Raw genomic sequence first — 56,754 nt, forward strand, 5'->3', positions numbered from 1 at the left:
CACCCAGCGCCCCCGCAACAACCAAAGAATTCAACCCATAAAAAGATGTGTAGATACCTAAGGCTATCGCAGGCAAGCCCGCTCCCACAGTTGATCGCGTTCACACCCTCAACATGTGGGAGCGGGCTTGCCCTCGATGAGGCCCGCCCAGGCAATTCACCTCTAACTCTCCTGCGCCCGATACGCCCCCGGCGTCAATCCAGTCCACTTCTTGAACGCCCGATGAAACGCCGACGGTTCGGAAAACCCCAACTGTTCGGCAATCTCCTGCAATGACAAATCCGCCCGCCCCAAATGGTAGATGGCGATGTCCCGCCGCAACTCATCCTTGAGCGCCTGAAAGCTGGTGCCTTCTTCACGCAAATGCCGGCGCAGGGTTTGTGGGCTGATGTGCAGGTGCTGCGCGACGGCTTCCAGGTCCGGCCAGGGCGTGCGGTCGCGGCTCAGCAAGCGGCGCAGTTGGCTGCTCAGGCTGTCGCCTTCATCCGGCCGCGACAGCAGGTCGGCGGGCGAGCGCTCAAGAAAGTGCTTGAGGGTGCGTTCGTCCTGCAATAGCGGCAGGCTCAAGTAGCGCGCCGGAAACACCAGGCTGCTGTGCGGCGCGCCGAACACCTGAGGGCAGGGGAAGAGCAGGTCATATTCGCCAGCATGCGCCGGCATCGGGTAGCTGAAAGTGGCCTGGTGCAGCCGAATACGCTGGCCGATCAGCCAGCTGCCCAGGCGATGCCAGATCACCAGCAGGCATTCGCTGAGGAAATGATCCGGGTCCCACAGCTGCGAATCGTCCAGGCTCAGGCGGGCCATGTCGCCTTCTCTTGTCAGCTGCCAGCGCGGACCCTGTGGGAATAGGCTATAAAATAATAAGCCGCGTTCCAGAGCCTTCTCCAGGGTGCGGCAGTGAATCAGCGCGTGGCACATCATGGCGAAGGTGCCGCGTTTGCTTGGGCCTTCGGCAAACCCCAGGTATTCGTCGTCCAGCGCCAGCCAGAGCATTTGCAACAGCCGGGTAAATTGCTCGGGGGCGATGCGGGCGCGTGGCTCGGTCAACAGTTCCGGGGTGATACCGGCCTGCAACAGCAGGGGCGAGTAATCGTAGCCCGCCCGACGCGCCCCGCCGAGGGCGGCCCGCGCGTAGTGACTGGCGATGGTACGTTCACGCATGTGAGGGCCTCGTCCATGGAGTGGCGGATGGTAGCCACCCGAGGGCGGGGCGACAAGGCGGATATCCGCCAAATTGTAGGACGAGATCAGAGGGCGTGGCGGGTTTCCGCCAGCTTCTTGGTGGCCCTGACGGGGGCATTCAACCCCTCAGCCCTGATGTCTAAAGGCCTTCAGGGTTTTTAAGCAAAGTGGCACGGCGTTTGCGATAAAGATCACAGCGCAGGAATGTTCTTACAGACCTCGCAAACAACAAATCCCTCCAGTGCAGGAGGGTTCGCAATTCAAGTGTCGTGGGCAATGGCGGATCTTTGCCACACGGTGCGATTGAGGAACTTTGCAATGACGACTCGTCAGCCAATCTACAAATCCCTGTATTTCCAAGTGATCGTTGCAATCGTTATCGGTATTTTGCTCGGTCACTTCTACCCGCAGACCGGCGTGGCCCTCAAGCCACTGGGTGACGGGTTCATCAAACTGATCAAAATGGTCATCGCCCCGATCATCTTCTGCACCGTTGTCAGCGGCATCGCTGGCATGCAAAGCATGAAATCGGTCGGCAAAACCGGCGGCTACGCGCTGCTGTACTTCGAAGTTGTTTCCACCATCGCCCTGCTGATCGGCCTGGTCGTGGTCAACGTTGTGCAACCGGGCGCCGGCATGCACATCGACGTGGCTACCCTGGATGCCTCCAAAGTCGCTGCCTACGTGACTGCCGGTGCAGACCAGAGCGTGGTTGGCTTCATCCTCAACGTGATCCCGAACACCATCGTCGGTGCCTTCGCCAACGGTGACATCCTGCAAGTGCTGATGTTCTCGGTGATCTTCGGTTTCGCCCTGCACCGCCTGGGCGCCTATGGCAAGCCGGTACTGGACTTCATCGATCGCTTCGCTCACGTGATGTTCAACATCATCAACATGATCATGAAGCTCGCGCCAATCGGTGCCCTGGGCGCCATGGCGTTCACCATCGGCGCCTACGGTGTAGGTTCCCTGGTGCAGCTCGGCCAGTTGATGATCTGCTTCTACATCACCTGCATCCTGTTCGTGGTCGTGGTGCTGGGCGCTATCTGCCGCGCACACGGTTTCAGCGTGTTGAAGCTGGTTCGCTACATCCGTGAAGAGCTGCTGATCGTTCTGGGTACTTCCTCCTCCGAATCCGCACTGCCACGCATGCTGATCAAGATGGAGCGTCTGGGCGCGAAGAAATCCGTAGTAGGCCTGGTGATCCCGACCGGCTACTCGTTCAACCTCGACGGTACTTCGATCTACCTGACCATGGCTGCCGTGTTCATCGCCCAGGCGACTGACACCCACATGGACATCACTCACCAGATCACCCTGCTGCTGGTGCTGCTGTTGTCCTCCAAAGGCGCTGCTGGCGTGACCGGTTCGGGCTTCATCGTACTGGCTGCTACCCTGTCGGCTGTCGGCCACCTGCCGGTTGCCGGCCTGGCGCTGATCCTGGGTATCGACCGCTTCATGTCTGAAGCCCGCGCACTGACCAACCTGGTGGGTAACGCCGTTGCCACCATCGTTGTGGCCAAGTGGGTCAAGGAACTGGACACTGACAAGCTGCACAGCGAGTTGGCATCCGGCGGTACTGGCATCTCCGACACCCGTCCGGAAGATGACCTGGGTGTGGCCGAAGGCCCTGCTCCTGCTGCTGTGAAGTAAGGGGCTGATGGCGTGAACTGACGCCGAAGTTACCCACAAACGCCCCGACTTGTTCGGGGCGTTTGCGTTTCTGCTGGGTCACTTTTTGCATGTTTTGATTTACATTCAGTGAGTAGTTCATCACGTTGCGATGAAGCCCGTCTCTACAAGGCGGCTGTTGGTTACGCTGATGAAACTCGCACCGTGCTGCCCGCTCTAAAACCCCTTAACCCGCCGCATGTTTGCGCAGTAATTGCTTGCAGGAGTCTTGATGGACAGTGTGGATCTGAATGTCTTGCGCAGCGTGCTCGACTGGCGCCGTGCCGGGCACCGCGTGGTGCTCTACAGCGTGGTCCAGACCTGGGGCAGCGCGCCGCGTCCGCCGGGGGCGATGTTGGCCTTGCGTGGCGATGGCGTGGTGATTGGGTCAGTGTCCGGTGGCTGCATCGAGGATGACTTGATCGCGCGCTTGCAGGATGGCCGCTTGCCTGAGGATGGGCCGCCGGTGCAGTTAGTGACCTATGGCGTTACCCGCGATGAGGCGGCGCGTTTTGGCTTGCCTTGCGGTGGCACTCTGCGCCTTACAGAGGAGCGGGTGGATGACTGGCGTTGGGTCGCGCAATTGCTGGAGCGTTGCGAAGCGCATGAAATCGTCGCCCGAGAGCTGGACCTGGTCACGGGCCGCGTGAGCTTGGTCGGTGCGAGCAAAACCGATGTCGTGACCTTCGACGGCGAACGCCTGCGGGCCATTTACGGGCCGCGTTGGCGACTACTGTTGATCGGCGCCGGGCAGCTGTCGCGCTACGTGGCTGAGATGGCGCGGCTGTTGGATTTCGAGGTGCTGATCTGTGACCCGCGCGAAGAGTTCGTCTATGGCTGGGAAGAGCAACACGGCCGCTTTGTGCCGGGCATGCCGGATGAGGCGGTCTTGAATATCCAGACGGATGAGCGCACGGCCATCGTCTGCCTGACCCACGACCCACGCCTGGATGACATGGCGCTGCTGACGGCGTTGAATTCCACCGCGTTCTACATCGGTGCCCTCGGTTCGCGGGTCAATACGCAAAAGCGCCGGGAAAACCTGACGGCGCTGGGTTTGTCGGCGGAGGCGATTGCACGTTTGCATGGGCCGATTGGTTTGCACATCGGCAGCCATACTCCGTCCGAGATTGCGTTGTCGTTGATGGCGGAAATCGTCGCCATCAAGAATGGCGTGGCACCGACGCAGAAAAAGCCGCTGCCGGTAGTGGCTGAATGACCGTTACCGCGATTGTGCTGGCGGCCGGGCAGGGCAGTCGTTTTCGTGCCGAAGCGGGGGCTGATAAGGATAAGTTGTTGGCCGACTGCGTAGGCTTGGATGGCGTGACGCGACCGGTGATCGAGCAGGTGCTATTGAATTTGCCTGAGCGTGTTGTAACGCGCTGGTTGGTGACCTCGCCGGACCGGCCCGAAGTGATTCGCCTGGCGCTGGCCTACGGTTGTGAGGTGTTGCTGCTGCACTCAGTTGGGATGGGCGATAGCATTGCGGCGGCGGTCGCAGCCAGTGGTGAGTCTGATGGCTGGTTGGTGGTGTTGGGGGATATGCCGTTTATCCAATCTTCTAGTATCGAAAGGGTGGTTGATGCGCTGGCAGCAGATGGCATCCGTGTGCCGGTGCAGGCGGGTGAATACGGGCATCCAGTGGCGTTTGGCCGGGCGCTTGGGCCATCCTTGATGGCGCTGAACGGGGATCGCGGCGCCAAGCCGTTATTTGCCTGTGCGACGGTGAGTGAGGTCCAGGTTAGCGATCCTGGCGTGCTTTGGGATGTGGACCTACCGCAGATGCTAAGTTTCCACGTGGACTGAATGTGGGAGCTGGCTTGTTGTGGCGAGCGGGCTTGCCCTAATGCCGTTCAGTTAAGCGCAGATCCCCTGTGGGAGCGGCGGTGCGACGATTCGACTTGCCCGCGAAAGCGGTGGGTCAGTCAACATCAATGTTTGCTGGGCCGACGTCATCGCGGGCAAGCCCGCTCCCACAGTTGAGTGCATTTCAAATCAATATAGCGGTGTGTTCAGCCCCATAAAAAAGCCCCGCCTGATCACTCAGGCGGGGCTTTTTAGTGGCTGATGGAATCAGACGAGGGGTTTAGGCTCGTGTTCTGCTTCCAAAGCCTTTGGGGCGTGTTCAACCACTGTTTCAGCAACCGGGGCTGGTGCCTCGATTACTTCGACAGCGGCCGGTGCTGCTGCGGCAGCTGCAGCGGCTGCCTCAGCTTCCTTGCGACGGCGACGCACTTCACGTGGGTCGTTCGGCGCGCGGCCGTTTTCGGTCAGGGCGCTGGCAGGTGCTGCTTCGACCACCGGGGCGGCGACTTCGGCAACCACTGGCGCTTCAACCACTGGCGCAGGCTCGGCAACCACAACCGGAGCGGCTTCAACCACTTCGGCAACCGGTGCAGGCGCTTCTTCTACCACGGGGGCAGAGGCTGGCGCTTCAACTGCAGCGGCTGGTTCGGCAGTCCACTGGAAGGCGGTCTGTTCTTCGCGAACTTCACGCACTGCCGGGGCGGCTTCTTCAACAACCGGCGCTTCAACCACGGGCTGAGGCTCAACCGCCGGTGCAGGCTCGACAGCAGCCACTTCCACTTCTGGTTGGGTTTCGCGAACCGGTGCAACTTCCACTTCCGTAACCACTGGGGCTTCGATTGGGGTAGTTGCTTCAACAACCGGCGCTTCTACCACTGGGGTTTCAGCCACCGGTGCTTCTGGGGCTTCTACCGCAACAGTTTCTTCAACGGCAGCTGTGGCGCGTTCAGCTTGCTCGTGCGCCTGGGCTTCAGCCGGTGCGCTGATGACCGAGCTGGCAACGGCAGCCGTTACCGCCAGGCCGGCAGCCAATTCGGCGCCAGTTGGTTCGGTGGTGGCGGCTTCTGCGTTTTCGCCGGTCTCTTCCGAGCCTTCGATCACGTTACCGTTGGCATCACGTTGACGCTCGCGACGGTTGCTGCGACGACGCTGGCCACGGGAGCGGCGGCGTGGACGATCGCCTTCGGCGTTGTCCTGGCCATCTTCCTGCAGTTGCTCTTCGCCGGTCAGCACTTCGTCTTCTTCGCTGGCAGCAGCTGCTTGCTCGGCGCGTGGTTGACGCTCTTCACGCGGTGGGCGCGGTTGGCGCTCTTCACGTGGGGCGCGTTCTTCACGCGGCTGGCGAGCCGGGCGTTCTTCACTGGCAGCTTCGCCAGCTACGGCAGGCGCTGCGTCCAGTGGCTCGCGCAGTTCACGTACACGTTCTTCACGCTCGCCACGTGGCTTGCGGTCTTCACGGGGTGCGCGTGGGGTGCGTGGTGCGCGCTCTTCACGCGGTGCACGTTCTTCGCGGGCTACGGTTGGGGTTTCTTCACGGGCTTCGCGAGGTGCGCGCTCTTCACGTGGTGCACGCTCTTCACGTGGTGCGCGTTCTTCACGCGGAGCACGTTCTTCGCGCGGCTTGCGCTCTTCGTCACGGCGACCGTTGCGGTTACGGCTTTGCTGACGGCCGTTGCGACGCTCTTCGTTGCGCGCCGGGCGCTCGGTGGCTGGTTTTTCAACCACAACCGGAGCCGCGGGCTCTTCTTTAGTTGCGAACAGGCTAACCAGAGACTTCACCAGGCCTTTGAACAGGCTTGGCTCAGGCAGGGCGGCCGGCGCGGCAACCGGGGCGGCGACTTCAGCAGGCACCGGTGCGTTGGCGCGAGCTGGAGCCGTCTTCACCGCGGCTTCCTGGCGAACCAGAGTGCGGGTTGCGGCGGCTGGCTGGACTTCTTCGACTTCGGCAGCGGCAGCCGCGATTTCGTAGCTGGACTGGCCGCTGTGAGCTTCCGGGCTGTCATCACGCAGGCGCTGCACTTCGAAGTGCGGCGTCTCGAGGTGATCGTTCGGCAGGATGACGATACGGGCACGGGTGCGCAGTTCGATCTTGGTGATCGAGTTGCGTTTTTCGTTAAGCAGGAAGGCTGCAACCGGGATCGGCACTTGCGCGCGGACTTCGGCAGTGCGGTCTTTCAGGGCTTCTTCTTCGATCAGGCGCAGGATCGCCAGGGACAGCGATTCAACGTCACGGATGATGCCGGTGCCGTTGCAACGCGGGCAAACGATGCCGCTGCTCTCGCCCAAGGATGGGCGCAGGCGCTGACGGGACATTTCCAGCAGGCCGAAGCGCGAGATGCGGCCAACCTGTACGCGGGCACGGTCAGCTTCCAGGCATTCGCGGACTTTCTCTTCCACGGCGCGCTGGTTCTTGGCCGGGGTCATGTCGATGAAGTCGATCACGATCAGGCCGCCGATGTCACGCAGGCGCAGCTGGCGGGCGATTTCTTCAGCCGCTTCCAGGTTGGTCTGCAGGGCGGTTTCTTCGATGTCGCTGCCTTTGGTCGCACGCGCCGAGTTGATGTCGATGGACACCAGGGCTTCGGTCGGGTCGATCACAATGGAGCCGCCGGAAGGCAGTTCGACCACGCGCTGGAAGGCGGTCTCGATCTGGCTTTCGATCTGGAAACGGTTGAACAGCGGAACGCTGTCTTCGTACAGCTTGATCTTGCTGGCGTACTGCGGCATCACCTGGCGGATGAAAGTCAGGGCTTCGTCCTGGGCTTCAACGCTGTCGATCAGCACTTCGCCGATGTCCTGGCGCAGGTAATCGCGGATGGCGCGGATGATCACGTTGCTTTCCTGGTAGATCAGGAACGGCGCGGAACGATCCAGGGACGCTTCTTTAATAGCGGTCCACAGTTGCAGCAGGTAGTCGAGGTCCCACTGCATTTCTTCGCTGCTGCGGCCAAGGCCGGCAGTGCGAACGATCAGGCCCATGTCGGCCGGTGCGATCAAGCCGTTCAGCGCTTCACGCAGTTCGTTGCGCTCTTCGCCTTCGATGCGACGGGAGATGCCGCCGGCACGCGGGTTGTTCGGCATCAGGACCAGATAACGGCCAGCCAGGCTGATGAAGGTGGTCAGGGCGGCGCCCTTGTTGCCACGTTCTTCTTTTTCGACCTGAACGATAACTTCCTGGCCTTCGCTCAGGACGTCTTTGATGTTCACGCGGCCTTCAGGGGCTTTCTTGAAGTATTCGCGGGAGATTTCTTTGAGGGGCAGGAAGCCGTGGCGCTCGGAGCCGAAATCGACAAAGGCAGCCTCAAGGCTCGGTTCGATGCGAGTAATACGGCCTTTATAGATGTTGGCCTTCTTTTGCTCGCGTGCACCGGATTCGATGTCCAGGTCGTAGAGGCGTTGGCCATCTACCAGTGCAACACGCAACTCTTCGGGTTGAGTTGCGTTAATCAGCATTCTTTTCATGTTGTACCGTCGGTTTCCGGGCTGCCGGAAACGGCGTTCGGCACACACGACTTCTCACGGTCGGTGTCAGGTGCGTCAAGAGTGGTTGGCCACTCCAGTGTCCAGCAATAACGAGCCAATTGGGCCGGTATCGCGACGGACGCGTCCTGCTTGTTAGCGGTGGTGACAAAGGCACCACTTCAACAAAAGCTAAGGTCAGGAGGAGGAATCAACCGGCGACTGTGGACGAGATGAAGCGTCTAAATATAAGCCTAGTGCTACACGGTCCGACGGTTGTGCATCTCCACCCTACACGTATCCCTGATAATTCGGGTGCTGCCGCGCGCAGAATCCGCAGCGGGTTGGCATTTACCGTGTTCTCCAATGGGGAGTCCACGCTCATGGCTAAACAAGACTAGGTGTGGGCGACTGCGCTCTCACTCAGCTCTTAACAGGCGTTGTTTCCGAAGCATTCGCCATGGTCTGGCTCAAGACTGACTGCACTTTGTGAACTGGCCGTAAATATCGGCGCAGAACGCGAGTATTCACTCTGCTTTCTGCACTCGCTTCAGGCCTCATGTCACCTGCGCTTGTTACAATCTCGAGCCTTTCACGATGGCGAAAGCCCCGTAGGACGGCCTCGCGTCCTGATGAATTGCGATGGTCAGGGCCGGCAGTTTGCCGCAAGTCCTCTGTCCAGGCCGCTTTTGGCGGCGTTCGCGACTATAGCAGCAATGATTAAGTGCTTCAATTCCATAAAAAATTGTTATCATCGCCGCCATGACGACTACCGCCCCCCAGACCCCCAGCGTCCAGCTGCTCGAGGTCTCGCCGGAATATGCCGGCCAACGCATCGACAATTTTCTCCTGGCCAGGCTCAAAGGCGTGCCCAAGACCTTGATTTACCGCATCTTGCGTAAAGGCGAAGTGCGCGTGAACAAGGGCCGGATCAAGCCCGAGTACAAGCTGCAGGCGGGCGATATCGTTCGCGTGCCGCCGGTGCGCGTGCCTGAGCGTGACGAGCCCGTGCCGCTGGCCCAAGGCCTGTTGCAGCGCCTTGAGGCCTCGATTGTCTTTGAAGACAACAAGCTGATCGTGATCAACAAGCCGTGCGGCATTGCCGTTCACGGCGGCAGCGGCCTGACGTTCGGCGTGATCGAAGCCTTCCGCCAGTTGCGCCCGGATGCCAAGGAACTGGAGCTGGTCCACCGCCTGGACCGCGACACTTCCGGCCTGCTGATGATCGCCAAGAAGCGCAGCATGTTGCGTCACCTGCACACCGCCCTGCGTGGCGATGGTGTGGACAAACGCTACATGGCGCTGGTGCGTGGCAACTGGGCCAGTTCGATCAAGAGCGTTCGCGCGCCGTTGCAGAAGAGCAACCTGCGCTCCGGCGAACGCATGGTCGAAGTGGACGAGGAGGGCAAAGAAGCCCTGACCCTGTTCAAGGTGCTGCGCCGCTTCGGCGATTTCGCCACCCTGGTCGAGGCCAAACCGGTGACCGGCCGTACCCACCAGATTCGCGTGCACACCTTGCACGCAGGCCACTGCATTGCTGGCGATACCAAATACGGTGACGAGGATTTCTCCAAGGAAATCCGCGACCTGGGCGGCAAGCGCCTGTTCCTGCATGCCTACATGCTGACGGTTCCACTGCCGGATGGCGGTGAGTTGAAACTGCAGGCGCCGGTCGATGAGATGTGGGCCAAGACCGTGGAGCGATTGAGTGTCGCACCTTGATTACAAGCTGCTGATCTTCGACTGGGACGGCACCCTGTGTGATTCCATTGGTCGGATCGTTGAATCAATGCATGTCGCCTCGACCCGGTCGGGCTTCGCGTTGTGCACTGATCTGGCGGTGAAAGGCATTATCGGCCTGGGCTTGCCTGAGGCGATACGTACCTTGTACCCCCAGATCAGCGACGCTGAACTGGTGACCTTTCGTGACCATTACGCTGACCACTACATTGCGCTGGAGGCCACGCCTTCGCCGTTATTCGACGGTGTAGTGCAGTCGCTGGAAGCGTTCCGCGCCGAGGGTTATCACCTGGCCGTGGCCACCGGTAAGGCCCGTCGCGGGCTGGACCGGGTGCTGAAGGCTCACGGTTATGAAGATTATTTCGACATCACCCGTGCAGCGGATGAAACCGCCAGCAAACCCCATCCTCTTATGCTGGAGCAGATCCTGGCGCACTGCGGCGTAGCGCCGCGCCAGGCCTTGATGGTGGGCGACGCCTCCTTTGACCTGATGATGGCGCGCAACGCCGGCATGGACAGTGTCGCGGTCAGCTACGGCGCCCAGGCTGCCGAGGCCTTGCAGCAGTACGAGCCGAGGCTGACGATTGATCATTTTTCTGAACTGCAGGCCTGGCTAAGCCGGGCCCAATAAGTCTTTGCTGGGGTTAATGGCATGAGTGACGAGTGGAAAGCGCCCGAAAAGGCCGAGAGCGGTGATGACAAAAGCTGGAAGCTGCTGGAGAAGACTCTCCTGGCTGGCGTCCAGGAGCAGCGTCGTTCGCGACGTTGGGGGATTTTCTTCAAACTGCTGACCTTTGTTTACCTGCTCGGCATGCTGGCGCTGTTCAGCCCGCTGATGGACATGGAAAAAAGCGCCACCCGTGGCAGTAACTACACCGCCTTGATCGAAGTGCGCGGGGTGATTGCCGACAAGGAGTCCGCCAGTGCCGACAATATCGTCAGCAGCCTGCGCGCCGCGTTTGAAGACCCCAAGGTCAAAGGCGTTATTCTGCGCATCAATAGCCCGGGTGGCAGCCCTGTGCAGTCGGGCTATGTGTATGACGAGATTCGCCGTCTGCGCGCATTGCATCCGGATACCAAGCTTTACGCGGTGATTTCCGACCTCGGCGCCTCAGGTGCCTATTACATCGCCAGCGCCGCTGACCAGATTTATGCCGATAAGGCCAGCCTGGTCGGCTCCATCGGTGTGACGGCGGCCGGTTACGGCTTTGTCGGCACCATGGAGAAGCTCGGTGTGGAGCGTCGCACCTACACCTCGGGCGAGCACAAGTCCTTCCTCGACCCGTTCCAGCCGCAAAAGGCTGATGAAACCCAGTTTTGGCAGGGCGTACTCGATACCACCCATCGTCAGTTCATCGCCAGCGTGAAGCAGGGGCGCGGCGATCGTCTGAAGGACAAAGACCATCCGGAGTTGTTCTCCGGTCTGGTGTGGTCGGGCGAGCAGGCGTTGCCGCTGGGTTTGATTGATGGCCTGGGCAGTGCCAGTTCGGTGGCGCGGGATGTGATTGGCGAGAAAGAATTGGTGGATTTCTCGGTTGAGGAGTCGCCGTTTGATCGCTTCTCCAAGAAGCTTGGCGCCAGCGTGGCGGAGAAATTGGCCCTGTACATGGGCTTTCAGGGCCCGACCTTGCGCTGAGATCCAGCAGGCGAAGAGTTTCAAGTGTGGGAGCGGGCTTGCCCGCGATAGCGGTTTGTCAGCTGGCATTTATAGCGGCTGGCCTACCGCTATCGCAGGCAAGCCAGCTCCCACATTTGGTTTTGTGGTGGGTTTAAGGGATCTGCACGCCTTCAGCCAGCAACATATCCACTAGGCGAATCAGTGGTAAGCCTATGAGGCTGGTGGCATCCGGCCCTTCAGTGCTCTGAAACAGGCTCACGCCCAGCCCTTCAGCCTTGAAGCTGCCGGCACAGTCATAAGGCTGCTCGGCGCGCAGGTAGCGCTCAATGCGCTCCACGTCCAATACGCGCATGTGTACGGTAAGCGGCACGCAGTCGACCTGGCAGTGCCCGGTCTCGCTGTTAAGCAGTGCCAGGCCGGTGAGGAAGGTCACGCGCTTGCCGCTGGCTGCCAACAATTGTTCGCGGGCATTTTCGAAGGTGTGGGGCTTGCCGATGATCCGACCGTCGAGCGCGGCCACCTGGTCCGAGCCAATAATCAGATGCCTTGGATGGCTGTGGGCAAGGGCGCGGGCTTTCTCTTCGGCCAGGCGTTTGACCAGCTCGATGGCGGACTCATTTTCGCGGTGGCTTTCGTCGATGTCCGGCGAGCTGCAGATGAACGGCAGGTGCAGGCGGCTCAGTAATTCCCGGCGGTAAACCGAGCTGGATGCGAGTAATAAAGGCAGCATGGGCGTCTCCTTAAGGCAGTTGGAGATTCTAGCGAGGCGACCCGCTGACGCACAGGGCTGAATTTCCTTTGACATGGCTGGGTGCATCCCTATAATGCTGCGCCTATGTTGAATGACCCGATTCCACCTCACGTTGACCCGCGCAAATTGGCAGATCGTGGCACTTCCCTTCAAGGTGAATTGCTGCTGGCCGATTTGGAGAGACTCTGCGACCCGCTTTCCGACACTGTCGGTACGGTGCAGGCCAAATTCGTTTTTGAACGAGATGAACGTAAGTCTGTGGTAATCCACAGTTTTATCGACACCGAAGTCAAAATGGTTTGCCAGCGTTGTCTTGAGCTGGTCACCCTGCCGATTCACAGCGAATGCAGTTACGCTGTGGTGAAGGAGGGTGCGAATACCCAGTCGTTGCCGAAAGGTTATGACGTGCTGGAACTGGGCGAAGATCCTTTGGATCTGCATGCACTGATCGAGGAAGAGCTTCTGCTCGCCTTGCCCATTGTGCCTGCTCATCATCCGGAAGAATGCCAGCAGCCGGAGGGTCTCGATGACGAGGCCGAGCCGAGCGAGGACGAGGTAACGCGGTCCAACCCGTTCAGTGTATTGGCGCAGTTAAAGCGTGACCCAAACGTTTAGGAGTTAATCAATTATGGCTGTTCAGCAGAACAAAAAATCCCGCTCTGCCCGTGACATGCGTCGTTCGCACGATGCCCTGACGGCGAGCACTCTGTCTGTAGAAAAAACCACCGGTGAAATTCACCTGCGTCACCACGTATCGCCAGAAGGCGTATACCGTGGCCGTAAAGTGATCGACAAGGGCGCTGACGAGTAATCACTTGTCTGCTCAAGTCATCGCGATTGACGCAATGGGCGGGGACTTCGGTCCCCGCAGCATTGTTCAGGCTTGCATTGCCAGCCTGGCTGCTACGCCCTCGCTGCACCTGACCCTCGTCGGTCAACTCTCCCTTCTTGAAGAACTGATTGCCAGCCATCCGGCGGTGGATCGCGCGCGCCTGACGATTACGCCGGCCAGCGAAACCATCAGCATGGACGACAAGCCGGCGACAGCCCTGCGTGGCAAGCCTGACTCTTCAATGCGGGTGGCCCTTGAGTTGCTGCGTGATGGCAAGGTGCAAGCCTGTGTCAGTGCGGGCAATACCGGGGCGTTGATGGCGTTGTCGCGGCATGTGCTCAAGACGTTGCCCGGTATTGATCGGCCGGCGATGGTCGCGGCGATTCCTACGCAGAAAGGCTACTGCCAACTGCTGGACCTGGGCGCGAACGTCGATTGCAGTGCCGAGCATTTGTTTCAGTTCGCCGTGATGGGCTCGGTGGCTGCCGAGGCGCTGGGCGTGAACCGACCGCGGGTGGCGTTGCTGAATATCGGCACTGAGGACATTAAGGGCAACCAGCAGGTCAAGCTCGCCGCCACCTTGTTGCAAGGTGCGCGGGGCTTGAACTACATCGGCTTTGTCGAAGGTGACGGCTTGTACCGGGGCGAAGCCGATGTGGTGGTGTGCGACGGGTTTGTCGGCAATATCCTGCTCAAGTCCAGCGAAGGCCTGGCGACCATGATTGCCACGCGTATCGAGGCCTTGTTCAAGCAGAGCCTGGCCTCACGCCTGGTCGGCGCCCTGGCGCTGCCGTTGATGCGTCGCTTGCAGGCTGACCTGGCGCCGGCGCGGCACAACGGTGCGAGCTTTCTGGGGTTGCAGGGCATTGTCGTTAAGAGCCACGGTTCGGCGGGCGTGCAAGGCTTTCAAAGTGCGATTGCGCGGGCGTTGATCGAGATCCAGGAAAACCTGCCGCAACGCTTGCACGGCCGTCTTGAGGACTTGTTGCCTTAGGCGAATCGGCCCGGGAGTGCTTAAATGTGACCGGCCAGTTCAATTGACCATCCAATCTGTCAGTTTCGTACGCTCCCAACCTTGGATTCATCTCAAAATCGGGAGTGCGCATTTTTGACGACCAGATCATTAGGGGCTTGTTACATGTCTACATCCCTCGCATTCGTCTTTCCAGGGCAGGGTTCGCAGTCCCTCGGCATGTTGGCCGAGCTGGGCGCGCAACATCCGCTGATCCTGGAAACTTTCAAGGAAGCTTCCGATGCCCTGGGTTACGACCTATGGGCGCTGACCCAGCAGGGGCCGGAAGAGCAACTCAATCAAACCGATAAAACTCAGCCGGCCATCCTGACCGCTTCGATCGCCCTGTGGCGCTTGTGGCTGGCTGAAGGCGGCGCGCGCCCGGCTTACGTGGCCGGTCACAGCTTGGGCGAATACAGCGCCCTGGTGGCCGCAGGCAGCCTGACCTTGGGTGAAGCGGTCAAGCTGGTCGAGCGTCGTGGCCAACTGATGCAGGAAGCCGTGCCGGCCGGGCAGGGCGGCATGGCCGCTATCTTGGGCCTGGACGATGCTGTGGTGATCGAAGCTTGCGCCGAAGCGGCCCAAGGCGAAGTGGTCAGCGCGGTGAATTTCAACTCCCCTGGCCAGGTGGTGATCGCCGGTGCCAAGGCGGCGGTTGAACGTGCCATCGAAGGCTGCAAGGCCCGTGGCGCCAAGCGCGCCCTGCCATTGCCGGTCAGCGTGCCGTCCCACTGCGAGCTGATGCGCCCGGCCGCTGAGCGTTTTGCCGAGTCCATCGCCGCCATCAACTGGCAGGTGCCGCAGATCCCGCTGGTGCAGAACGTTAGCGCGGCCGTTGCCGCCGACCTCGACACCCTCAAGCGCGACCTGCTCGAGCAACTCTACAAGCCTGTGCGCTGGGTTGAGTCAGTGCAGACCCTGGCCGCCAATGGCGCTACCACGCTTGTCGAGTGTGGCCCGGGCAAAGTCCTGGCTGGCTTGAACAAGCGCTGCGCCGACGGCGTGTCGACTGCCAACCTCAATACCCCGGATGCCTTTGCTGCCGCTCGCGCGGCACTGGCCTGAATCCCTGATCCCCGAACTTAGGAGAAGCCTGCATGAGTCTGCAAGGTAAAGTTGCACTGGTTACCGGCGCCAGCCGTGGCATTGGCCAGGCGATCGCCCTGGAACTGGGCCGTCAGGGCGCCGTTGTTATCGGCACTGCCACGTCCGCCTCGGGTGCCGAGCGTATCGCCGCCACCTTGAAGGAAAACGGCGTTCAGGGCACCGGCCTTGAGCTGAACGTGACCAGCGATGAGTCGGTTGCCGCTGTCCTGGCTGAAATCACTGCACAGTTCGGCGCGCCGGCTATTCTGGTGAACAACGCCGGTATTACCCGCGACAACCTGATGATGCGCATGAAAGACGACGAGTGGTACGACGTGGTCGATACCAACTTGAACAGTCTGTTTCGCCTGTCCAAGGGTGTTTTGCGTGGCATGACCAAGGCGCGTTGGGGTCGAATTATCAATATTGGCTCCGTAGTGGGTGCCATGGGCAACGCAGGCCAAGTAAACTACGCGGCGGCTAAAGCCGGTCTGGAAGGTTTCAGCCGTGCATTGGCCCGTGAAGTCGGCTCGCGGTCGATTACGGTCAACTCGGTGGCCCCAGGGTTCATCGACACTGATATGACCCGCGAACTGCCCGAAGCACAGCGTGAAGCGCTGCTGACGCAGATTCCGCTGGGCCGTCTGGGCCAGGCTCAAGAGATCGCAAATGTGGTCACTTTCCTGGCATCCGACGGTGCGGCATACGTGACTGGGGCTACAATCCCGGTGAACGGCGGGATGTACATGAGTTAAATTGTGACGGATCGCTTCAAAAAAATGTCATACGAGCTGTCTAAAATCCGTTATAAAGCTGCAACTTAATTTATAGGCAGGTGGCGGACCGGGTACAGGGTGAAGCTTTCAGTTGAAAAGCTGAAATGGCTTTCTATACACTTACCCACTGGCCAGCTGCCTGAATTTGTCCATTAGGAGTTAAACAAGGTATGAGCACCATCGAAGAGCGCGTCAAGAAAATCGTTGCCGAGCAACTGGGCGTCAAAGAAGAAGAAGTGACCAACACTGCTTCCTTCGTAGAAGACCTGGGTGCCGATTCCCTTGACACCGTTGAGCTGGTGATGGCTCTGGAAGAGGAATTCGAGACCGAAATCCCGGACGAAGAAGCTGAAAAAATCACTACTGTTCAAGCTGCTATCGACTACGTTACGAACCACCAGGCGTAATAGTTTGTAGTCGTCGCTTGCTGTTAGGGAAAAACCGCACTGCTGTAACGGCGTGCGGTTTTTTCTTTAGCTCTGATGAGACTTTTGCTCTGATGAAGCGTGAGCGCTAGCGAAGTGTCGTCATCAAGAAAAAGGAGAGTGCTGTGTCGCGTAGACGCGTCGTAGTCACCGGTATGGGTATGTTGTCGCCACTGGGTACGGATGTGCCAAGCAGTTGGCAGGGCATTCTGGCTGGCCGCAGTGGTATCGGTCTGATCGAACACACGGACCTTTCTGCCTATTCCACCCGTTTTGGCGGCTCGGTAAAGGGCTTCAATGTCGAGGAATATCTCTCGATCAAAGAGTCCCGCAAACTCGACCTGTTCATTCAATACGGCCTGGCCGCCGGTTTTCAGGCGGTGCGTAATGCCGGCCTGGAAGTCACCGACGCCAACCGTGAGCGCATCGGCGTGGCCATGGGTTCGGGTATTGGCGGTTTGACCAATATCGAAGAAACCAGCCGCACGCTGCACGATTCCGGCCCCCGTCGAATTTCACCGTTCTTCGTCCCGGGCTCGATCATCAATATGATTTCCGGTTTCCTGTCCATCCACCTCGGTGCACAGGGGCCTAACTACGCCATTGCGACGGCGTGCACCACGGGTACGCACTGCATCGGCATGGCAGCACGCAACATCGCCTATGACGAAGCTGACGTGATGATCGCCGGTGGCGCCGAGATGGCCGCCTGCGGCCTGGGCATGGGCGGCTTCGGCGCGTCCCGTGCGCTGTCGACGCGCAACGACGAGCCGACCCGTGCCAGTCGTCCGTGGGACAAGGGCCGTGACGGCTTTGTACTGTCCGACGGCGCCGGTGCGCTGGTACTGGAAGAGTTGGAGCACGCCAAGGCGCGTGGTGCCACGATCTACGCGGAGCTGATCGGCTTTGGCATGAGCGGTGATGCCTACCACATGACCTCGCCACCGTCCGACGGTGCCGGTGCTGCGCGTTGCATCACCAACGCCTTGCGCGATGCGAAGGTCAACGCCGACCAGGTGCAGTACATCAACGCCCACGGCACCTCGACCATGACCGGCGACCTGGCGGAAGCCGAAGCCATCAAGTCGGTGTTCGGTGAGCACGCCTATAAGCTGGCGGTCAGCTCCACCAAGTCCATGACCGGCCACCTGTTGGGTGCGGCGGGCGCGGTCGAGGCGATCTTCAGTGTGATGGCCATCAAGGATCAGGTCGCTCCGCCGACCATCAACCTCGATGAGCCGGACGAAGGCTGCGACCTGAACTTCGTGCCTCACGAAGCGCAGCCGATGCCGATCGACGTGGTGATCTCCAACTCGTTCGGTTTTGGTGGCACCAACGGTTCCCTGGTGTTCCGCCGGTTCACGCAGTGATGCACAGCTGGGTCGACGGTCAGCCAGCGGACAACGTGCCCCTGAAAGATCGCGGCCTGGCGTACGGTGATGGGGTGTTTGAAACCATCGCCGTCAAGGCCGGGCAGCCTGTGCTGCTCGACCGTCACCTGCAACGCCTTGACGAGGGTTGCAGGCGCCTAGCCTTGGTTACGGACTCAAAGCTTGTCCGTAACGAAGTGCTGGCGTATGCCGCCGCCCTTGGCGACGGTGTTCTCAAATTGATCCTCACCCGAGGCGACAGCTTGCGCGGTTATGGCATCAACCCAGGCGCCCCGGTGCGCCGTCTCTTGCAGGGCAATCCGCCCGCTACTTATCCCCCCGCGTATGGAGCCGACGGCATCCGTCTGTTTCCGTGCGCCACCCGCTTGGCCGAGCAGCCGTTGCTCGCCGGTCTCAAGCACCTTAATCGCCTGGAACAAGTGATCGCCCGCGCCGAGTGGCAGGACGTTGAGCACGCCGAAGGATTGATGCTGGATATGTCCGGGCGCGTCATCGAGGGCGTGTTCAGCAACCTGTTCCTGGTGCGCAACGGCGTGTTAACGACCGCCGATCTGAATCGTTGCGGGGTCGCCGGAGTCATGCGCGCCGAGATTCTGGCCCAGGCTCAAGCACTTGGCATGCCGCTGGACGTGGCCGACATCAGCCTTGAGCAGTTGCAGCAGGCCGACGAGGTTTTTGTTTGCAACAGCGTCTATGGCATTTGGCCGGTGCGTGGCTGTGCTGCGATGAGCTGGCCGGTTGGGCCGCTCACCCGTAAACTGCAGGCCATTGTTCGCGCGCTATTGGATATTTGAGTTGATACGAAAACTGGTTTTACTGCTGCAGATCGGCCTGGTCTCGGCAGGCTTGCTGCTGGGCTTCTCGGCCTGGAAGCTTGACTCTGCCTTGAAGCAGCCCCTGAATCTGACCCAGGAACAATTGCTCGATGTACCGGCGGGGTCGACCCCGACGGGGACTTTCAATCGCCTCGAAGCCGAAGGCGTGCTCGATGATGCCTTCTGGTTGCGCCTGTACTGGCGTTTCAACCTCGACGGCCAGCCGCTGCACAGCGGCGAATACCGCATGACCCCCGGCCTCACCGCCGAAGGCCTGATCGGCCTGTGGCAGCGCGGCGAAGTGGTGCAATACAGCCTGACGTTGGTGGAGGGCTGGAACTTCCGCCAAGTGCGATCGGCCCTGGCCAAGCATGAAAAGATCGTGCAGACCCTGTCTGGCCTGAGCGACAGCGAAGTGATGGATAAGCTCGGCCACCCTGGCGTGTTCCCCGAAGGGCGGTTCTTTCCTGATACCTACCGCTTCGTGCGCGGCATGACCGACGTCGAATTCCTGAAAAAAGCCTACAACCGCCTGGACGATGTGCTCGCTCAAGAGTGGAGCAAGCGCGCCGCTGATGCGCCCTACACCGACCCTTACCAAGCGCTGATCATGGCTTCCCTGGTCGAGAAAGAGACCGGCGTGCCGCAAGAGCGCGGGCAGATCGCGGGCGTCTTTGTGCGGCGGATGAAGATCGGCATGCTGCTGCAAACCGACCCAACGGTGATCTACGGCTTGGGTGAACGCTACAACGGCAAGCTGACCCGTGCGCACCTCAAGGAAGCCAACCCCTACAACACCTACATGGTTGCCGGCTTGCCGCCGACGCCGATCGCGATGGTCGGCCGCGAGGCGATCCATGCCGCGTTGAACCCGGTGCCGGGCAGCAGCCTGTATTTCGTCGCCCGTGGCGATGGCAGCCATATTTTCTCCGATGACCTGGATGCGCATAATGCCGCCGTGCGTGAGTTTCAGCTCAAGCGCCGCGCCGATTACCGTTCCAGCCCGGCGCCAGTGGTGAAACCACCGGAAGACGCGTCGCCCCCTGCTGATGCACCGGCGCAAGCACCGGGTGAAACGCCCGCCGAGCCTGCGCGGGACACCGCCGCGCCGCAAAGCCCGCAATGACTCTGACTAAGGACCGCCTGTGACTGGCTTGTTTATTACCCTGGAAGGCCCGGAAGGCGCCGGCAAAAGCACCAACCGCGATTACCTGGCCGAGCGCTTGCGTTCGCAGGGCGTCGAGGTGGTGTTGACCCGTGAGCCCGGCGGCACGCCGCTGGCCGAGCGCATCCGTGAAGTGCTGCTGGCCCCAGGCGAAGAACAGATGAACCCGGACACCGAGCTGCTGCTGGTGTTTGCCGCCCGTGCCCAGCACCTGGCCGAAGTGATCCGCCCAGCCCTGGCACGTGGCGCCGTGGTGATCTGTGACCGTTTTACCGATTCGACCTACGCCTACCAAGGCGGTGGCCGCGGCTTGTCCCTGGCGCGTATCGCCACCTTGGAAACGTTCGTCCAGGGCGAATTGCGCCCTGACCTGACGCTGTTGTTCGATCTGCCGGTGGAAGTGGGCATGGCTCGCGCCAGTGCCCGGGGGCGCCTGGACCGTTTCGAGCTGGAAGGCCAAGTCTTCTTCGACGCCGTGCGCACTGCGTTCCTCCAGCGTGCCGAGGCTGAGCCTGCGCGTTATCACCGGTTGGACGCGTCCCAGCCCCTGACGCAGGTACAGCAGGCCATCGACGCCCTATTGCCGACTCTGCTGGAGCGTGCCCGTGGCTGAAGCCTATCCGTGGCAGGACAGCCTCTGGCAGCAACTGGCCGGCCGTGCTCAGCACGCCCACGCCTATCTGCTGCATGGGCCGGCGGGTATCGGCAAGCGTGCCTTGGCCGAGCGCTTGATGGCCAGCCTGCTGTGCCAGCGCCCGGTCAGTCTGGAAGCCTGCGGTGCGTGCAAATCCTGCCTGCTGCTCAAGGCCGGCAGCCACCCTGATAACTACCTGCTGGAACCCGAGGAAGCCGACAAGGCGATCAAGGTCGACCAGGTGCGTGACCTCGTCAGCTTTGTGGTGCAGACCGCGCAGATGGGCGGGCGCAAGGTGGTGCTGATCGAGCCGGTGGAGGCGATGAACATCAATGCCGCCAACGCCTTGCTCAAAAGCCTCGAAGAACCGTCGGGCGATACCGTGCTGTTGCTGGTCAGCCACCAGTCCAGCCGCTTGTTACCGACCATTCGCAGCCGCTGCGTGCAGCAGGCTTGCCCGTTGCCGAGCGAAGCCATGAGCTTGCAGTGGCTGGCGCAGGCGCTGCCGGAGTGCTCCGAAGACGAACGGGTTGAACTGCTGACCCTGGCCGCAGGTTCACCGCTCGCGGCCGTGAAGCTGCAAGCCCAAGGCGTGCGCGAGCAACGGGCTTTGGTCGTGGATGGCGTGAAAAAGCTGCTCAAGCAAGAGCTGTCCGCGACACAACTGGCCGAAAGCGCCTGGAAGGATATTCCGTTGCTGCTGCTGTTTGACTGGTTCTGTGACTGGTCGAGCCTGATCCTGCGCTACCAGTTGACCCAGGATGAAAGCGGCCTGGGCCTGCCGGACATGCGCAAGGTGGTGCAGTACCTCGCGCAGAAAAGCGCGCAAGACAAAGTGCTGAACATCCAGGACTGGATTCTGGCCCAGCGCCAGAAGGTCCTGGGCAAAGCCAACCTCAACCGCGTGCTGTTGCTCGAAGCATTGCTGGTGCAGTGGGTCGGCTTGCTCGGCCGGCGTTAATTTCCGTGGCCGACGGTTGTATCGTTGGCCAGACACGTTCCGTGGCTCACCTTTACCGGACTAAGTTGTAACTTCCTATGCTCGTAGATTCCCATTGCCACCTTGATCGCCTCGACCTTGCCCAGCACGGTGGCTCCCTTGACGCTGCCCTTGAAGCGGCGCGCCAGCGTGGAGTAGGGCACTTCCTGTGCATCGGCGTGAGCGCCGAGAACGCCGCCGACGTCAAAGCGCTGGCTGATCGTTATGCCGATGTCGATTGTTCGGTGGGCATCCACCCGCTGGATCTCAAACCCGGTGAAGCGCCGGCCCTGGATTGGCTGCTGGGTGAACTCAACCACCCACGCGTGGTGGCGATTGGCGAAACCGGCCTGGATTACCACTACGAGCCCGAAGCCGCCCAATTGCAGCAGGCATCCTTCCGCCTGCACCTGCAAGCCGCCCAGCAAACCGGCAAGCCGGTGATTGTCCACACCCGTGGCGCCCGCGCCGACACGCTCACGCTGCTGCGCGAAGCCGCATTGCCACAGGCTGGCGTGCTGCACTGCTTCACCGAAGACTGGGACATGGCCAAGGCCGCGCTGGACCTGGGCTTCTACATTTCCCTGTCGGGTATCGTCACCTTCCGCAACGCCGACGCCCTGCGTGACGTGGCGCGCCAGGTGCCCGCCGACCGCCTGCTGGTGGAAACCGATTCGCCGTACCTGGCGCCCATCCCCCATCGTGGCAAGCCGAACCTGCCGGAATACGTGCGGGACGTGGCGGATTACCTGGCGATGCTGCGCGGCGAATCCTACGAGCGCTTTGCCGAGCAGACCACCGAGAACTTCAAGCGCCTGTTCCCGCTCGCCCACGTTGCCGGCTGATAAGGCCTAATCGCAGGCAAAAAAAACCCGGGTTCTGGGGGGGGAATCCGGGCTAAGACCATTAGGAGTAAAACAAGAGTACGCAGTCCGTCGGTACCCAGGTCGACGCGTCACTTGGGGGAGATGTCACGTCGACAGTTCAAGTATTGATCAGTATCCCGTTCAGTCCAGTCGCATCTGATCGTTTTTTAAACAGATTTGGAATACGCGCGCTTCGCTTGAGTTCTCATTGAGCAGGTGCACGGCGCCCTTGGGCACGTCTCGTTTCTGACTGATATCAATGAAATCGTTGGCGTGCTGAAGCTAAAGTGCGTGACGGGTTCACATAGACGTTGCCCAACGACTGTTCAGTCGGGATAATCCCTCGTACTGGGTAAATCGTATCGTCATGTAGCCGTGGCCATGCACAACCCTCCTAATATTCACCTCTGCAGACCTCTCCCTCATGCAAAAAGAACCCCGTAAGGTCCGTGAGTTTCGCCGCCGTGAGCAGGAAATTCTCGACACCGCACTCAAGTTGTTCCTCGAACAAGGTGAAGACAGCGTCACCGTCGAGATGATTGCGGATGCCGTGGGTATCGGCAAAGGCACGATCTACAAGCATTTCAAATCTAAGGCCGAGATCTACCTGCGCCTGATGCTCGACTACGAGCGCGACTTGAACGAGCTGCTGCATTCGGCCGATGTCGACAAGGACAAGGAAGCCCTGTCCCGGGCCTACTTCGAGTTCCGCATGCGTGACCCGCAGCGTTACCGCCTGTTCGATCGCCTGGAAGAGAAGGTGGTCAAGGGCCATCAGGTGCCGGAAATGGTCGAGGAGCTGCACAAGATCCGCGCCTCGAACTTCGAGCGCCTGACTCTGTTGATCAAAGGCCGCATCAGCGAAGGCAAGCTTGAAGACGTGCCACCGTATTTCCACTACTGCGCTGCCTGGGCCTTGGTGCATGGCGCCGTGGCGCTGTACCACTCGCCGTTCTGGAGCAATGTGCTGGAAGATCAGGAAGGCTTCTTCCAGTTCCTGATGGACATCGGCGTGCGCATGGGCAACAAGCGTAAGCACAGCGCCGAGCTGCCAAGTGCTGAGCCCAAGAGTGGCGAAACCCCCGCGACTTAAGCCGTTCCCGACACTACTGGCGCAATGATTTACTGCCAGTTGCAGTACCCCAGGAATATACTCAGGCAAGGACCTTGCTAAAAGTTGATTTATAAGTCAGCTTTTAGCGCGCCCGAACAATCCTCTGCCGGAGTGATCCATGATCGTTGATCGTCAAGGCAGGCGGTTTCGCAATTTGCGGATCAGCCTGACCTCAGCCTGCAATTACGCGTGTACCTACTGCGTGCCTAACGGCAAGCGGCTGGTGGCTGCCCAGGACGAACTCTCGGCCGAGGCCATGGCCCGTGGCGTGGCGTATCTGATCGAAGCGGCGGGCATCGAGCGCCTGCGCATCACTGGCGGCGAGCCGCTGGTCAGTCCTAAATTGGAAGCCTTCATGCGCGCGGTGGGTGGGATGGGCCTCAGTGATATCAGCCTGACCACCAACGGCCAATTGCTCGCACGCAAGCTGCCATTGCTGGTAGAGGCCGGCATCCGCCGCATCAACGTCTCCCTCGACACCCTGGACGCCGACGCCTTCCGCACCATTGCCCGTGGCGGCGACCTGGCCACCGTGCTCGATGGCATGGACCAGGCCCGCGCTGCCGGGATCAAGATCAAAGTGAACATGGTGCCGTTGCGCGGGCAGAACCTCGACCAGGTCATGCCGCTGCTCGACTACTGCCTGGAGCGTGGCTACGAGCTGCGCTTTATCGAGCTGATGCGCATGGGCCATCTGGCCAAGGACTCCAACGCGTTCCTGCAGCAATTCGTCAGCTTGCAGCAACTGCTCAGCCTGATCGGCGAACACCACGAATACCTGCAAGCCAATGCGCCGGTCGACGCCACGGCAGTGCGCTACGAAGTGCCGGGCAAGGGCTTCTTTGGTGTGATAGCCAACGAAAGCGTGCCGTTCTGTCGTACCTGTTCGCGGCTGCGGCTGTCGTCCACGGGTTGGTTGCATGGTTGCCTGTCGTCGAGCAACCGTCACTACGTCGGCGACCTGCTCGACCAGCCGCGCCACCAGGCGCTGCCGGCCTTGCAGGGTTTGTTGATGAAGGCCCTGGGTGACAAACAGGAAGTGGCCTTCTCCGGCGGTGCGACCATCATGAAAATCATTGGCGGCTGACGCCGAGTCTCAAGCTTGTAGCTAATATCTGCTCCTCTGGCGCGGATTCTGCATCTCACGCCCATTCGCCGGTTTTCCGTCACCGGCTTCTGGAGGATTAGGATGCGAAGTCTGGTTTTGTTGCTGGCGTCATTGACGCTGAGTGGTTGCATGACCGTCAGCGATATGGCCGAAGGCACCCGCTATCAGATGAGCGACGCCGGGTTGCTGGACCACAGTGATACGCGCCGCACCGCGTCGATTCGCATACAGCCGGACTCTTTTGTGTTTATCGCCCAGGGTGTGTTTGTGCCGCCGGGCAGCGCCTATCCGCGCCCTAACGTGGTGGCGGAGGAAGCCTTCAACGGTTTCGTCGAATATTTCCCGATGGTGCGTCGCGCCCACAAGCCTGAAGGCCTGGAACAGGCCATGTCCGAAGCCCGCGCGGCGGGTGCGCATTACCTGCTGTATTGCCGCTTCGCGGCAGCCGATGACCGTATCGGCAATACCGACGAGTGGACCGATCAACAGGCCCTGGACCGCGTCGGGATCGACACTGGCGTCATTCAGATCATGTTGATCGAGACCAGCACCCAGTATTTGATTGATACTGCACGTATTCGCAGTCGTGGCGGTTTACTGACGTTCCACGACAACAAGCCAGAAGATCTGATTGCCCGCCCACTGGCGCAGTACGCCCGGAGCCTGCTGGGTATGAGTAATCAGTAAGCCAGAGGAGCGCCCGATGACCGATTCCGCCAAGGCCAATGACCTATTGGCCCAACTGCCCAAGGGCAAGGGGCCGGCACCGGTACACCTGTGGAACCCGGATTTTTGCGGCAACATCGACATGCGCATCGCCCGCGACGGCACGTGGTTCTACCAAGGCACGCCGATCGGGCGTAAGCCGATGGTCAAGCTGTTCTCCAACATCATCCGCCGCGATGGCGATGATTACTTCCTGGTCACGCCCGTGGAAAAGGTCGGCATCAGCGTCGATGATGCGCCGTTTGTCGCGGTGACCCTGGAGGTCGAAGGGCAGGGCGAGAGCCAAGTACTGCGCTTCAGCACCAACGTTGACGATCAAATCGAAGCCGGCCTCGAACACCCGCTGCGTGTCGTCATCGACCCCGTCACCCAGGAACCGGCGCCGTACCTGCGGGTGCGCACCAACCTTGAAGCCCTCGTGCATCGCAACGTGTTCTACCAACTGGTGGAGCTTGCGGTCAGCCGTCCGATCAACGGTCAGAACTGGCTGGGCGTCTGGAGCGGCGGGGAGTTTTTCCGCATCGGCCTGGAACCCTGAGGCCGGCTTTTTCATCCTCCTGAAATAATGTGCTTGCTGTCATTAGGCGCTTTCGGTTATCAGTTTGTACATGATTAGACATGTCCGATTTGATAAGAAAAAACGCGTCGTCGACGAGCTCATCCGCCGTATCGAGGGTGGAGTGATGGCCGACGGTTTCCTGCTGCCGGGCGAGCATCAGTTGGCCGAGGAATTCGCGGTCAGCCGTGGCACCCTGCGCGAAGCCTTGGCTGAGCTCAAACGCCGCAACTACATCGCCACCCAGAGCGGCGTAGGTTCCATCGTCACCTTTGACGGCATGGTCCTCGACCAACGCAGCGGCTGGGCCCAGGCCCTGGCTGACACCGGCGCGCGGGTGACCACCGACATCCTGCGCCTGGACGCCGTGACCCGTCCGGACCTGTTCAGCCGTTTCGGCAGCGACCAGTTCATCGCCCTCGACCGCCGTCGGCGCACCACTGACGGCACGGCCGTGTCGCTGGAGCGCTCGCTGATGCCCGCCACCGGTGGCCTGGAAAGCCTGCCCCGCGTCGGCCTGATCGACAACTCCCTGACCATCACCCTGGCGGCCTACGGCTACATCGGTGCCGAAGGTGACCAATGGATCGGCGCCGAGCCGCTGAGCGACGAAGACGCCGAGTTGCTAGGCCGTCCGGCCGGCACGGTATTTCTCAAGGCCTCGCGCACCACCTACGACCGTCGCGAGCGCTTCATGGAGTACGTCGAAAGCCTGCTCGACCCTCTGCACTTTCGTCTGCATCTGCAGTTTGGAGCTTCAAAATGACCGCGGAAAATCGCGCGCTTGGCGCCTTCTACGGCTTGGCCTTGGGCGACGCTCTGGGCATGCCCACCCAGTCCTTGAGCCGCGAGCAGGTGCAACAGCGCTTCGGGGCCATCACCGGCCTGGAGGACGCCGATGGCGACCAACCGATTGCGCCGAATATGCCGGCCGGTTCGATCACCGATGACACTGAACAGGCGATCCTGGTCGGCGAGTTGCTGGTCGAAGGCAAGGGCAAGATCGAACCGACCGTGCTCGCCCAACGCCTGATCGACTGGGAAGCGGTGATGCGCGCCAAGGGCTCCCAGGATTTGCTCGGGCCATCGACCAAGCGCGCCATCGACATGATCCTCGCCGGCCACACGCCGGAAGAATCCGGGCGCTACGGCACCACCAATGGCGCCGCGATGCGTATCACGCCCGTGGGGATCGCCGCCGATGTCAGCGACCCGGCGCAGTTTATCCAGGCCGTGATTCAGGCGTGCCAGGTCACCCATAACACCACGCTGGGTATCTCCAGTGCGGCGTCGGTGGCCGCGGTGGTCTCGGCCGGCATCAACGGCGTGGACCTGGGCGAAGCACTCAACATTGGCACCCAGGTTGCCCAGCAGGCCGAACGCCACGGCCACTGGATTGCCGGTGGACGCATTTCCACGCGAATCAGTTGGGCACGGACCTTGAGCGTCGGCAGTGGCGACAAGGCCTTGTTTGCCGACCTGCTCTACGAATTGATCGGCACCTCCGTCGCGTCCCAGGAATCGGTAGTGGTCTCGTTTGCCCTCGCGCAACAAGTGGCGGTGGGTGCGATGAATGCCTTTGAGGCCGTGTGCCTGGCCGCCAGCCTTGGCGGCGACACCGACACCATCGCCGCGATCCTCGGCGCGATGTTGGGCGCGTGTTTGGGCATGCAGTGCTGGCCTGAGGCGATGATTGAACAGGTCAAGCAGGTCAATGGCCTGGATTTGCAGGCGCTGGTGCAAGGGCTGCTCGAAATTCGATAAGCGCCGCAGGCAAACAGGTGGGAGCGGGCTTGCTCGCGAAAGCGGTGTATCAGGTGGCCTATCAGTTGGCTGAACCACCGCTATCGCAGGCAAGCCAGCGCCCACATTGAGCCCAGTTTGAGTCAGGACGACCGATTGAAGCTTTGACTATCTGCCACAACCACAACAATACAGGCACCAGGAGCATCCCCCTCATGAGCACCCCGTCTAGCGGCCAAAGCGCCGGGCAATTGGAAACACGCGGTATCGAACCGGTCCCTGAAGGCGAGTGTAACGGCCATCCGCTGCAGCTGTTCTGGGTGTGGTTCGCGGCCAACATCAGCATCCTCGGCTTGCCGCTCGGCGCGACCCTCGTGGCCTTTCGTGGCCTGGCGATCTGGCAGGCGATCATCGTCGCGATCCTCGGCGCCGCCGGCTCTTTCGCCGTGGTGGGTATCATCTCGATTGCCGGTCGTCGCGGGCGTGCACCAAGCCTGACGCTGTCGCGCGCCATCTTCGGCGTGCGCGGCAATATCGGCCCCACCTTGGTCTCGCTGATGTCGCGCCTGGGCTGGGAAACCGTCAACACCACCACCGCCGCGTTTGTGTTGCTGTCGTTGTGCTCGATCCTGTTCGGTTCGCCGGTCGAGGCAAAAAGCGCACCGGTGCTGACGCTGATCTTCATTGCCATTTTCGTGCTGCTGACCCTGTCCGTCTCCGGCCTCGGCCACGCCACCTTGTTGGTCATCCAGAAGTGGGCCACCTACGTGTTCGGCGCGCTGAACATTCTGGTGGGCGGCTTCCTCTGCGCCACCATCGACTGGAGCGCGGTGTTCAATGCCACCCCGGCGCCGTTGAGCGCAATGATCATCGGCGTCGGCACCATGGCTGCCGGCACCGGCATCGGCTGGGCCAACGCCGGTGCCGACATGTCGCGCTACCAGCACCGCAGCGTCAAAGCCGCACGCCTGGTGGCATCTGCCGCGTTTGGCGCGGGCATTCCGCTGGTGCTGCTGATCACCCTCGGCGGCCTGCTGTCGGTGGGCAACAACGACCTGGCCTCGGCCACTGACCCGATCATCGCGATCCGCGACATGCTGCCCACCTGGATGGCCGTGCCGTACCTGATCACCGCGTTTGGCGGGCTGTTGCTGTCGAATAACCTCTCGGTGTACTCGGCGGGCCTTACCACCTTGACCCTCGGCTTGAAGGTCAAGCGCGTGCACGCGGTGATCGTCGACATCGTGGCGATCTTCGCCGGCTCGATTTACTTCATGCTGATCGCCGACAGTTTCTACGGCCCCTTCATCACCTTCATCTCGTTGCTGGCCGTGCCGATCACCGCGTGGGTCGGCATCTTCGTGGTCGACCTCATCCACCGTCACTACTACAGCCCCCAAGACCTGCTGGACGTGAGCCCCAGCAGCGCCTACTGGTATCGCGGCGGTGTGGAATGGCGTGCATTCGGCGCCTGGGCGATAGCGATTGTGCTGGGTTTTTGCTTCACCACCATCGGCACCACCGCCGAAAATATCTGGTTCGCCGGGCCGTTGTCCGACTCGTGGCTGGGCCATAACGGCCTGGGCTGGATCGTCACCTTCCTGGTGGCCGGCGGGATTTATGCGCTACTGGGCGGCGCGGCTGACCGTCGTCCGGCTTTAGTCGAGAGCCCTAATGTCTAGATTGCTGCACACCGGCCAGGTCATCGTCGACCTGGTCATGGCCCTCGACACACTGCCTGCGACCGGCGGCGACGTGCTGGCGCAATCCGCCAGCTTCGAAGCCGGCGGTGGCTTCAACGTAATGGCTGCTGCCCGGCGCAATGGTTTGCCGGTGATTTACCTCGGCCGGCATGGCAACGGCCGTTTCGGCGACCTGGCGCGCGCAGCGATGCAGGTTGAAGGCGTGGAAATCGCGCAGGCCGCCAGCGACGGCAAGGACACCGGTTTGTGTGTGTCGCTGACCGAGGCCACCACCGAACGCACTTTCATTTCGCATATCGGCGCTGAAGGCGAGTTGAGCGCCGAGGATTTGGCCGGTGTGGTGCCGCGCGCGGACGACTATGTGTACGTCAGCGGCTACAGCCTGTTGCTTGAAGGCAAGGCGCAGGCGTTGCTCGATTGGCTGCTGGCGCTGCCGCGTGAAATCACGGTGGTGTTCGACCCGGGGCCGCTGGTCAAAGCGCCGGATTCGGCGTTGATGGTTGCCTTGCTGCCGCGTATCGACATCTGGACCAGCAATGGCCCCGAAGCCCTGGCGTTTACTGGTGCGAGGACGTTGGCCGAGGCGCTGCTTGAACTTAATCGCCACCTGCCGGCTGAGGCACTGCTGGTGGTGCGCGATGGGCCGAATGGGTGCTGGGTGAGCCACCAAGGCCAGGCCGAGCATGTGCCGGGTTTCAAGGTGACAGCGGTGGACAGCAACGGCGCGGGGGATGCCCATGCCGGTGTGTTTCTTGCGGGGTTGGCCAAGGGGTTGCAACCTTCACAAGCAGCGCGTCGCGCGAATGCTGCCGCGGCGTTGGCGGTGACACGCTGGGGGCCGGCGACATCACCGGGTACTGACGAAGTGGATGCGTTGTTGGCAGAATGGGGCCTTCTTAGCAGGGAATGAGCCCATGACCCAGAATATCTACGACACCCCGGCCTTCTTCGAGGGCTACAGCAAGATGGGCCGCTCGGTCGAAGGCCTGGCCGGTGCGCCGGAGTGGCCTGCCTTGCAGGCACTGCTGCCGCCGATGCGTGGCTTGAAAGTGGTGGACCTTGGCTGTGGCTACGGCTGGTTCAGCCGCTGGGCCGAGGAGCAGGGCGCCGCGCAGGTGCTCGGGTTGGACGTGTCGCACAAGATGCTGGCGCGGGCCAAAGAGATGACCTCTGCGCCGACCATCACTTATGCAATCGCCGACCTGGAACAGCTCGACCTACCTGCCGGCGCATTCGATCTGGCCTACAGCGCCCTGGCCTTCCATTACATCGTCGACCTCAAAGGGCTGTTTGCGCGCATACACCAGGCGCTAGTGCCCGGTGGGCGGCTGGTGTTTTCCATCGAACACCCGATCTTCATGGCGCCGCGCAATCCTGGGTGGCTGGTGGATGATCAGGGGCGCAAAAGTTGGCCGGTGGATGGTTATCAGTTGGAAGGGCCGCGGGTGACCAACTGGCTGGCCGATGGCGTGATCAAGCAGCATCGTACCTTGGGCACGTTGCTGAATTTGTTGATTCAGGCGGGGTTTACGCTGAGTCATGTGCAGGAGTGGGGGCCAAGCGAAGCGGACCTGATTGCTCGGCCCGAACTGGCGGAAGAGCAAGAGCGCCCAATGATGCTGCTGGTGTCGGCTCAGCGCTGATTTCGGGTGTGCAGCACAAATCAAACTGTGGGAGCGGGCTTGCTCCCACATGAGTTTTGTAGTGGCTGGAAAACCGGCGTTAGCCAGCTTTGCGCAGCGCTTCAATCAACGGGCCAGACCAGACAAAATGGATCACTGAGAGCGTTCACCGTCCAGCTTGCGCGCCTCGTCAACGCCCGAGGCGGTCAGCTTGATCGGCAGGTTTAACGAATATTCACCAGCGTCGTCGGTGGTCACATGCCCATCCTTGATAAACCCACGGTCCTGCAGGAACGCCAAGACACTGGCAACCTCCTTCTCGCCGCGGTAGTTATCCAGCACCTCCTTGCCCAGGCCGTTAGGGTGGGCGTGCAGCAGGCGGGTGAGGACTTCTTTCTCAAGGTTTCTATCGACGTTCATGCGTACCTCTTCACTGGGAAATGATCGGGTGTTCGTCTTGCGTTCGATGTATCAAGGCGCAGGTTGTTTTGGCGAGCCAGGAACATTGGAGTCGTCACCGGTGTTGATTTTTGGCTGGTTAACACTCGGCCCCATTTTTCCGTTGCCGACCGCAGCTGGCGCCTGGCGTTGGGTGTCATTGCCCTGGGTGCGAGGGTCAGCGCCGGGTTGGATGATCGCGCCACCATTGGTATCCATGCCGGTGCCCATCGAATCCTGAGATTCCTGGGTGGCAGGGTTCGGTGGGCTGCCGACCGGGTCAGTCTTGCCGGTCGAGGAAGTGGCCGCAAACGCGTTCAGCGAGGCGGCAGACAACAGGCCCGTGAGGGCGAGGGCGGCAAACTTGGAATTCTTCATGAGGGTGTCTCCATATGATTAATGTCCTTACCCTTTATTGGTCCGCCCGGCCTTCGCGTTCGTGCCTTGATGGCGACGAACGGTATTAGCTCACCTGTAAGATTTTATGTGCTGAAAGATGGCGCCTGATCAGGCGGGCCACGGTGATTAGCCAGTTCAGCGCGGCGATGACCAATAGGCTGAGCATCAGCACGGGCATGCCGTAGTCGACGATGATCTTGCCCGCCAGCCAGGGAAACCCGAACACGCCGACAAAGTACGCCAGGCTGAACAGCAGCAGCGCTTGTGACGTGGTTCCGGCTGGCGCTTCGTTGGCTACCAACCCATTGATCACCGAATACGTCAGGCCGTATCCAACCCCCAGCGTGGCAGCGGCCAGCAAGTAGCTGAGATTACCGCTCACGCCAAACGCAAACAGTGCGATGGCCCCGAGCATGATCCCGGACAACACACAGGCGGCCCGGTAGGCATCACGCTTGACCACGAACCCCGCGATCAACAGGCGGCTGGTGATCGCAGCACTCAGGAACCCCGCGAAGAACAGCGAATAGTCCAACCCGTGCGCGGCCGCGTAACTGGTCTGGAACGACGAAAGCCCACCAAACACGCAACCTCCCAGGCCGACCATCAAGATCGCGAACCCCGCCTTGGAGGACAGCACGCGACGGCTGGCGGCCCAGGAAATCCTCGACGCCGGCACATTCGCGTGCTGCTTGAGTTGAGCGCCCATGCGCCAGAACATCACCACCCCGGCAAGGCTGGCCACCCCGGCGATGTAGAACGCCGTGGTCAGGGGCAGGTCCAGCGCACTGGCAGCGCGCCCGAGCAGCGGGCCGGAGCCGATCCCGCTCAACATGCTGCCCGACAGCAGGGCAAAGTACTTGGCTCGCTGCTGGGGCTCCACCAACAGGCTCACGATGATCGGGCCCAAGGTGTAGAACACGCCCCAGCCCAACCCCAGGGCCAGCCCGAACACCATTAAGCCTTGGCCAAACCCCGGCATCAGGGCAAAACCCAGGCAGGCCACCACCAGCAATACACCCATCCCCGCAATGGCTCGCGCCGCGCCCAATGCATCGGCCAAATGCCCGGAGAACACCACCGCCACGAAGGTGCTGAGCATCGCCATGGAAATCACACTGCCGGCGTCGTGCTCATTACCGCCGCGCGAATGAATCAGCAGCGACAGCAGAAACGTCGAGCCGTAGGACAGTGACAGCAGGAAGCTGGCGAGGCAGAACAGGGCGAAGGTCTTCGCGCCCACCGTAGACGGGGTGTGCATGAGCGAGTCTCGAATTGTTGGATTTATGCCCTCTGTTTACCACGCGTGGCCAAGCGGATTGTTCTGTGGTTGGTGGTGCTCGGATTACTGTTCGACGGAGTAAAGCGCGCGGGCCCCGCGAAAATGCACTGCAATCAGTCATCAAAGCGCCTTAGTATGTGGCCTTTGAAATTGCCCAAGGCCCGCCCATGACCATCGAGATTCGCCCTGCCGTGCCCAGCGATGCTGCGCAGATCCTGACGTTCATCACTGAGCTTGCCGAATACGAAAAAGCCCGGCATGAGGTGATCGCCAGTGTCGTGGACATCGAGCGCAGCCTGTTCAGCGAGGGCGCCACTGCCCATGGCCTGATCTGCTCGCGAGACGGTTTGCCGATTGGTTTTGCGGTGTTCTTTTTCAGTTACTCCACGTGGCTGGGCAGCAACTCCCTGTACCTCGAAGACCTGTACATCAACCCCGAGCAACGCGGCGGCGGGGCGGGCAAAAAGTTGCTGCGCCACCTGGCGAAGATCGCCTGCGACAACGGTTGCGGGCGTTTTGAGTGGAGCGTGCTGGACTGGAACGAACCGGCGATTGCGTTCTACAAATCCATCGGCGCGCAGCCGCAGGAAGAGTGGGTGCGTTACCGCATGGAAGGGGATGCACTGCGCGATTTCGCCCAGGGCTGAATTCACCCTTCCACGCACACCGAAGATCAAATGTGGGCGCTGGCTTGCCCGCGATAGCGGTGGTTCAGCCAATGATTTATTGCCTGACCCGCCGTATTCGCGAGCAAGCCCGTTTCCACATTTTTTTGGCTTTGTTTCACTATATGGGATGCAAATTTATATATTGAGATATTTCAAATGATGGGTTTATAGTCGGCAGCATCAGCACTCACTACCAAAAATAAAACAGGTGAAGCGATGCAGCCCCAACCGTTGTCATTACCCGCCGTGCCCGAACCTACCTACGGCGAGCGGCTGAAGAACAAAGTGGTGATCATCACCGGTGCTGCCCAAGGCATTGGCGAGGCGATCGTCGCCTGCTTCCAGGCCCAGCAGGCGCGCTTGGTCATCGCGGATATTCAGGCTGAAAAAGTCGAAAAAGTCGCCGCACACTGGCGCGAACGCGGCGCCGAGATCGTCGCGCAGGCCGTCGATATCACCTCTAAAGAGCAATGGCAGTCGCTGGTCAACCTGGCCATCGAGCGTTTTGGCCGTGTGGATGTGCTGGTCAACTGCGCCGGGGTCAATGTGTTCCGCGACCCGTTGGAAATGACCGACGAAGATTGGCGCCGTTGCTTCGCCATCGATCTCGACGGCGCCTGGTTCGGTTGCCGCACAGTGCTGCCGCACATGATCGAGCAGGGCATCGGCAACATCATCAACATCGCCTCCACCCATTCCAGCCACATCATCCCCGGCTGCTTTCCCTATCCGGTCGCCAAGCATGGCCTGCTCGGGCTGACCCGCGCCCTCGGCATCGAATACGCGCCCAAGGGCATCCGCGTGAATGCCATCGCCCCGGGCTATATCGAAACCCAGCTCAACGTCGATTACTGGAACGGTTTCCCCGACCCCCACGCCGAACGGCAACGCGCCTTCGACCTGCACCCGCCCAAGCGCATCGGCCAGCCGGTTGAGGTGGCGATGTCGGCGCTGTTCCTGGCGACCGACGAGGCGCCCTTTATCAATGCAACCTGCCTGATGATCGATGGCGGGCGTTCTGTGATGTACCACGACTAAAAACGTTTCCAATAACAAGAAGGAGGTGGTTCATGTTCAAGAAAACACTCGGCGCCTTGGCGCTCGCTGTTGCCTTTAGCGGCTTTGCATCTGCCGAAGAAGTGAAGATCGGCTTCCTGGTCAAGCAAGCCGAAGAACCTTGGTTCCAGACCGAATGGGCTTTCGCCGAAAAAGCCGGCAAGGACCAGGGCTTCACCGTGATCAAGATCGCCGTGCCGGATGGCGAGAAAACCCTTTCCGCTATCGACACCCTCGCGGCCAACGGCGCCAAAGGCTTCGTCATCTGCCCACCGGACGTGTCCCTGGGCCCGGCGATCATGGCCAAGGCCAAGCTCAACGGTTTGAAAGTGCTGGCGGTGGACGACCGTTTCGTCGACGCCAAAGGCAAGCCCATGGAAGACGTGCCTTACGTCGGCCTGGACGCCTACAAGATCGGCCAGAAACAAGGCGAAGCCATGGCCACCGAAGCCAAGCGTCGCAACTGGGACTGGAAAGACACCTACGCCGTCATCAACACCTTTGACGAGCTGGAAACCGGCAAGAAGCGCTCCGACGGTTCGGTAGAAGGCCTGAAGGCCGCCGGCCTGCCCGCCGACCACATCCTGTTCAGCGCACAGAAAACCCTCGATGTGCCGGGCAGCATGGATTCCACCAACTCGGCGCTGGTGAAACTGCCGGGCACCGCGAAAAACCTGATCATCGGCGGCATGAACGACAGCACCGTATTGGGCGGCGTGCGCGCCACCGAGAGCGCCGGTTTCAAGGCGGCCAACGTGATCGGCGTCGGCATCAACGGCACCGACGCCATCGAAGAGCTGAAGAAATCCGACACTGGCTTCTACGGCTCGATGCTGCTGAGCCCGGACGCTTCGGGCTATAAAACCGCCAGCGCGATGTTCGAGTGGGTGACCAAAGGCACTGAGCCGGCCAAGTTCACCGCCTTGGACAACGTGACCCTGATCACCCGCGCCAACTTCAAGGAAGAGTTGAGCAAAATCGGTCTGTGGAAATGAGCGGCGCAGCCCTGCGTTTCAACGGCATCGGCAAGGATTTTCCCGGGGTCAAAGCCTTGGCGCAGATCAGCTTTGAAGCACGGCCGCACTCGGTACATGCGCTGATGGGTGAGAACGGCGCGGGCAAGTCGACGCTGCTGAAAATCCTCGGCGGCGCCTACATCCCGAGCAGTGGCACGGTGCAGATCGGCGAGCAGACCATGGCCTTCAAAAATGCCGCCGACAGCATCGCCAACGGTGTCGCGGTGATCCACCAAGAGCTGCACTTGGTACCGGAAATGACCGTGGCCGAGAACCTGTTCCTCGGGCATTTGCCATCGCGTTTCGGCGTGGTCAATGGCGGCCAGCTGCGCAAGCAGGCGCTGGCCTGCCTCAAAGGCCTGGCCGATGAAATCGACCCGCAGGAGAAGCTCGGGCGCCTGTCCCTGGGCCAGCGCCAACTGGTGGAAATCGCCAAGGCATTGTCCCGTGGCGCCCATGTGATTGCGTTCGATGAACCCACCAGCAGCCTGTCGGCACGCGAAATCGACCGCTTGATGGCGATCATCACGCGCCTGCGTGACGAGGGCAAAGTGGTGCTGTACGTGTCGCACCGTATGGAAGAAGTGTTCCGCATCTGCGACGCCGTCACGGTGTTCAAGGACGGCCGCTTCGTGCGCACCTTTGACGACATGGCCGCGCTGACCCATGACCAGTTGGTGACCTGCATGGTCGGTCGCGATATTCAGGACATCTACGATTACCGCCCGCGTGAGCGCGGCGAGGTGGCGCTCAAGGTCGAGGGTTTGCTCGGCCCGGGCTTGCGTGAAGCGGTCAGCTTGCAAGTGCACAAAGGCGAGATTCTCGGCCTGTTTGGTTTGGTGGGTGCCGGGCGCACTGAGCTGTTTCGCTTGCTCAGCGGGCTGCAACGCGCCACCGCCGGGCAGTTGGAATTGTTTGGGCAAACCCTGCAACTGCATTCGCCCCGCGATGCCATCGCCGCCGGCGTGCTGCTCTGCCCGGAGGACCGCAAAAAGGAAGGCATCATCCCGCTGTCCAGCGTGGCTGAGAACATCAACATCAGTGCGCGCGGTGCCCATTCCACCTTTGGCTGGCTCCTGCGTGAAGGCTGGGAGAAGGGCAACGCCGACCAGCAAATCAAGGCCATGAAAGTCAAAACGCCGAACGCCGAACAGAAAATCATGTACCTGTCCGGCGGCAACCAACAGAAAGCCATTCTCGGCCGCTGGCTGTCGATGCCAATGAAGGTGCTGCTGCTCGATGAGCCGACCCGTGGCATCGATATCGGCGCCAAGTCGGAGATCTACCAGATCATCCACAACCTAGCGGCCAGTGGCATTGCGGTGATTGTTGTGTCCAGCGACCTGATGGAAGTGATGGGCATCTCCGACCGTATCGTGGTGATGAGCGAAGGCGCGCTGACGGGCGAGTTGAACCGCGACCAGGCGGATGAAGCACGGCTATTGCAACTGGCCCTTCCGCGTACGCGGGCTTGAAGAATTCGAGGTGAATGATGTCCCAGGTAAAAACAGCAAAAGGCTTCTGGCCAGGTTTCAACCAGCGCAAGTTTTTGGATGAATGGGTGATGCTACTCGCTGCGTTGAGCATCTTTGTGCTAAGCGCGTTGTTTATCGATAACTTCCTCTCGCCGCTGAACATGCGCGGGCTGGGCCTGGCGATTTCCACGGTCGGGATTGCCGCGTGCACCATGTTGTTCTGCCTGGCGTCGGGGCACTTCGACTTGTCGGTGGGCTCGGTGATCGCCTGTGCCGGCGTGGTGGCGGGGATTGTGATTCGTGACACCGACAGCATGGTGCTCGGCGTGTCGGCGGCGTTGGCCATGGGCCTGGTGGTGGGGCTGATCAACGGCATTGTGATCGCCAAGCTGCGCATCAATGCGTTGATCGCCACCTTGGCGACCATGCAGATCGTGCGGGGCCTGGCCTACATCTTCTCCAACGGCAAGGCCGTCGGTGTGATGGACGAACGCTTCTTCGTGTTCGGTAACGGCCAACTGTTGGGCGTACCGGTGCCGATCATCATCACCGTGCTGTGCTTTGTGTTCTTCGGCTGGTTGCTCAACTACACCACCTACGGGCGCAACACCATGGCCATCGGTGGTAATCAGGAAGCCGCGTTGCTGGCTGGGGTGAACGTTGATCGCACCAAGATCATCATCTTTGCCGTGCACGGTTTGATCGGTGCTTTGGCTGGGGTGATCCTCGCCTCGCGCATGACCTCGGGCCAGCCGATGATCGGGCAGGGCTTTGAGCTCACGGTGATTTCCGCCTGTGTGCTGGGCGGTGTCTCGCTGAGCGGCGGCATCGGCATGATCCGCCATGTGATTGCCGGGGTGTTGATTCTGGCGATCATTGAGAACGCGATGAACCTGAAGAACATCGACACCTTTTACCAGTACGTGATCCGCGGTTCGATCCTGTTGCTGGCGGTGATTATCGACCGTATGAAGCAACGTTAAAGTCTGCCCTGTGGAGATCAAAATGTGGGAGCTGGCTTGCCTGCGATGAGGGCGTATCAGCCGGTATATGGGTTGGCTGACACACCGCTATCGCAGGCAAGCCAGCTCCCACAATGGATCACCTCTGTTCAGGAAGGCTGCATTTGCCATAATGGCGCCGTTTTCGTACTTCCCAATAGGCCCGATATGCAGGAAAACGCCCACACTCCCGTCAAAGACGCCGCGCCCACCGGCACCCAGACCCTGCTGCGTGGCCTGGGCGTGGTGCAAGCGGTGGCGGCCGGTGCGCGGGATCTGAAAGAGATCGCCCGGCGCATCGGCACTACCCGCAGCACCACACACCGCCTGGCCAGTTGCCTGGTGGAGGAGCGTTACCTGCGCGTGGTGCCGCAAGTCGGTTACCTGCTGGGGCCCAAGCTGATTGAGCTGGGCTTCCAGGCCCGTGAAGAACTGCCGCTGGTCAGCCTGGCCGTGCCTTACCTGGATGAGCTGTCGGCGCTGACCGGCGACACCATCCACTTGGCGATTCGCGAATACGACGACGTGCTTTACCTGCACAAGAACCCCGGCCGCAACGGCCCGGAAATGCGCTCGCGGGTCGGTCATCGCATGCCGCTGGCGCGCACGGGTGTGGGCAAGGCAATGTTGCTGGATGACTCGGTGCAGGAGTGGCAGCGCCTGTATGAAGCCAGCCTGCCGGCCGCAGGCAAGAGCCAGCAATGGCCTCAGCACCCGGAGCAATCCTGGGCGCAGTTCGAGCAGCGCATGCGCGAATACGTGGTGGGCGGTTATGCGTTCGATCTGGAGGACAACGAACCGTCGATCCGTTGTGTGGCGGCACCGGTGCGCGATGCCAGCCGGCGAATCGTCGCCGGCATCAGCATCGCCAGTACCGTGCCCTACATGCCGCTGGAGAAAATGGCCGAGCTGATCCCTGTGATCAAACAGGTCGCAGCGCGGCTGTCAGCGGAGTTGGGCGCGAAGGCCTGATCAGGCCTTCAAGGTCGCCATGTCGATGACAAAGCGGTACTTCACATCACCAGCGATCATGCGGGTGTAAGCCTCGTTGATCTGGCGAATATCGAGCATTTCGATGTCGCAGGTGATGTTGTGCTCGGCGCAGAAGTCCAGGACTTCCTGGGTTTCGGCAATGCCGCCGATCAACGAACCGGCCAGCACTTTACGCCCCAACACCAGCTTGGCCGCGTTGACCGGTGGATCGACCGGCTCGATCAGGCCGACCAGGATGTGCACGCCGTCAAAGCGCAGCACATCGAGGTAGGGGTTCAGATCGTGCTGCACCGGAATGGTGTCGAGCAGGAAGTCAAAGCTGCCGGCGGCGGCTTTCATCTGGTCGGCGTCGGTGGACACGATCACGTGGTCGGCGCCCTGGCGACGGCCTTCCTCAGCCTTGCTCGCGGAGCGGGTGAACAGCGTGACTTCCGCGCCCATCGCCTTGGCGAACTTGATGCCCATGTGGCCCAGGCCGCCCATGCCCAGCACGCCGACTTTGTCGCCCGCTTTCACGCCGTAGTGCTTGAGTGGCGAGTAGGTGGTGATGCCTGCACACAGGATCGGTGCGGCGCTGGCCAGGTCGAGCTTGGCCGGGATCTTCACCACGAAGTGCTCGCTGACCACGATGCTGTCGGAGTAGCCGCCCATGGTGTTGCTGCCATCAACCCGGTCCGGGGTGGCGTAGGTCATGGTCGGGCCTTCGAGGCAGTATTGCTCCAGGTCTGCATGGCAGGCGTCGCAGTGGCGGCACGAGTCAACCATGCAGCCTACGCCGACCAGGTCGCCGACTTTGTGCGCGGTGACGCTGGCGCCGACGGCGGTGACTTTGCCGACAATCTCGTGGCCCGGCATCAGCGGGTACACGGCAATGCCCCACTCGTTGCGTGCCTGGTGGATGTCGGAATGGCACACGCCGCAGTAAAGGATCTCGATGGCCACGTCATCGGCGCGCGGGCTGCGGCGTTCGAAGGACATGGGGGCGAGGGGAGTGGTCGCCGACTGGGCGGCATAACCGATGGCGGTGTACATGGTGAAAACCTCGCAAAAGCAGTGACAGGTAAGGCGGGCCATTCTCCGCGCCACCCCCTGACGCAGCCATGGCGATTGCTCCGAACCTCATGCCTATTCGTCCGGCAGTGCCCCTGAATTGGATTCATCCGCCCCAAGACCTGCGATGATGCTCTCATCCCTTTTTCGCGAAGTTTTTTGCCATGTTGTTGACCCGCCATCTCGACGCCAACGCCACGCTGGTGGCCTTGATAAAAGGGCTTACGCCCCGCGACGGTTTTTCCCCGACCCACCTGCCGGGTGTGAAGGTCTTGCGCGCCAGTTGCGACGTGGCGCGTGGGCCGCAGATCTATGAACCAAGCCTGATGATCGTCGCCCAGGGCAGCAAAGTCGCCTACCTGGGCCCGCGTACGCTTGAGTATGGCGCTGGGCATTACCTGATCCAGGCGATGCCGGTGCCGTTTGAATGCGAGACGTTTGCCCTGCCGAATGCGCCGCTGTATGGCGTGACGGTGGGCATCGACCGTGTGGTGCTGGGCGAGTTGGTCATGGCCATGGGCATCCAGGCCGGGCCGCCGCCGACCGCGCAGACCCTGGAGTCGATGAGTTCGGTGGTGTTGGATGAGGCGATGCGCGGTTGCGTCGAGCGGCTGTTGCAGTGCCTGCACGATCCGCTGGAAAGCCGGATCATGGGCCCGGCGCGGGTACGCGAATTGTTGTTCACCGCGTTGCGCGGGCCGCAGGCCGATGTGCTGCGGGCGTTGGTGGAACAGCAGGGGCAGTTTTCGCGGATTGCCACGTCATTGAATCACCTGCATGCCCATTACGCCGAGCCGCTGAATATCGAGACCTTGGCGGGTTATGCGCACATGAGCGCGTCGACGTTTCATGAGCACTTCAAACGCTGCACGTTGTTGTCGCCGGTGCAGTACCTCAAGCGTTTGCGTTTGCTCAAGGCGCAGCAGTTGCTGCTGGTGGACGGCCAGAGCGTGGCGCAGGCGGCGCACAGCGTGGGGTATCAGAGTACGTCGCAGTTCAGTCGCGAATATAAGCGCTATTTCCTGCGTAATCCGGGTGAAGAGCGCGCGGCCTAGGTTCTGTTGATACAACTCGGTCAATGTGGGAGCTGGCTTGCCTGCGATGGCATCAGCTGAGTTTTACTGACAGACCGAGTCGCCTGCATCGCGGGCAAGCCCGGCTCCCACAGAAAGCGGGTCCCACATTCGATTTATGCCGGCCATAAAAAAGGCTCCCGGTCTGGGAGCCTTTCAGGTCAAGCAATCGACTTACATATTCGGGTAAGTCGGCCCACCCGCGCCTTCCGGCGTCACCCAGGTGATGTTCTGCGAAGGGTCCTTGATGTCACAGGTCTTGCAGTGCACGCAGTTCTGGGCGTTGATCTGGAAGCGCTTCTCGCCGTCTTCCTTTGTGATCACTTCATACACGCCGGCCGGGCAGTAGCGCTGCGCCGGTTCATCGTAGAGCGGCAGGTTGGTGCCGATCGGGATGCTCGGGTCTTTCAACTTCAAGTGGCACGGTTGTTCTTCTTCGTGGTTGGTACCGGAGATGAACACCGAGCTGAGCTTGTCGAAGCTCAACTTGCCGTCGGGTTTAAGGTAGTCGATCTTGGTGCTGTCCTTGGCGAGCTTCAGGCAGGCGTAGTCCGGCTTGGTGTCGTGCAAGGTGAACGGCATTTTGCCGCCGAGGATGTTCTGGTCGAACCAGTTGAAGCCGGCGCCGATGATCGGGCCGAATTTGTGCATCGCCGGGCCGAAGTTGCGGCTGGCGAACAGCTCTTCGTAGAGCCAGCTGGCTTTGAAACTCTCGACGTAGTTGGTCAGTTCGTCGCCGCCTTCAGACTCGGCGAACAGGCGCTCGGCCACGGCGTCGGCAGCGAGCATGCCGGACTTCATCGCGGTGTGGCTGCCTTTGATCTTGGCCACGTTCATGGTGCCCAGGTCGCAGCCGATCAGGGCGCCGCCTTTGAAGACCATTTTCGGCAACGAGTTGATGCCGCCTTTGGCCAGGGCCCGCGCGCCGTAGCTGATACGCTTGCCGCCTTCCAGGTACTGGGCCAGTACGGGGTGATGCTTGAGGCGCTGGAACTCATCGAACGGCGACAGGAAGGTGTTGCTGTAGGACAGGTCGACGATCAAGCCCACGACCACTTGGTTGTTTTCCAAGTGATAAAGGAAAGAGCCGCCGGTGTTCTCGTTGCTCATGATGTCCAGCGGCCAACCGGCGGTGTGCACCACCAGGCCAGGTTGGTGCTTGGCGGGGTCGATTTCCCAGATTTCCTTCAGGCCGATGCCGTAGTGCTGGGCATCGGCGTCGCTGTCCAGGTTGAAGCGCTGGATCAGTTGCTTGCCGATGTGGCCACGGCAGCCTTCGGCGAACAGCGTGTACTTGCCACGCAGTTCCATGCCCGGCGTGTACACGCCTTCTTTTGGATGGCCTTCACGGTCGACGCCGAGGTCGCCGGTGATGATCCCGCGCACCACGCCGTTTTCGTCGAACAGTGCTTCTTGAGCGGCGAAGCCCGGGTAGACTTCCACACCCAGGTTCTCAGCCTGTTGGGCCAGCCAGCGGCACAGGTTGCCCAGGGAGATGATGTAGTTGCCTTCGTTGTGCATGGTCTTGGGCACAAAGAAGTCAGGCACCTTGGTGGAGGTGTCGGCGCTGCGCAGTACATAGATGTCATCACGCACTACAGGGGTGTTGAGCGGGGCGCCGAGTGCTTTCCAGTCCGGGAACAGTTCGTTCAGGGCGCGGGGTTCGAACACCGCACCGGAGAGGATATGCGCGCCGACTTCGGAGCCTTTCTCGACCACGCAGACGCTGATTTCTTTACCGGCTTCGGCGGCCTTCTGCTTCAATCGGCAGGCGGCAGACAGGCCTGCCGGGCCAGCGCCGACGATGACCACGTCGAATTCCATGTATTCGCGTTCCACAGGCTATCTCCTACTCAAGGCTCAACAGGCTTTTTTTTCTAATGGGTGGAGGTTCGGTGTCGCCTCGCAGCAACGGCAAGACCCACCTTTCTCTCTAGGTGGCGCATTATATCTACACCACTGGCAGCGTCCAATACAAACGTTTGTTTGAATTGCTTGGAAGCTAGGTAAATCAAAGCAACGCGGCTTATGACTGGCTATTTTGGCGTATTGACCAGAATAGGTGTTCCGGTCAATATACGGTCGGTTTTGCGCTTACCGTAGGCAGACAGCAGGTTTCAAGAGCACGTCCAAAAGCAAGACAGGTGACGCGCGCCTAAACGATGGCGCGCAGTTTACACGCTGCGATAAAGAATGACCCCTCAGTCACCCCTGACGAACGGTCATCATTTCCCCATCGCTGAGTCACTTGCCGAGGTTTTTGGAGGTGCCCTTGTGTGCCGATGAGCATCAACCGCCAGGTTCGCCTAGGCGACTTTCTTTTCACCGGAGAGTAACGAGGAATCCATGAAGGTTCTTGTAGCTGTCAAACGCGTTGTCGATTACAACGTGAAAGTTCGCGTCAAGGCGGACAATTCCGGCGTCGACCTCGCTAACGTCAAGATGTCGATGAACCCGTTCTGCGAAATCGCTGTGGAAGAAGCCGTACGCCTGAAAGAGAAAGGCGTGGCGACTGAAATCGTCGTGGTTTCCATCGGCCCTACCACTGCTCAAGAGCAGTTGCGTACTGCCCTGGCACTGGGCGCCGACCGCGCTATCCTGGTTGAGTCGGCTGAAGAGCTGACCTCCCTGGCCGTTGCCAAGCTGCTCAAAGCCGTTGTCGACAAGGAACAGCCTCAACTGGTGATCCTCGGCAAACAGGCGATCGACAGCGACAACAACCAGACTGGCCAGATGCTGGCTGCGCTGACCGGTTACGGCCAGGGCACCTTTGCCTCCAAAGTCGAAGTGAGCGGCGACAGCGTAGCTGTTACCCGTGAAATCGACGGCGGCGCACAAACAGTTTCGCTGAAACTGCCGGCCATCGTGACCACCGACCTGCGTTTGAACGAGCCGCGCTACGCGACCCTGCCAAACATCATGAAAGCCAAAAAGAAGCCGCTTGAGTCGGTTACTCCAGAAGCTTTGGGCGTTTCTACCGCCTCTACCAACAAGACTGTGAAAGTTGAAGCACCGGCTGCACGCAGCGCGGGCATCAAGGTCAAGTCTGTTGCTGAGCTGGTCGAGAAACTGAAAAACGAAGCGAAGGTGCTTTGAATTGGGGAGCCTAACCATGACTATCTTGGTAATCGCAGAACACGACAACAAAGTGTTGGCCCCGGCCACACTCAACACCGTAGCCGCTGCCGCTAAAATCGGTGGCGACATTCACGTGCTGGTAGCCGGTCAAGGCGCTGGCGCCGTGGCTGAAGCCGCTGCGAAAGTCGCTGGCGTGAGCAAAGTACTGCTGGCCGACAACGCCGCTTACGCTCATCAACTGCCGGAAAACGTTGCTCCGCTGGTTGCAGAGCTGGGCGCTGGCTACAGCCACATCCTGGCAGCTGCCACGTCCAACGGCAAAAACATCCTGCCACGCGTTGCCGCGCAGCTGGACGTTGACCAGATCTCCGAGATCATCTCGGTTGAAAGCGCTGACACCTTCAAGCGCCCGATCTACGCCGGTAACGCCATTGCCACCGTGCAATCGACTGCTGCGATCAAAGTCATCACCGTGCGTGCCACCGGTTTCGACCCGGTTGCTGCTGAAGGTGGTTCGGCTGCCGTTGAAGCCGTCTCCGCTGCCCACGACGCTGGCACTTCCAGCTTTGTTGGCGAAGAGCTGGCCAAGTCGGATCGCCCAGAGCTGACCGCTGCCAAGATCGTCGTTTCCGGCGGTCGCGGCATGCAGAACGGTGACAACTTCAAGCACCTGTACGCCCTGGCCGACAAGCTGGGCGCTGCGGTCGGCGCTTCCCGCGCGGCCGTCGACGCAGGTTTCGTACCCAACGACATGCAGGTCGGCCAGACCGGCAAAATCGTTGCGCCACAGCTGTACATCGCCGTCGGTATCTCCGGCGCGATCCAGCATTTGGCCGGTATGAAAGACTCCAAAGTGATCGTAGCGATCAACAAGGACGAAGAAGCACCGATCTTCCAGGTGGCTGATTACGGCCTGGTTGCGGACTTGTTCGAAGCCGTACCTGAGTTGGAGAAGCTGGTCTAATCCAGCGGCTTCACTTATAAAGAGCCCGGTCTTTGGACCGGGCTTTTTTTTGCGCCTTTTTTAACCTGGAGAAACCGCCATGGACCTGCGTCCCGTATTGCTAGCCCTGTCGCTACTGCCGAGCCTGGCGCTGGCCGCCGGCAAATGTGAGCGCCTGGTGATCACCGGCAGCCCGGACGCACCGCCCTTGCTATGGCGCGACCCGCAAGACCCGACCCACCTGATCGGCGCCACCGCTGATGTATTGCAACAAGTGGCCAAGGACCTCGGGCTTAAACTTGACCTGCTCTACGGCGGCAAACGCTCCCTGGCCCTGGATGAAGTGCGCAGCGGGCGCATGGACATCCTCGCCGATGCGCCGCTGAACCTGGGCGAGTTGGAAACCCTCGACTATATCCACCCGGCGTTGATGCAGATCGATTATCTGGTCTGGACGCGCAAGGATTCGGCGCTGGTCTACACCTCGGCCGCCGACCTGCACGGCCACAAGGGCGCGGTCTCGGAACGTGCACGTTTGAGTGCCGACTTCGAAGCGTTCGCCGGCCTGCAACTGAGCCTGCAACGCCTGCCCAGCCTAACGCCAGCCTTCCAAAAACTGTTGCTCGGCGAAGTGGACTACGTCCTCGCCGGGCGTTATTCCGGCATGGCCATGGCCCAGACCTTGGGCATGAGCAATGACCTGATCGCGCGCGAAGTACCCATTGATCAGCCCGGCCTGTACCTGGCGATTTCCCACAACTCCGCCTGCAATGACCCATGGCTGCGCGGACAGCTGGCTAAAAAGATGACAGAATTGGCCGCGTCCGGTGTGGTGCAAGCGGCAACGCAGCGCAACCTCGAGCGCTGGAAGGCGCAATTGCAGCAACCCGTCGGCACCCCAGCAAAGTAAGGATCTACAGTGACTATTCGACCTCTTTTCGCGGCCCTCGCCGTTGTCGCTTTGGCGGGATGTGCAGTCGATCCTGCGCCGAATGAACAAATACGCCTCACCCAGCAAGCCTTGGAGCAAGCCAGCGCCGTGGGTGCCAGCACCGATGATTCGCCAGAGCTGAAACTGGCCGAAGACAAGTTCGCCAGGGCCAAGGCCAACATGGCCGACGAATCCTATAAGCGTGCGCGCATGCGGGCCGAACAAGCTGAGCTGGATGCGCGCCTCGCCGAAGCCAAGATTCTGACCCAGAAAAGCCAGGAGCAACTGAACGTGCTCAACACCCGCATCACCCGCCTGCGCAAGCAATTGCAGTTGGGAGAAGCCCAATGAGCCCGATGATCCGTGGTTTGAGCTGTGTGTTGCTACTGAGCAGCGCCGCCTTGGGCGGTTGCGCCAGCCAGGCCAATAGCGAACAGGCGTTGGAGCAGGCCGGCAGTGACTTCCAGGCGGTCAAGGAAGACGCCAACGTGTTGCGCTTTGCGCCCAAGGATGTGATTCGCGCCGGTGAATCCCTGGCCCGCGCCGATCGCTTGTCCAGCTATTGGGGCAGCGGCGCCGACGTGGTGCATTACGCTTACCTGAGCCAGCGCTACAGCGCGATCGCCCGCGAACACACCGAACAGGGGCTTAATGCCGAGCGCGGCACCAAGCTCGAACTGGAACGCCAACGCCTGCAACTGGCCCTGCGTGAAAACAAGCTGGCCAGTGTGCAGCAGCAGGGCAAGTGGCTCGAAGAGCAAATCGCTAGCCTGACCACCACCCAGACCAATCGCGGCTTGGTGATGACCTTGGGCGATGTGCTGTTCGACACCGGTGAGGCGGAACTGGAAAACTCGGCCAACCGTACTGTGCTGAAGATCGTGCAGTTTTTGCAACTGAACCCCAAGCGCGTAGTGCGCATTGAGGGTTACACCGATAACACCGGTGGCGAGCAGGAAAACCTCAAACTGTCCCGCGACCGCGCGCAATCGGTGGCCGATGTGCTGATGGACCTGGGGATCGACGAAAAACGCATCCAGGTCGAAGGCTATGGCGACCAGTACCCGGTCGAAGCCAACGCTTCCGAACGTGGCCGTGCGCAGAACCGTCGGGTGGAAATTGTGTTCTCCGATGAGAAGGGCCAGCTGGGCGCCGCGCGCTAAGGCCCGGCACGGTCTTGTGTGGGAGCTGGCTTGCCTGCGATAGCATCACCTCGCTGAGCCAGATACACCGAGGTGCCTGCATCCCAGGCAAGCCAGCTCCCACCCAAAGCAAACCCGATCGCTGATCGGGTTTTTCATGTTCAACACCCCTACAGTTTTTTCTATCACTGCCGCTCGTGCTCGACTATTCTCGCAACTGTCCCCGTACACTTCTAAACTGTGCCGGTATGTTTCACACAAAAATAAAATACCCGTGAAATCGAGTGCTGCGTCATGACCAATCTGTTGCTCTACCAACGTATCGCCCAGCAACTGGCTGAGGACATCCGGCGTGGTGTCTATCAGCCCGGTGAGCGTGTGCCCTCGGTGCGCAAAATGAGCTCCCAGCTCAACGTCAGCCACGCCACGGTGTTGCAGGCTTACGCCAACCTGGAAGACCAGGGGCTGATCCGGGCGCGGCCGCAATCGGGCTATTACGTGCACCAGACGCCTGCGCTCACGGCGCCGACGCCGGACATCGCACGGGTCGAGCGCCCGGGCTTGGTCACCCGCAGCAGCATCATCCAGCAAGTTTTGGTCGAGTCGCGCCGCGAAGGCGTCTTCCCGTTGGGCGCCGCCGTGCCGAGTGTGGATTACCTGCCGGTACGCGCGCTGCACCAGCAACTGGCCAAGGTCACGCGCTTCCAAAGCCCGCGGGCATTCAGTTACATGTTCAGCCCCGGTTTTGAGCCGCTGCGCCGCCAAGTGGCGATTCGCATGCGCGACGCCGGCGTGGTGGTCGACCCCTCCGAAGTGGTGATCACCCACGGCTGTGTCGATGCGTTGCAGATGTCGTTGCGCGTGCTGACGCGTCCGGGTGATTTGATCGCCGCAGAATCACCCACCTATTACGGCTTGCTGCAACTGGCCGACTTGCTGGGCCTCAAAGTCATCGAGATCCCCAGCGACCCGTCCACCGGCATGAGCCTTGAGGCCCTGCAACTGGCGGCCAACCAGTGGTCGATCAAAGCGCTGGTGTTGACCACGCGCCTGAGCAATCCCCTGGGCGCGACCATGCCTGAGGAGCGGCAGAAACAGTTGCTGCGCCTGGCCTCGGATTTCGATATCCAGATCGTCGAGGACGATATCTACGGCGAGCTAATGTTCGAGTTGGGCCGCACCAAGGCCCTGAAAGCCTATGACCGCCTGGACCGGGTGATCTACTGTTCGAGTTTCTCCAAGACGTTGTCACCCGGCGTGCGCATCGGCTGGATGATCGCCGGCAAGTACCAGCAGGAAATCCAGCGATTGCAGATGTTCAGCACCCACTCGGCGTGCAGCGTCACCCAGATGGGCGTCGCGGCCTATCTGGAAAACGGTGGTTATGACCGCCACCTGCGCTACATCCGCCAGGAATACCGCAAGAACCTCAGCGCTTTCCAGCTGGCGGTGCAGCAGTACTTCCCCGAAGGCACACAGATGACCCGCCCGAACGGCGGCTTTATCTTGTGGGTCAGTTTGCCCGGGCGCGTCAATACCCAGGAACTGCACGTGCGCGCACTGCAGCAAGGTATCAGCATTGCACCGGGGGTAATTTTTAGTAACACAGAACAGTTCAACCACTGTATTCGCCTCAACTGCGGCACACCGTGGAACCGCGAGGCAGAGCGGGCCCTGATGACGTTGGGGATGCTCGCCAGCCAACTGTGCCAAGAGACAGCTGCCGGGTTTTAAAACGGCTGGCTGAGGCGTGGAAAGGGGACAGTATCGATCGCTGGCTGATCTCCAGGCTTGTCAGGCCGCGCACAACAAGCGAGCATATGGCCCTCTGCCGTTAATGCTGTAGGCGATATGACCTCTATTTTTCGCGCTGCTGTGGTGATTGGCCTGTTAAGCCTGTGTAACGTTGGCACCGTGCTGGCGGCGGCTCCCGTGACCAAAAGCACGCCCGCGGCCAGTACCGAGCAAAAGACCCCAGCGAAGAAACCGGTCCCGGCTAAAAAAGCCCCGGTCGCCAAGAAGAAAGCCGCGAAGGTCAAAAAGCGCGCACCGATTGCGAGCAAATCCAAGTCGGCCCGTGAAGTGGCCCAGACTAAACTGCCATCGGCCCAGTTGGACCTGTCTTTGCCCTCTGAGATGGTCAGGCACTTGCAGCCCATCGGCACCATGCCCAAACCCAAGAGCGTGCCGTTGTTGCCGCCCATGTTTGGCGAAAAGCCTACCGACAACAGCGCGTTCCAGATCAACGGGCGCCTGCTCAGCAACGAGATGAAGCTGCAACTGCGTAACGAAGAGCGGCGCGATATCGAAGGCGCCGCGCTGGATTTCGAATTCAAGCAATAATTTTCCCGCAAAGGTGACGTCGCCCACTGACCATCTGTCGCAGACTGGTCGGTCACTTTTGTTTTGTGCGAAAAACCCCTGTTAGACCATTTTAAAACGGCTGTTTAAGGGCGTACTCTAGCCCGGCCATCCACACTGAGTCGTCGAGGACCTGCTGGTCATGAAATGCCGTGAAGGCTGTGGCGCATGCTGCATCGCCCCCTCCATCAGTTCGCCATTGCCGGGCATGCCCCATGGCAAACCGGCGGGCGAACGCTGCTTGCACCTGTCGGTCGAACAGCTATGCCAGCTGTTTGGCCAACCGGAACGCCCAGCGGTGTGCAGTGATTTCAAGGCGGATCTGGATGTCTGTGGCACCGACCAAGCCGATGCGATCCGGTTGATCGGCTGGTGGGAGCAGATGACGGCGGCTTGATGGGCTTTACTTTCGGAACTTACTTTCAGAACGTCGACAATAAGGAATACAACAATGGGTTCGCTGAAACGAATGGCTGTGCTGTGCGGTTTTACGGTGTTGTTTGCTGCCACTGCCCAGGCTGAGGATTGGCAAGTCGCCAAGGACGAAGACGGTATCAAGGTGTCCCTGAGCGAAATTGCCGGTTCCAAATACAAGGCGTATCGCGGTGTCACCTTGATCAAGGCGCCAGTGGCCAAGATCCAGGCCCTGCAGGAAGACGTGGCCGGTGCCTGCTCCTGGATCCACGAATGCAAATCGCAAAAACTGCTCAAGACCGAAGGCGACAAGAGCTGGACCTACACCCAGTTCAAGGCACCGTTCCCGGTGACCGACCGTGATTCGATCCTCGAAATCACCACCTCCAAGGCCGCCGACGGCACCGTGACGCGCAAACTGCTGGAAGTGCCGACCTACCAGCCGGAAGTCAAAGGTTACGTGCGAGTGGCCCAGGTAGACGGTTATTGGAAACTGGTGCCCAAAGGCGACAACCAGACCGAAGTGACCTACCAGGTGCACACCGAGCCAGGCGGCAGCGTGCCATCGTGGCTGGCCAACAAGTTTGTGGTGGACGCGCCGTTCAACACCTTGAAAGCCTTGAAAGAACACGCTGAAAAATAAGCGCAGTTGATCCGGTGCCTCCGGACATGAGTGGAACGTTTGCCGAGCCCTCAAGGTCCAGATAGTTGTAAGCCCACACACGGGTTTTATCGAGGAGGCACCGATGCAAAAGTGGCAGATTACCTTCGTTGATGATCACGGCGTAAAGTCCGTCGAGCAGTTCACCTGCGACCAGAAGCCCAGCCTCGAAGATGCGGCGCACATGATTCGCAACAAGCTCGTACCTGTGGCCGCCGAACTTGACCTCAATGACCTGGAAGGCCGTAAACCCGAGCCTACGGTCAAGATTCTGAAAGACCAGAACAGCATTCAAATCCTCGACATATCGCCTGCCGCCTGAACATTCTCTGTATGCCTTTAAAGCGCCTCTGGTGGAGGTGATAGCTTCGCGCTACTCTGCAAGTGAGATCAGCGAATGAATCGCTAAGGTCTGGTCTTGTCAGCTACATGCTTGTTTTCCCACGGTGTCGTTAATGCCGTAGCACCGGCGCCAGCAGGGCGCGGTCTTCGGGAAGCACGGAAAGTCTATCCATCAGTTTGAGGAGGACGTTTCATGAGCACAGCCTATCAAGAAGACATCAGCACCAACGTATTGCGCCGCATGAAAGAGGGCGGCTTTGACTTCTCACGTTTTCACCCCATCGAGTTCTACGCCATATTCCCGGATGAGGAACGGGCGCGCAGGGCTGCGGGTCGATTTCGTGGGGAATCCCTGAATGCCCAGGTCAGCGCGCGCGATGATGGCGCCTGGTACCTGGAACTGAGCAAAATCATGTTCGCAACCTACGACGGCATAGGAGACTTCGAGCAAGACTTTGAGGCGGTGGTCGAGCCTTTGGGCGGGATCATCGAGGGATGGGGCGTCAAGCAGGAGGTGCGTGGGTTACCGATGTAATTCACTGCACAGAGCAGAATGAGAAACGCAGCGTATCGGCTGACCTTTGGGTCGGCCGATTTTGTTTGTGCTGTAGGAAAACTCTCGGAACTTGCAGCGTGTTTTCTCGCACCAAAAAAAAGCCACCCAAAGAGGGTGGCCTAAAGGGAAGAGCGGTTCGCTGAAGCTGTAGGACGCATCCTGTTCAGCCGATGGGGGTGATTATCCGCAGGCGTGGGCGGGCAGTGAAATCAACTCTGACTATGCTGTTGATAGTCAAAGCCCGCATTGTGATGAAGCGCGGCACACGACGGCGGGCATTCTGCGCACCAGGACGGTGCGTATAGATCCCAGTGGTAATTCAACTCACTGATTTTTAAGTGTTTATGCCGATGGCACGGGCTTTGCGGTAGTTCAAACGCCCGGGTGACAAGGAGTACGGCATGACCCGCACTTATTACGATGAAATGTACGACGGGGCAGGGCAGGTCCGCCCCCATTACCGCGAGTTCGCCCGCTGGTTGGCCGAAACACCGGCCGAGCTGCTGGCTCAGCGCCGGCGCGAAGCCGATTTGCTGTTCCATCGCGCCGGCATCACCTTCACCCTTTACGGGGACGAGCAGGGCACCGAGCGCCTGATTCCTTTCGACACCATCCCGCGCAGCATTCCGGCGAGCGAATGGCGGATCGTCGAGCGCGGCTGCATTCAACGGGTCAAGGCGCTGAACATGTTTCTGGCCGACCTGTACCACGAGCAACGCATCATCAAGGCCGGGATCATCCCTGCCGAACAGGTGCTGGCCAACGAACAATACCAGCTGGCCATGCAGGGCCTGGACTTGCACCGCGGTCTGTATTCCCACATCTCCGGCGTCGACCTCGTACGTGATGGCGACGGCACCTACTACGTGCTGGAAGACAACCTGCGCACGCCGAGCGGCGTCAGCTACATGCTCGAAGACCGCAAGATGATGATGCGCCTGTTCCCCGAACTGTTCGCCGCCCAGCGCATCGCGCCCATCGACCACTACCCCAACCTGCTGCTCGACACCCTGAAAAGCTCAAGCCCGCTGGATAACCCCAGCGTGGTGGTGCTGACCCCGGGACGCTTCAATAGCGCGTTTTTCGAGCATGCCTTCCTGGCGCGGGAAATGGGTGTGGAGCTGGTGGAAGGCGCCGACCTGTTCGTGCGCGATGACCGCGTGTTCATGCGTACCACCGACGGCCCCAAGGCGGTCGATGTGATCTACCGTCGCCTCGACGACGCGTTCCTCGACCCGCTGGCCTTCAATCCGGACTCCATGCTCGGCGTGCCCGGCCTGCTGGCGGCGTATCGCTCGGGCAATGTGGTACTGGCCAACGCGATTGGCACCGGGGTGGCGGATGACAAATCGGTGTACCCCTTCGTCACCGAGATGATCCGTTTTTACCTGGATGAAGAGCCGATCCTGAAGAACGTTCCTACGTTTCAATGCCGCAAGCCCGACGAACTGTCTCACGTGCTGGCCAACCTGCCAGACCTGGTAGTCAAGGAAACCCAGGGTTCCGGCGGCTACGGCATGCTGGTCGGCCCCGCGTCCACCCAAGCGGAAATCGAAGCCTTCCGTGCGCGTATCAAGGCCAAACCTCACGCCTACATCGCGCAGCCGACCCTGTGTTTATCCACCTGCCCGACCTTCGTCGAAAATGGCATCGCACCACGCCATATCGACCTGCGGCCGTTCGTGTTGTCCGGCAAGGAAACCCGTGTAGTGCCCGGTGGTTTGACCCGCGTGGCCTTGCGCGAAGGCTCGCTGGTGGTCAACTCCTCCCAGGGCGGCGGTACCAAAGACACTTGGGTGGTCGAGGACTGATGCCATGTTGAGTAGAACTGCCTCGGATTTGTACTGGATGTCGCGCTACCTGGAGCGCGCGGAAAACCTCGCGCGCATGCTCGATGTCAGCTATTCGTTGTCGCTGATGCCGCAGGATGGGCGCGGTGATGGCCTGCATGAATTGGCGATGCCGCTGCTGATCACCGGCACCCTCGATGATTACCACGAACGCCACGGCGAACTGCATGCCGAGCGCCTGCTGCACTTCTTCGCGCTGGACGCGGCTAACCCGGCGAGCATCTACAGTTGCCTCGGCGCCGCGCGGGCCAGCGCCCATGCGGTGCGTGGGCGAATCACCGCCGACATGTGGGAAAACATTAACGCCACCTGGCTGGATATTCGCGATATCGCCCAGCAGGGCCTTAGCCGCTACGGCATGAGCCGGTTCTGTGAATGGGTCAAGGAACGTTCGCACCTGTTCCGTGGCGCCACCTACGGCACCATCATGCGCAACGACGCTTTTCGTTTTATTCGTCTGGGCACCTTCATCGAGCGCGCCGACAACACCCTGCGCCTGCTGGATGCGCGCTACGAAATGGCCGGCGACCAAGCCGCCGCCGTCAGCGACGGCACGGCCCACGCCTACTATCAGTGGAGCGCCTTGTTGCGCGCGCTGTCATCGTTCGAGGCCTACACCGAGATCTACCGTGACGCGCCGGGGGCCAGGCAAGTGGCGGAACTGCTGTTGTTGCGCGCCGACGTGCCGCGCTCGCTGCGCGCTTGCAGCGAAGAGATCGATCAGATCCTCGCCAGCCTGCCCGGCCTCAACGGTCGCCCGGCCCAGCGCCTGGCCGCCGAGATGGACGCGCGCCTGCGCTTCACCGCCATCGATGAAATCCTCGAGGAAGGCCTGCACGCCTGGCTGACCGACTTTATCCCCTTGGTGCGCCAGCTCGGCGACGCCATCTACAGTTCCTACCTGGAGGCCGCATGAGACTCTCCATCAGCCACGAAACCACCTACCACTACGAAGACCAAGTGCGCGCCAGCATCCAATACCTGCGCCTCACGCCCCACGACAGCGAACGCCAGCACGTGCTCAGTTGGCAGCTGGACTTGCCGCGCCCGGTGCGCGCCCAGGTCGACCCGTTCGGCAACATCCTGCATGTGCTGACCCTCGACGAACCCCACGACGCCATCATCATCGGCGCCCGTGGCCAGGTGGATATCGATGAATTGCGCGAGGCCGAACACGAGAGTCAGTCGGCGTTTCCGTTCTTGCGCAGTACGCGCCTGACCGAGCCCGATGAGGCCTTGCGCCTGTTCGCCGAGCTGCATTGCCATCAACGTCGCGACCGCAGTGCGTTGATCGACCTGATGCACGCGCTCAACCAGTCGATGGTCTACACGCCCGGCGCCACCGAAGTTGACACTTGCGCCGCCCAGGCCTTCGCAGGGCGCGCGGGCGTGTGCCAGGACCACACCCATGCGTTCCTGGCCTGTGCACGCAGCCTCGGCATTCCTGCGCGGTATGTGTCGGGGTATTTGTACACGGAGGACAGCACCCACCTGGCCAGCCACGCCTGGGCCGAAGCCTGGCTGGATGACGCGTGGTACAGCTTTGATGTGACCAACCAACTGGCGCGGCCCGAGCGGCATCTCAAACTGGCAGTGGGCTTGGACTACCTCGACGCCTGCCCGGTACGCGGCATGCGCCGTGGTGGTGGGCATGAGCAGATGCATGCCAAGGTGTTCGTGGCGCCGACGCCGGTGCTTTCGGTGCAGCAGCAATAACCGTCTTTACCGGCGAAGTTGATCGAGGGTGGGAGCTGGCTTGCCTGCGATAGCGGCCTGTCAGTTAACCCATTTGTAGCTGACCCACCGCCATCGCAGGCAAGCCAGCTCCCACAGTGAGCGGTGGTGTTTTCAGAACGTTTGCAAGGCTCACGGCTGCTGTTTACGCCCCGCCATATGCTTCAAATACCCCACCAGCAGGTCCAGCTCGCCATCCGGCAACACACTGGCAGCAAACGCCGGCATCTTCGCCTGTGGCCAATGCCGCATGCTTTGCGGGTCGCGGATATAACGCTTGAGGAAATCCCCGCTGAAATACTCAGTCGGGTTATAGGGGATATTCAGGTCTGGCCCCACCTGCGCATCGCCTGCGCCATTAAGGCGGTGGCAGGCCAGGCAGTTTTTCTGGAACAACGCAAAACCCTGGTTGACCGGGTCATTGGCGGCCAACTTCGGGTCTGGCAACAACGCCGGAAAGCGCTCGGCCACGGTCTTCAATTGCTTAATTCCAGAGATCTGGAACGGCCACTGCTCAGGGCTGATATGGCCGGCCTGCGGATCGGTCCACACCAGGTAAAACGGCCCGGCACTCGGCTTGCCCGCCGCCAACGCAGGCCATGGATGGGCAGGGTCTTCCACCGCCAACCAAGCACGGGCGCCACGATTTTCAAGCAAGGGCGCAGCCGTCAGCTCAGCGGCGAAGCCATCCAGGGCCACGGCTTGGAGGTGGTTTTCAGGCTTCAAGCCTGGAAGCAGAGACGCCAGCGGCACCGCGCGATAAGTCATGTTGCGCTTGTAGGAAACGTCATCAACGACCTGCACCGTCTGCGCATCCGGGTGCTTGAGTAGATCAGCGGTCTGCCAGGTCTTGTTGGCGTGATCCAGCTCTATAGTCAATTGCGCAGCCGAAGCGGGCAAGGCGAGCAGCAGGGCGAGGACGGCAAGGATTGGTTTCAAGAAGAGAGCCCGATGGTGGGTGGCGATGCGGCCCACGATACCGGAAATCCGCATGTAAAAAGACAGCCCCTGTAACAGGATCGCTATACGCAATGTCCCGGCAGGTGCTGCCAAAAGCTGTAGTCCTGGTGCAATGAGTGCCCGGAATGTGTGGATCGAGTCGTCACCCAATAATCTTGGTTAAATTGGGCAAGATCAGAATCAGTGTGGTGGTGAAGAGAATAAGTCCCGCCTGACGTACTTTCGAATGTTTGAACATGGCTGACTGCCTTTTGTTGTTATTCCTGAGCGTCAAATGCGGGCTGGTAATTTTCAGTATCGCAACGTGACGTGTCGCTTTTCTTACAGCTGCTCCAGCAAAACCCGGCAGCAACTTCCTACTAAGTGAACCTTAGAGCCCTCGTTCTTATTGCCTTAGATCCATTTCATATCAGCTAATCAGAATTTCTACTTAAAAAGGCATGAGGCATACCGCCATCTTGGCGCCAATGCCTTGGCTAGACCGCTAAAACGATTAACCCGAGGTCTCCCATAGCACCCTACCGTTCGTCCGAGCGTGAGGGTCAAAAGCA

57 protein-coding genes are annotated in these 56,754 nt (G+C 60.6%); 48 read left to right on the forward strand and 9 right to left on the reverse strand.

The window, feature by feature from the left end:
• Positions 1-162: 162 nt before the first annotated feature.
• Positions 163-1,161 carry an AraC family transcriptional regulator gene (locus tag ACI77I_RS20480; RefSeq protein WP_242152089.1) on the reverse strand — a complete coding sequence of 333 codons (999 nt, stop codon included), beginning with the start codon at positions 1,159-1,161 and terminating at the stop codon, positions 163-165.
• Positions 1,162-1,500: 339 nt separating this feature from the next.
• Here ACI77I_RS20480 and ACI77I_RS20485 point away from each other — a divergent pair, with 339 nt between their 5' ends.
• The 3 genes from ACI77I_RS20485 (at position 1,501) to ACI77I_RS20495 (ending at position 4,659) form a co-directional block, all read left to right on the forward strand.
• Complete coding sequence (locus ACI77I_RS20485; RefSeq protein WP_094951985.1) at positions 1,501-2,835, forward strand: dicarboxylate/amino acid:cation symporter; 1,335 nt, start codon at positions 1,501-1,503, stop codon at positions 2,833-2,835.
• A 250-nt stretch (positions 2,836-3,085) separates the two neighbouring features.
• On the forward strand, positions 3,086-4,072 hold the full coding sequence (locus ACI77I_RS20490; RefSeq protein WP_094951986.1) for an XdhC family protein: 987 nt from the start codon (positions 3,086-3,088) through the stop codon (positions 4,070-4,072).
• Positions 4,069-4,659, forward strand: a complete 591-nt coding sequence (locus ACI77I_RS20495) for an NTP transferase domain-containing protein (protein ID WP_406998277.1) — start codon at positions 4,069-4,071, stop codon at positions 4,657-4,659. Before ACI77I_RS20490 ends, ACI77I_RS20495 begins: the two co-directional genes overlap by 4 nt.
• A gap of 267 nt (positions 4,660-4,926) precedes the next feature.
• On the opposite strand, the gene rne is transcribed toward ACI77I_RS20495, so the two are convergent.
• A complete protein-coding gene (rne, locus tag ACI77I_RS20500; protein ID WP_406998278.1) occupies positions 4,927-8,121 on the reverse strand; it encodes a ribonuclease E in 3,195 nt (1,064 codons plus the stop codon).
• Between the two features lie 759 nt (positions 8,122-8,880).
• On the opposite strand from rne, the gene rluC reads away from it, so the two are divergent.
• Genes rluC through ACI77I_RS20515 form a run of 3 tightly spaced genes read left to right on the forward strand, consistent with a single transcriptional unit; the run spans position 8,881 to position 11,494 of the window.
• Positions 8,881-9,840, forward strand: coding sequence for a 23S rRNA pseudouridine(955/2504/2580) synthase RluC (rluC, locus tag ACI77I_RS20505; RefSeq protein ID WP_032886795.1), 960 nt, complete (start codon positions 8,881-8,883; stop codon positions 9,838-9,840).
• Complete coding sequence (locus tag ACI77I_RS20510) at positions 9,827-10,489, forward strand: HAD-IA family hydrolase (RefSeq protein WP_094952761.1); 663 nt, start codon at positions 9,827-9,829, stop codon at positions 10,487-10,489. The genes rluC and ACI77I_RS20510 overlap by 14 nt, the downstream gene beginning before the upstream one ends.
• A gap of 21 nt (positions 10,490-10,510) precedes the next feature.
• Complete coding sequence (locus tag ACI77I_RS20515) at positions 10,511-11,494, forward strand: S49 family peptidase (protein ID WP_094952762.1); 984 nt, start codon at positions 10,511-10,513, stop codon at positions 11,492-11,494.
• Positions 11,495-11,627: 133 nt separating this feature from the next.
• Here the strand turns inward: ACI77I_RS20515 and ACI77I_RS20520 are convergent, their stop codons facing one another.
• Positions 11,628-12,206 carry a Maf family protein gene (locus ACI77I_RS20520; RefSeq protein WP_406998279.1) on the reverse strand — a complete coding sequence of 193 codons (579 nt, stop codon included), beginning with the start codon at positions 12,204-12,206 and terminating at the stop codon, positions 11,628-11,630.
• Positions 12,207-12,311: 105 nt separating this feature from the next.
• Here ACI77I_RS20520 and ACI77I_RS20525 point away from each other — a divergent pair, with 105 nt between their 5' ends.
• From ACI77I_RS20525 to ACI77I_RS20625, 21 genes are all read left to right on the forward strand, one after another.
• Positions 12,312-12,842: a YceD family protein gene (locus ACI77I_RS20525; protein WP_032886799.1), complete on the forward strand. Its 531-nt coding sequence runs from the start codon at positions 12,312-12,314 to the stop codon at positions 12,840-12,842.
• A gap of 13 nt (positions 12,843-12,855) precedes the next feature.
• Positions 12,856-13,038, forward strand: a complete 183-nt coding sequence (gene rpmF, locus ACI77I_RS20530; protein ID WP_008152339.1) for a 50S ribosomal protein L32 — start codon at positions 12,856-12,858, stop codon at positions 13,036-13,038.
• A 4-nt stretch (positions 13,039-13,042) separates the two neighbouring features.
• On the forward strand, positions 13,043-14,053 hold the full coding sequence (plsX, locus tag ACI77I_RS20535) for a phosphate acyltransferase PlsX (protein WP_406998280.1): 1,011 nt from the start codon (positions 13,043-13,045) through the stop codon (positions 14,051-14,053).
• 144 nt (positions 14,054-14,197) lie between these two features.
• Entirely contained in the window at positions 14,198-15,136 is a 939-nt protein-coding gene (fabD, locus tag ACI77I_RS20540; RefSeq protein ID WP_094952765.1) for an ACP S-malonyltransferase, read from the forward strand.
• A gap of 32 nt (positions 15,137-15,168) precedes the next feature.
• Positions 15,169-15,912 carry a 3-oxoacyl-ACP reductase FabG gene (gene fabG / locus ACI77I_RS20545; RefSeq protein WP_015885432.1) on the forward strand — a complete coding sequence of 248 codons (744 nt, stop codon included), beginning with the start codon at positions 15,169-15,171 and terminating at the stop codon, positions 15,910-15,912.
• A gap of 191 nt (positions 15,913-16,103) precedes the next feature.
• The gene (gene acpP / locus ACI77I_RS20550) at positions 16,104-16,340 is read left to right on the forward strand and encodes an acyl carrier protein (protein WP_094468504.1); all 237 of its coding nucleotides are present in this window, start codon (positions 16,104-16,106) and stop codon (positions 16,338-16,340) included.
• 143 nt (positions 16,341-16,483) lie between these two features.
• Positions 16,484-17,728, forward strand: a complete 1,245-nt coding sequence (gene fabF, locus ACI77I_RS20555) for a beta-ketoacyl-ACP synthase II (protein ID WP_094952766.1) — start codon at positions 16,484-16,486, stop codon at positions 17,726-17,728.
• Entirely contained in the window at positions 17,728-18,543 is an 816-nt protein-coding gene (gene pabC / locus ACI77I_RS20560; protein ID WP_406998281.1) for an aminodeoxychorismate lyase, read from the forward strand. Before fabF ends, pabC begins: the two co-directional genes overlap by 1 nt.
• 1 nt (position 18,544) lies before the next feature.
• Positions 18,545-19,690: an endolytic transglycosylase MltG gene (mltG, locus tag ACI77I_RS20565; protein WP_094952768.1), complete on the forward strand. Its 1,146-nt coding sequence runs from the start codon at positions 18,545-18,547 to the stop codon at positions 19,688-19,690.
• A 19-nt stretch (positions 19,691-19,709) separates the two neighbouring features.
• Positions 19,710-20,342 carry a dTMP kinase gene (gene tmk, locus ACI77I_RS20570; RefSeq protein WP_094952769.1) on the forward strand — a complete coding sequence of 211 codons (633 nt, stop codon included), beginning with the start codon at positions 19,710-19,712 and terminating at the stop codon, positions 20,340-20,342.
• Positions 20,335-21,324 (forward strand): DNA polymerase III subunit delta', encoded by a 990-nt coding sequence (locus ACI77I_RS20575; protein WP_406998282.1) that lies wholly within the window; start codon positions 20,335-20,337, stop codon positions 21,322-21,324. Before tmk ends, ACI77I_RS20575 begins: the two co-directional genes overlap by 8 nt.
• A 77-nt stretch (positions 21,325-21,401) precedes the next feature.
• On the forward strand, positions 21,402-22,187 hold the full coding sequence (locus ACI77I_RS20580; RefSeq protein ID WP_094952771.1) for a TatD family hydrolase: 786 nt from the start codon (positions 21,402-21,404) through the stop codon (positions 22,185-22,187).
• A gap of 445 nt (positions 22,188-22,632) precedes the next feature.
• Positions 22,633-23,301, forward strand: a complete 669-nt coding sequence (locus ACI77I_RS20585) for a TetR/AcrR family transcriptional regulator (protein WP_094952772.1) — start codon at positions 22,633-22,635, stop codon at positions 23,299-23,301.
• 139 nt (positions 23,302-23,440) lie between these two features.
• A complete protein-coding gene (locus ACI77I_RS20590; protein WP_094952773.1) occupies positions 23,441-24,409 on the forward strand; it encodes a GTP 3',8-cyclase MoaA in 969 nt (322 codons plus the stop codon).
• 102 nt (positions 24,410-24,511) lie between these two features.
• Positions 24,512-25,117 carry a DUF4823 domain-containing protein gene (locus tag ACI77I_RS20595; RefSeq protein ID WP_094952774.1) on the forward strand — a complete coding sequence of 202 codons (606 nt, stop codon included), beginning with the start codon at positions 24,512-24,514 and terminating at the stop codon, positions 25,115-25,117.
• Positions 25,118-25,133: 16 nt separating this feature from the next.
• Complete coding sequence (locus ACI77I_RS20600) at positions 25,134-25,694, forward strand: DUF1285 domain-containing protein (protein WP_242152056.1); 561 nt, start codon at positions 25,134-25,136, stop codon at positions 25,692-25,694.
• Between the two features lie 70 nt (positions 25,695-25,764).
• The gene (locus ACI77I_RS20605; protein ID WP_406998283.1) at positions 25,765-26,478 is read left to right on the forward strand and encodes a GntR family transcriptional regulator; all 714 of its coding nucleotides are present in this window, start codon (positions 25,765-25,767) and stop codon (positions 26,476-26,478) included.
• Positions 26,475-27,476, forward strand: coding sequence for an ADP-ribosylglycohydrolase family protein (locus tag ACI77I_RS20610; RefSeq protein WP_406998284.1), 1,002 nt, complete (start codon positions 26,475-26,477; stop codon positions 27,474-27,476). Before ACI77I_RS20605 ends, ACI77I_RS20610 begins: the two co-directional genes overlap by 4 nt.
• Before the next feature lie 194 nt (positions 27,477-27,670).
• Positions 27,671-29,137, forward strand: coding sequence for a purine-cytosine permease family protein (locus ACI77I_RS20615; RefSeq protein ID WP_406998285.1), 1,467 nt, complete (start codon positions 27,671-27,673; stop codon positions 29,135-29,137).
• Positions 29,130-30,068 (forward strand): PfkB family carbohydrate kinase, encoded by a 939-nt coding sequence (locus ACI77I_RS20620; RefSeq protein ID WP_406998286.1) that lies wholly within the window; start codon positions 29,130-29,132, stop codon positions 30,066-30,068. Before ACI77I_RS20615 ends, ACI77I_RS20620 begins: the two co-directional genes overlap by 8 nt.
• Positions 30,069-30,072: 4 nt before the next feature.
• Positions 30,073-30,801, forward strand: a complete 729-nt coding sequence (locus ACI77I_RS20625; RefSeq protein ID WP_094952780.1) for a bifunctional 2-polyprenyl-6-hydroxyphenol methylase/3-demethylubiquinol 3-O-methyltransferase UbiG — start codon at positions 30,073-30,075, stop codon at positions 30,799-30,801.
• 132 nt (positions 30,802-30,933) lie between these two features.
• Here the strand turns inward: ACI77I_RS20625 and ACI77I_RS20630 are convergent, their stop codons facing one another.
• From ACI77I_RS20630 to ACI77I_RS20640, 3 genes are all read right to left on the reverse strand, one after another.
• The gene (locus ACI77I_RS20630; protein ID WP_263273850.1) at positions 30,934-31,200 is read right to left on the reverse strand and encodes a hypothetical protein; all 267 of its coding nucleotides are present in this window, start codon (positions 31,198-31,200) and stop codon (positions 30,934-30,936) included.
• A gap of 51 nt (positions 31,201-31,251) precedes the next feature.
• Positions 31,252-31,596 (reverse strand): hypothetical protein, encoded by a 345-nt coding sequence (locus tag ACI77I_RS20635; protein ID WP_094952800.1) that lies wholly within the window; start codon positions 31,594-31,596, stop codon positions 31,252-31,254.
• A gap of 85 nt (positions 31,597-31,681) precedes the next feature.
• Positions 31,682-32,878, reverse strand: a complete 1,197-nt coding sequence (locus ACI77I_RS20640; protein WP_263273849.1) for an MFS transporter — start codon at positions 32,876-32,878, stop codon at positions 31,682-31,684.
• 188 nt (positions 32,879-33,066) lie between these two features.
• Here ACI77I_RS20640 and ACI77I_RS20645 point away from each other — a divergent pair, with 188 nt between their 5' ends.
• The 6 genes from ACI77I_RS20645 to ACI77I_RS20670 all read left to right on the forward strand — a co-directional run bounded on the left by ACI77I_RS20645 (position 33,067) and on the right by ACI77I_RS20670 (position 39,087).
• Positions 33,067-33,546 (forward strand): GNAT family N-acetyltransferase, encoded by a 480-nt coding sequence (locus ACI77I_RS20645; RefSeq protein WP_094952803.1) that lies wholly within the window; start codon positions 33,067-33,069, stop codon positions 33,544-33,546.
• 237 nt (positions 33,547-33,783) lie between these two features.
• Positions 33,784-34,605 (forward strand): SDR family oxidoreductase, encoded by an 822-nt coding sequence (locus ACI77I_RS20650; RefSeq protein WP_094952798.1) that lies wholly within the window; start codon positions 33,784-33,786, stop codon positions 34,603-34,605.
• A gap of 32 nt (positions 34,606-34,637) precedes the next feature.
• Positions 34,638-35,618, forward strand: coding sequence for a substrate-binding domain-containing protein (locus ACI77I_RS20655; RefSeq protein WP_406998287.1), 981 nt, complete (start codon positions 34,638-34,640; stop codon positions 35,616-35,618).
• Positions 35,615-37,114 carry an L-arabinose ABC transporter ATP-binding protein AraG gene (araG, locus tag ACI77I_RS20660; protein ID WP_094952796.1) on the forward strand — a complete coding sequence of 500 codons (1,500 nt, stop codon included), beginning with the start codon at positions 35,615-35,617 and terminating at the stop codon, positions 37,112-37,114. Before ACI77I_RS20655 ends, araG begins: the two co-directional genes overlap by 4 nt.
• Before the next feature lie 17 nt (positions 37,115-37,131).
• Complete coding sequence (gene araH / locus ACI77I_RS20665; RefSeq protein ID WP_094952802.1) at positions 37,132-38,097, forward strand: L-arabinose ABC transporter permease AraH; 966 nt, start codon at positions 37,132-37,134, stop codon at positions 38,095-38,097.
• 186 nt (positions 38,098-38,283) lie between these two features.
• Entirely contained in the window at positions 38,284-39,087 is an 804-nt protein-coding gene (locus ACI77I_RS20670) for an IclR family transcriptional regulator (protein ID WP_094952795.1), read from the forward strand.
• Here ACI77I_RS20670 and ACI77I_RS20675 read toward each other — a convergent pair whose 3' ends face one another.
• Complete coding sequence (locus ACI77I_RS20675) at positions 39,088-40,140, reverse strand: NAD(P)-dependent alcohol dehydrogenase (protein ID WP_406998288.1); 1,053 nt, start codon at positions 40,138-40,140, stop codon at positions 39,088-39,090.
• 182 nt (positions 40,141-40,322) lie between these two features.
• On the opposite strand from ACI77I_RS20675, the gene ACI77I_RS20680 reads away from it, so the two are divergent.
• Complete coding sequence (locus ACI77I_RS20680) at positions 40,323-41,213, forward strand: AraC family transcriptional regulator (RefSeq protein ID WP_094952793.1); 891 nt, start codon at positions 40,323-40,325, stop codon at positions 41,211-41,213.
• Between the two features lie 192 nt (positions 41,214-41,405).
• Here the strand turns inward: ACI77I_RS20680 and ACI77I_RS20685 are convergent, their stop codons facing one another.
• Complete coding sequence (locus ACI77I_RS20685; RefSeq protein ID WP_406998289.1) at positions 41,406-43,070, reverse strand: electron transfer flavoprotein-ubiquinone oxidoreductase; 1,665 nt, start codon at positions 43,068-43,070, stop codon at positions 41,406-41,408.
• A 507-nt stretch (positions 43,071-43,577) separates the two neighbouring features.
• Between ACI77I_RS20685 and ACI77I_RS20690 the strand changes: the two genes are divergently transcribed.
• The 14 genes from ACI77I_RS20690 to ACI77I_RS20755 all read left to right on the forward strand — a co-directional run bounded on the left by ACI77I_RS20690 (position 43,578) and on the right by ACI77I_RS20755 (position 55,225).
• Entirely contained in the window at positions 43,578-44,327 is a 750-nt protein-coding gene (locus ACI77I_RS20690; protein ID WP_406998290.1) for an electron transfer flavoprotein subunit beta/FixA family protein, read from the forward strand.
• Between the two features lie 16 nt (positions 44,328-44,343).
• Entirely contained in the window at positions 44,344-45,273 is a 930-nt protein-coding gene (locus ACI77I_RS20695; RefSeq protein WP_094952790.1) for an electron transfer flavoprotein subunit alpha/FixB family protein, read from the forward strand.
• Between the two features lie 79 nt (positions 45,274-45,352).
• Positions 45,353-46,162 (forward strand): substrate-binding periplasmic protein, encoded by an 810-nt coding sequence (locus ACI77I_RS20700; RefSeq protein WP_406998291.1) that lies wholly within the window; start codon positions 45,353-45,355, stop codon positions 46,160-46,162.
• Positions 46,163-46,171: 9 nt separating this feature from the next.
• A complete protein-coding gene (locus ACI77I_RS20705; RefSeq protein WP_406998292.1) occupies positions 46,172-46,534 on the forward strand; it encodes a DUF4398 domain-containing protein in 363 nt (120 codons plus the stop codon).
• Positions 46,531-47,346, forward strand: a complete 816-nt coding sequence (locus tag ACI77I_RS20710) for an OmpA family protein (RefSeq protein ID WP_406998293.1) — start codon at positions 46,531-46,533, stop codon at positions 47,344-47,346. The genes ACI77I_RS20705 and ACI77I_RS20710 overlap by 4 nt, the downstream gene beginning before the upstream one ends.
• 273 nt (positions 47,347-47,619) lie before the next feature.
• Entirely contained in the window at positions 47,620-49,059 is a 1,440-nt protein-coding gene (locus ACI77I_RS20715; protein ID WP_094952787.1) for a PLP-dependent aminotransferase family protein, read from the forward strand.
• 117 nt (positions 49,060-49,176) lie between these two features.
• A complete protein-coding gene (locus ACI77I_RS20720; RefSeq protein WP_242152037.1) occupies positions 49,177-49,668 on the forward strand; it encodes a translation initiation factor 2 in 492 nt (163 codons plus the stop codon).
• Positions 49,669-49,828: 160 nt separating this feature from the next.
• Positions 49,829-50,083: a YkgJ family cysteine cluster protein gene (locus ACI77I_RS20725; RefSeq protein ID WP_094952785.1), complete on the forward strand. Its 255-nt coding sequence runs from the start codon at positions 49,829-49,831 to the stop codon at positions 50,081-50,083.
• Between the two features lie 54 nt (positions 50,084-50,137).
• Positions 50,138-50,743, forward strand: a complete 606-nt coding sequence (locus tag ACI77I_RS20730; protein WP_094952784.1) for an START domain-containing protein — start codon at positions 50,138-50,140, stop codon at positions 50,741-50,743.
• A 103-nt stretch (positions 50,744-50,846) separates the two neighbouring features.
• Positions 50,847-51,083 (forward strand): hypothetical protein, encoded by a 237-nt coding sequence (locus tag ACI77I_RS20735; protein ID WP_025854180.1) that lies wholly within the window; start codon positions 50,847-50,849, stop codon positions 51,081-51,083.
• A gap of 213 nt (positions 51,084-51,296) precedes the next feature.
• Positions 51,297-51,638 (forward strand): ribonuclease E inhibitor RraB, encoded by a 342-nt coding sequence (locus ACI77I_RS20740; RefSeq protein WP_003193463.1) that lies wholly within the window; start codon positions 51,297-51,299, stop codon positions 51,636-51,638.
• A gap of 422 nt (positions 51,639-52,060) precedes the next feature.
• On the forward strand, positions 52,061-53,470 hold the full coding sequence (locus ACI77I_RS20745; RefSeq protein ID WP_094952783.1) for a circularly permuted type 2 ATP-grasp protein: 1,410 nt from the start codon (positions 52,061-52,063) through the stop codon (positions 53,468-53,470).
• 4 nt (positions 53,471-53,474) lie between these two features.
• A complete protein-coding gene (locus tag ACI77I_RS20750; protein ID WP_094952782.1) occupies positions 53,475-54,425 on the forward strand; it encodes an alpha-E domain-containing protein in 951 nt (316 codons plus the stop codon).
• On the forward strand, positions 54,422-55,225 hold the full coding sequence (locus ACI77I_RS20755) for a transglutaminase family protein (protein WP_094952781.1): 804 nt from the start codon (positions 54,422-54,424) through the stop codon (positions 55,223-55,225). The genes ACI77I_RS20750 and ACI77I_RS20755 overlap by 4 nt, the downstream gene beginning before the upstream one ends.
• A 150-nt stretch (positions 55,226-55,375) precedes the next feature.
• On the opposite strand, the gene ACI77I_RS20760 is transcribed toward ACI77I_RS20755, so the two are convergent.
• Complete coding sequence (locus ACI77I_RS20760) at positions 55,376-56,182, reverse strand: cytochrome c (RefSeq protein WP_094950384.1); 807 nt, start codon at positions 56,180-56,182, stop codon at positions 55,376-55,378.
• Between the last annotated feature and the right edge of the window lie 572 nt (positions 56,183-56,754).

Source organism: Pseudomonas sp. D47, from assembly GCF_045447305.1.
GTDB lineage: Bacteria > Pseudomonadota > Gammaproteobacteria > Pseudomonadales > Pseudomonadaceae > Aquipseudomonas.

Coding starts and splice junctions, on each gene's coding strand:
- ACI77I_RS20480 (WP_242152089.1), bottom strand. CDS start 1,161: ATGCGTGAACGTACCATCGCCAGTCACTACGCGCGGGCCGCCCTCGGC.
- ACI77I_RS20485 (WP_094951985.1), top strand. CDS start 1,501: ATGACGACTCGTCAGCCAATCTACAAATCCCTGTATTTCCAAGTGATC.
- ACI77I_RS20490 (WP_094951986.1), top strand. CDS start 3,086: ATGGACAGTGTGGATCTGAATGTCTTGCGCAGCGTGCTCGACTGGCGC.
- ACI77I_RS20495 (WP_406998277.1), top strand. CDS start 4,069: ATGACCGTTACCGCGATTGTGCTGGCGGCCGGGCAGGGCAGTCGTTTT.
- rne (WP_406998278.1), bottom strand. CDS start 8,121: ATGAAAAGAATGCTGATTAACGCAACTCAACCCGAAGAGTTGCGTGTT.
- rluC (WP_032886795.1), top strand. CDS start 8,881: ATGACGACTACCGCCCCCCAGACCCCCAGCGTCCAGCTGCTCGAGGTC.
- ACI77I_RS20515 (WP_094952762.1), top strand. CDS start 10,511: ATGAGTGACGAGTGGAAAGCGCCCGAAAAGGCCGAGAGCGGTGATGAC.
- ACI77I_RS20520 (WP_406998279.1), bottom strand. CDS start 12,206: ATGCTGCCTTTATTACTCGCATCCAGCTCGGTTTACCGCCGGGAATTA.
- ACI77I_RS20525 (WP_032886799.1), top strand. CDS start 12,312: ATGTTGAATGACCCGATTCCACCTCACGTTGACCCGCGCAAATTGGCA.
- rpmF (WP_008152339.1), top strand. CDS start 12,856: ATGGCTGTTCAGCAGAACAAAAAATCCCGCTCTGCCCGTGACATGCGT.
- fabD (WP_094952765.1), top strand. CDS start 14,198: ATGTCTACATCCCTCGCATTCGTCTTTCCAGGGCAGGGTTCGCAGTCC.
- fabG (WP_015885432.1), top strand. CDS start 15,169: ATGAGTCTGCAAGGTAAAGTTGCACTGGTTACCGGCGCCAGCCGTGGC.
- acpP (WP_094468504.1), top strand. CDS start 16,104: ATGAGCACCATCGAAGAGCGCGTCAAGAAAATCGTTGCCGAGCAACTG.
- pabC (WP_406998281.1), top strand. CDS start 17,728: ATGCACAGCTGGGTCGACGGTCAGCCAGCGGACAACGTGCCCCTGAAA.
- ACI77I_RS20580 (WP_094952771.1), top strand. CDS start 21,402: ATGCTCGTAGATTCCCATTGCCACCTTGATCGCCTCGACCTTGCCCAG.
- ACI77I_RS20585 (WP_094952772.1), top strand. CDS start 22,633: ATGCAAAAAGAACCCCGTAAGGTCCGTGAGTTTCGCCGCCGTGAGCAG.
- ACI77I_RS20590 (WP_094952773.1), top strand. CDS start 23,441: ATGATCGTTGATCGTCAAGGCAGGCGGTTTCGCAATTTGCGGATCAGC.
- ACI77I_RS20595 (WP_094952774.1), top strand. CDS start 24,512: ATGCGAAGTCTGGTTTTGTTGCTGGCGTCATTGACGCTGAGTGGTTGC.
- ACI77I_RS20600 (WP_242152056.1), top strand. CDS start 25,134: ATGACCGATTCCGCCAAGGCCAATGACCTATTGGCCCAACTGCCCAAG.
- ACI77I_RS20605 (WP_406998283.1), top strand. CDS start 25,765: ATGATTAGACATGTCCGATTTGATAAGAAAAAACGCGTCGTCGACGAG.
- ACI77I_RS20610 (WP_406998284.1), top strand. CDS start 26,475: ATGACCGCGGAAAATCGCGCGCTTGGCGCCTTCTACGGCTTGGCCTTG.
- ACI77I_RS20615 (WP_406998285.1), top strand. CDS start 27,671: ATGAGCACCCCGTCTAGCGGCCAAAGCGCCGGGCAATTGGAAACACGC.
- ACI77I_RS20620 (WP_406998286.1), top strand. CDS start 29,130: ATGTCTAGATTGCTGCACACCGGCCAGGTCATCGTCGACCTGGTCATG.
- ACI77I_RS20625 (WP_094952780.1), top strand. CDS start 30,073: ATGACCCAGAATATCTACGACACCCCGGCCTTCTTCGAGGGCTACAGC.
- ACI77I_RS20630 (WP_263273850.1), bottom strand. CDS start 31,200: ATGAACGTCGATAGAAACCTTGAGAAAGAAGTCCTCACCCGCCTGCTG.
- ACI77I_RS20635 (WP_094952800.1), bottom strand. CDS start 31,596: ATGAAGAATTCCAAGTTTGCCGCCCTCGCCCTCACGGGCCTGTTGTCT.
- ACI77I_RS20640 (WP_263273849.1), bottom strand. CDS start 32,878: ATGCACACCCCGTCTACGGTGGGCGCGAAGACCTTCGCCCTGTTCTGC.
- ACI77I_RS20645 (WP_094952803.1), top strand. CDS start 33,067: ATGACCATCGAGATTCGCCCTGCCGTGCCCAGCGATGCTGCGCAGATC.
- ACI77I_RS20650 (WP_094952798.1), top strand. CDS start 33,784: ATGCAGCCCCAACCGTTGTCATTACCCGCCGTGCCCGAACCTACCTAC.
- ACI77I_RS20655 (WP_406998287.1), top strand. CDS start 34,638: ATGTTCAAGAAAACACTCGGCGCCTTGGCGCTCGCTGTTGCCTTTAGC.
- araG (WP_094952796.1), top strand. CDS start 35,615: ATGAGCGGCGCAGCCCTGCGTTTCAACGGCATCGGCAAGGATTTTCCC.
- araH (WP_094952802.1), top strand. CDS start 37,132: ATGTCCCAGGTAAAAACAGCAAAAGGCTTCTGGCCAGGTTTCAACCAG.
- ACI77I_RS20670 (WP_094952795.1), top strand. CDS start 38,284: ATGCAGGAAAACGCCCACACTCCCGTCAAAGACGCCGCGCCCACCGGC.
- ACI77I_RS20675 (WP_406998288.1), bottom strand. CDS start 40,140: ATGTACACCGCCATCGGTTATGCCGCCCAGTCGGCGACCACTCCCCTC.
- ACI77I_RS20680 (WP_094952793.1), top strand. CDS start 40,323: ATGTTGTTGACCCGCCATCTCGACGCCAACGCCACGCTGGTGGCCTTG.
- ACI77I_RS20690 (WP_406998290.1), top strand. CDS start 43,578: ATGAAGGTTCTTGTAGCTGTCAAACGCGTTGTCGATTACAACGTGAAA.
- ACI77I_RS20695 (WP_094952790.1), top strand. CDS start 44,344: ATGACTATCTTGGTAATCGCAGAACACGACAACAAAGTGTTGGCCCCG.
- ACI77I_RS20700 (WP_406998291.1), top strand. CDS start 45,353: ATGGACCTGCGTCCCGTATTGCTAGCCCTGTCGCTACTGCCGAGCCTG.
- ACI77I_RS20710 (WP_406998293.1), top strand. CDS start 46,531: ATGAGCCCGATGATCCGTGGTTTGAGCTGTGTGTTGCTACTGAGCAGC.
- ACI77I_RS20715 (WP_094952787.1), top strand. CDS start 47,620: ATGACCAATCTGTTGCTCTACCAACGTATCGCCCAGCAACTGGCTGAG.
- ACI77I_RS20720 (WP_242152037.1), top strand. CDS start 49,177: ATGACCTCTATTTTTCGCGCTGCTGTGGTGATTGGCCTGTTAAGCCTG.
- ACI77I_RS20725 (WP_094952785.1), top strand. CDS start 49,829: ATGAAATGCCGTGAAGGCTGTGGCGCATGCTGCATCGCCCCCTCCATC.
- ACI77I_RS20730 (WP_094952784.1), top strand. CDS start 50,138: ATGGGTTCGCTGAAACGAATGGCTGTGCTGTGCGGTTTTACGGTGTTG.
- ACI77I_RS20735 (WP_025854180.1), top strand. CDS start 50,847: ATGCAAAAGTGGCAGATTACCTTCGTTGATGATCACGGCGTAAAGTCC.
- ACI77I_RS20740 (WP_003193463.1), top strand. CDS start 51,297: ATGAGCACAGCCTATCAAGAAGACATCAGCACCAACGTATTGCGCCGC.
- ACI77I_RS20745 (WP_094952783.1), top strand. CDS start 52,061: ATGACCCGCACTTATTACGATGAAATGTACGACGGGGCAGGGCAGGTC.
- ACI77I_RS20750 (WP_094952782.1), top strand. CDS start 53,475: ATGTTGAGTAGAACTGCCTCGGATTTGTACTGGATGTCGCGCTACCTG.
- ACI77I_RS20755 (WP_094952781.1), top strand. CDS start 54,422: ATGAGACTCTCCATCAGCCACGAAACCACCTACCACTACGAAGACCAA.